Genomic DNA, 57,671 nt, shown 5'->3' on the forward strand with positions numbered 1-57,671 from the left:
TCGCCGGGATCGGCACCGGGCTGGTGGCCCTGGCGGGGTTCGCCCTGCCGCCATTGGCTGCACTGGGCCGGGTACCACCGTTGCGGGTGCTGCGCCGGGATATGCTGCCGATCCCCTCCAGCTCCTGGGTGATCTACGGTGCCGCGCTGGGCGCCCTGGGCCTGATCATGTGGCGCCTGAGCCTGGACCTGGTCCTGACCTTCGCACTGCTGGGCGGTGGCGTCGTTGCCGCCCTGGTGCTCGGCGGCTTGTTGTTGCTGCTGCTCCAGAGCCTGCGTCGCCTGCTGGCCCGCGCCGCCCTGCCCTGGCGGCTGGGCCTCGGCCAATTGCTGCGCCATCCCTTGGCCGCCGCCGGTCAGGCCTTGGCGTTCGGCCTGATCCTGTTGTCCATGGCGTTGATCGCGTTGTTGCGCGGTGAATTGCTGGACACCTGGCAAAACCAGTTGCCGAAAAACGCGCCGAACTATTTCGCCCTGAATATCCTGCCCAACGACAAACAGGCCTTCACCGACAAACTGCTGGAATTGTCCGCACAATCTGCCCCGCTCTACCCCGTGGTCCCCGGTCGCCTCATCAGCATCAATGGCGAGCCGGCCACGGAGTTCGTCACCAAGGACTCGGCGGGTGACCGGGCGCTGCAACGTGACCTGAGCCTGACCTGGGCTGCCGACCTGCCGGCGGGCAACGTTGTCACCGCAGGGACCTGGTGGCCGCAGCAGCCACCGGACGATATCCCGGGGGTTTCGGTGGAAGGCAAAGTGGCCGAGAACCTCAAGATCAAGCTGGGCGACCGCCTGGTATTCAGCGTGGGCGGCGTCAATCGTGAAGCGAAGGTCACCAGCCTGAGAGAGATCAACTGGGACAATTTCCAACCCAACTTCTTCATGATCTTCCAGCCCGGCACATTGAAGGATCTGCCAGCGACTTATCTCACCAGTTTCTACCTGGCGTCGGGCCACGACCAACAGATCGTCGACCTGTCCCGGGCCTTTCCGGCGGTGACGATCCTGCAAGTCGAGGCCCTGCTCGAGCAACTGCGCAGCATCCTGGCCCAGGTGACCCTGGCGGTGGAGTATGTGTTGCTGTTTGTGCTGGCAGCGGGGATGGCGGTGCTGTTTTCCGGCCTGCAGGCGACCCTCGACGAGCGCATACGCCAAGGCGCGCTATTGCGCGCACTGGGCGCCGAACGGCCCCTGCTGGTCAAGGCCCGGCGCATCGAGTTCGGCCTGCTGGGCGCCGTCAGTGGCCTGCTCGCGGCCCTGGGTTCGGAACTGGTGAGCCTGGTGCTTTACCGGTACGCCTTCGACCTGCCCTGGCATCCGCATCCTTGGCTGTTGGCATTGCCGCTGCTGGGGGCCTTGTTGATCGGCGCGGCCGGTGTGTTCGGCACCCGTCGAGCGCTCAATGCCAGCCCGCTGACAGTATTGCGCGAGGGTTGATAGACTCCCGGTTTCGCTATTACAAGAAGTTGCCATGAGCCGTTATCGCCCACCCCGCACTGCCGGCACCGCGCTGATCACCCCCGAGGGTGAAGCGCGGATGCGCGCTGAGTTCCATGAGCTGTGGCATGTGCGTCGTCCACAGGTGACCCAGGCGGTCAGCGAGGCGGCGGCCCAGGGTGATCGTTCGGAAAACGCCGAATACACCTACGGCAAAAAAATGCTACGGGAAATCGACAGTCGCGTGCGCTTCCTCACCAAGCGCCTTGAAGCGCTCAAAGTGGTCAGTGAAAAACCCAGCGATCCGAACAAGGTGTATTTCGGCGCCTGGGTGACGGTCGAAGATGAGGACGGCAAGGAATCACGCTATCGCATCGTCGGCCCGGACGAGCTGGACCTGAAACAGAACCTGATCAGTATCGACTCACCGTTGGCACGGGCCCTGATCGGCAAGGCCCTGGATGCCGAGGTCAGCGTCCAGACGCCTACCGGCGAAAAACGGGTCTACATCGTGGACATCACGTATCCGTAATCCTCGCCTCAGCGACGCGTGATCAATCCCTGCCGGGCGACACGGGTCAACTGCCGGATCATTTGAGGAGCGTCCGCCGCACTGGGGGACTGGATGACGGCCAGGTCGAAACTGTCATTGGCGAACCGCGCCAGTGACTCGCCGTCTTCGACAAACTGGATCAGGAAAGCTGCGGGCCCATGGTTACGACGCGGCCAGCCGTCGAGATAGCGCAAGAGCGTTGGCTGGTGAGTGCCGCCCAGGAGAATTTTCGGGTTGCGTTGCACAAGGTTCGCCGTGATCGGCGCAAGACGTACTAGGGGGCTGGGTGCGTTCATCGTGTCGTGTCTCTGCCTCAAAAGTCTGCATGGCAGGTGAGAGGCAACACCGAACCAGCGCTTTAGCGGTATTTCGAAGCCTTGTCTTCGGCTTCTATCGGCGACTGGATTAAGTCACCTGGCGCCCCGCAAGTAGCTGTTTAAATCGGCGCATGAGCGGCATCCTAGAGAAGCTGACCGGCCAGTGTCAAGAATCACTTCCCATGAAAAGGCCCGTACAAGACGGGCCTCGAATTCAAATCGTGCAATCAACCCGCGATGGCGCGATCGACCGATAGCTTGCCCGCACCTTCGATCAGCACGGCAATACTGCCCGCCAGCAACGCCAAGGCAAACTCATAACCGTTGTTGGCCATGAACAAGCCGTTACCGATGTGCACGGCGAAAATCGCCACCAGCGACAGGAAGGCCAGGCCCAGTGCAGCAGGACGCGCCAGCAGGCCGATGATCAGCGCCAGCCCGGCGAAAAACTCGGTACCGCCCGCCAGTGTCGCCATCACGTAGCCCGGGGTCAGGCCGATGCTTTCCATCCACTGCGCCGTGCCTGCCAGGCCGTAGCCACCGAACAGGCCGAAGAGTTTCTGCGAGCCGTGGGCAGCGAATATCACACCAACGGCGATGCGCAGGACAGTCAGGCCGTAGCCAGCGCGGGTAAACAAGACTTTATTGATCAACGAGCTCATGCGGGTTCATCCCTAGGTGTGTGGTTGTTGGTCGCCATATTAATCAAAAAAACTTGTACAAAAAGCGCAAAAAATGCGAGATACGAATCGAATTTATCGATTATTTCCGCTGGGCGACCTTTTGATCTCCAGGTTCCAGCGACTCTCGTTCACGATCAAACGCCAAGTAGTACTTATTGACACTATTAACGTAGCTGACGGCGCCCATTCCCACCTGCTCCATGGCAATGCGTTCGACCTGGAAAAACCACTGATTGGGGTTCAGCCCACGCCGTCGGGCCTCGGCTCGCATACCTTGGACGCGCTCGGGGCCCATGTTGTAAGCGGCCAGGACGAAGGCCATGCGCTCGCGCTCGTTGAGCTTGGGGCTGGCAAAGAACTTGCGGCGGATGAGGGCCAGGTACTTGGCGCCAGCCTGCACATTGGCGTCCAGGTTCTGGATGTTATCGACTCCGACCCGCTGAGCCGCCGATGGGGTGATCTGCATCAGGCCGGTGGGGCCTGTGCCGCTGCGGGCGTTAGGTTGCAGGGCTGATTCCTTGAAGGCCAGGGCCGCCAGGTTGAGCCAGTCCATGCCTTGGGCATCGGCATGTTTTTGCAGCACCGGGCGCAGTTTTTCCAGACGCTGGCGATCAGCCCGGGCCAGCGGATAGTGGACTTGGTACAAACGCCGGTAGATGCGCAGGAATGCCGCGTCTTCGTTGGCGGGCACCTTATAGGTCGCCAGGAAGCGGTCGATGCTCGCCCGCAGCATGGCGGCGTCACGGCGAACGAACCAATACTCGTCACTCGGCTCGCCGATCAGCACCTGCCGGTCGAAGCGCAACTTGGGCAGGATCTTGCTCCAGCGCTCGGCGATGGGCTGCTCGACGATGGTCAAATGGAAAATCCCACCCTGGACCATTTCCAGGACATCCTCTACAGCCAAGGTGGGATCGACCCATTCGACCTTCACCGGCGGCAGTTTGAGCAGCGCCAGTTTCTGGTTGATCTGGCTCACCGAGTCTCCCGCAGCGCTGCCGTTGGGCAGGGCCAGGGTCTTGCCGGAAAGTTGCTCCACACGGGTGTAGCGCTTCTCGCCCTTGATACCCACCAGCAGCAACGGCACGTCGGTACGAATCGGATCGCTGGCGCTGACCGCATGGCCGGCCTGCAGTTCGAGCAACTCACCCGGTGCTACCAGATCGCCCTCCCCGCGCTGTAAAGCGCCGAGCAGTTGGTCCTTGGCCATGGGGATGATCTTGAGGGTGATTTCCTGGCCATCCCGGGCGTGGCCGTTGAGGTATTGCTCGAAGGCTCGCAACCGATGGTATTCGACGCCAATGGGTTGGCCCTGGACTTCACCGGAGCTGTTGCGGCTCTGGTTGACCAAAACCTTCAACACACGGCTGCTGCGGATTTGCGCCAGGTCGCGCACCGTGCCCGGCGCCACCGCCTGCACCGGCCCGGGCAGCCGCGCCTCGGCCGGCATTGGCAACAACAGCGAACAACACAACAGTAGCAATACCTGGGGACGTGTCATCCACTCTCCGGAAGGAATACTGCGGACCGCCTCCCTTGAAAAACGAGGCTGAGTCGACAGAAACAGAGCGCCTGGGGCGCTGAAAAAGTGCGGAAGACTGGCACAGTGATGGCTTTTATACCAACCCGATGTGTCTCGCGGCCTTAACAGACAGCCTCAACTCGTTGTAGTTCTTGGCTTTTCTTATAAATCTACAGCTCTGATATGCTTTCCAGCCTTTGGGCCGAGGTAGCACCATGCAACTCATCGATATCGGCGTCAACCTGACCAACCCCAGTTTCGCCGACAAACATCAGGCGGTGCTCGAGCGCGCCTATGAATCCGGGGTCTGCCAACTGGTCTTGACCGGCACCAGTATCGAGGGCAGCGAACAGGCTCTGGAGCTGTGCCAACGCCTCGACGAAACGGGCGAGCGGCTGTTTTCCACCGCCGGCATTCACCCCCACAGCGCCAGCGACTGGACCGCCGACAGCGCCCGGCACCTCAAGGATTTGCTGATGCACAGCCGCATGCGCGCGGTGGGCGAATGCGGGCTGGATTTCAACCGAGACTTCTCCCCCCGACCACAACAGGAAAAGGTCCTGGAAGAACACCTCGCCTTGGCGGTCCAATTGCAATTGCCGGTGTTCCTGCATGAACGCGATGCCGATCAACGCTTGCTGGACATCCTCCGGGATTTTCGCGATCAGTTGCCGGCAGCCGTGGTGCATTGCTTTACCGGTGAAAAGAAGGCGTTGTTCAGCTATCTCGACCTGGACCTGCACATCGGCATCACTGGCTGGATCTGTGACGAACGCCGGGGCACGCACCTGCACCCGTTGGTGCGCGAAATTCCCCGCGGTCGACTGATGCTCGAAAGCGACGCGCCGTACCTGCTGCCCCGCACACTGCGGCCCAAACCCAAGAATGGCCGCAACGAACCGGCCTACCTGACGGAGGTTCTGCGCGAAGTAGCCTTGCACCGGGGCGAAACCCAGGAAGACCTGGCAGCCCACAGCACCGCCTGCGCCCGGGCGTTCTTTGGGTTGCCGGCCATCTCCGAATAACACACATCCCCTGTGGGATCTGGTTACTATTGGCCCACATCAAAACCCAGGGACTTCGTTGCCTGTTGACCCACATCAAAATCCCGGCACCTGAGTAGCGGCAGAATAATGGCACCTTGCCAATGCTGTTTCCGCTATCAGAGAAGACCTTCCATGGGTGCCTGGCTTAGCAATATCTCGCTGAAATACAAATTCTGGGCGGTCAATGCGGTCGCCTTTGTCACCACCTTGCTGCTGGTGCTCTACGCGGTGCACCTCGAACAGCAGGCGCGTAACCACGCGGCCCAGGCGAACGCCCAGGCCCAGGCACACCTGCTTGATGCCTGGCCTGCCGGAACGCCCTTGCCCAAGGTCGACTATCTCCTGGCATTCCCGCGCGACCAGGTTCCCGTTCTCAACGAACAACCGTTGCCTTCGCTGGCCCAGGCCAACGGCTGGGTCGAACTCGATACCGGGCTGCTGTTTGGCGACAACCCGCTGCTGGGCGCCCAAGTGATCCATCGAGGTGAAAGCCAACGACTCGCCGTGTTGGCCCAAGGTGTGAGCCTGAGCCAAGTGTTCGGTGAACGCTTCAGCCAATACGCCGCGGCCGTGTTCGTGTTGATGCTGGCGATGCTGGGCGCCTCGCAGCTGTTGATCCGCTTTTTACTCAGCCAGCTCAACACACTTAAAGACGTGATGCTGCACGTGGAAAAAACCGGCGACCTGTCCGCCCGCGTGCCCCTGGCCTGCGAGGACGAAGTGGGCCAGATGGCGGCGGCGTTCAACGCCATGCAGGCCGGTTATCAACGGGTGGTCGACACCGTTGCCAGCACCGCCCGGCAGTTGGACAGTGGTGCCGCGCGCCTGGCGTCGAGCATGAACGATGTTCGCCACGGCATGCTCGGCCAGCAAAGCGAAACCGATCAGGCAGCCACGGCGATCAACGAAATGTCCGCCACGGTTTATCACATCGCCCAGCATGCCGGCGCCACCCGCGATCTGTCGAAAACCGCCGACACCCTGGCCGGCAACGGTCACGACGTGGTCGCCCGGGTGCAACAGTCGATCACCGGGCTGTCTTCGGGTGTGCAGCAGACCGCCGAAATGATCCAGCGCCTGGCCGAAGACAGCCAGAAAATCAATGGCGTGGTCAGTGTGATCCACAGCATCGCCGAACAAACCAATCTGCTGGCCCTGAACGCGGCCATCGAAGCGGCGCGGGCCGGAGAAATGGGCCGAGGCTTTGCCGTGGTGGCCGACGAGGTGCGCAACTTGGCCAAGCGCGTACAGACCTCCACGGATGAAATCACCACCATGGTTTCGGCCCTGCAGGCCGGGACCCGAGACGCGGTGGACTTCATGCAGGAGAGCTCGCTCAAGGCCGACGATTGCGTGCAACAGGCCCGCGAGGCCGGCGATGCGTTGGCACAGATCACCGCTGCGGTGGCGCAAATGCGCGAGAGCAACACCCAGATCGCTGTCGCGGCCGAACAGCAAAGCCATGTCGCCGAGGAAATGAACCGGGCGGTGGTGAGTATTCGCGACGTGACCGAGAACACCGTGCGCCAAACCGTCGACTCAGCCACCACCAGCCATGAACTGGCGACGTTGGCGGGCGAGTTGAGCAAGGCGATCGGGCAGCTCAAACTGTAGAACGCCGGCTTGCCCGACTCCCTTGTGGTGAAGGGATTCCCTCTGAGGGAGCAAGGCTTGCCCGCGATGGGTGCGATGCGGTCCTTGGTGAACCGAGGCGCCTGCATCGCGGGCAAGCCTTGCTCCCACAAATAAGCCCCCTCGCCACAACAGCAAAACTGTATGGCCACCTATCGCCTCGATAGCCAACCGCCATTCGCCGCCCCGGTCGCACGGACCTATCCTTGGGTTATTCGGTTTCGTTCAAGGAATAGCATCATGGGCAAACGTCACCCCAATCTTCCGACCTGGCAATGGCGCGCCTACCCAGACAATCATCGCCACCCCACCAACCTGGTGTTGCACCTGATTGCCGTGCCGCTGTTCATCATCGCTTTTCTGCTGATTGTGTCGGGGGTGTTCAGCTTGAGCCTGGGCGATGTCGCCATCGGCATCATCGGTCTGCTCGCGGCACTCGGCTTGCAACGTCACGGACACAGCCTGGAGACCCAGGCCTCCGAGCCGTTCAGCGATCGCAAGGATGCCGTGTCACGCCTGCTGGTGGAACAGTTCCTGACTTTTCCGCGGTTCTTTCTCAGCGGTGGCTGGTGGCGCGCCTGGCGGGAGCGCCACCGTCACAACCGCAAGCCTTGACCGAAGCAAGTCTTGATCGGAGCAGCCTTAGCCAAAGATCGTGACCGTCTGCCGGCTCAGGGCGATCAAGCGGCCATCGGCGCTCCAGAACTTCGCGGCGACATGGCCGTAACCGTCCTGGGCATGCTCGATCTCGGCCAGGTACTTGCACCAGTCCAATGTCGTGAGCTCCAGCAGCGGCTGGACGAACTCGATGGTCCACGTGAGCGTGCTGCCCGGGGCCATTTGCGAAAGGTGCGGCAACAAGGCTGGCGGCCAGGCATCCACCAAGGCCAGGATATGGCTTTCGTTCAGCGGCTCCTCCTGCACATCACCGCGCAAGCGCACCCAGCCGCCCATGCTCCGGGACTTGTTGCCGCTGAATGGCAAGCCGCCAACGCTCCAGCGCATCGCCAGGTGACGCATGAATTCCGGCGTAGCGCCTTTGACATAAGGCAGTTCCTGGCATTGCTCCACACTTTTGAATTCTGGCGCGGGATCGGCCTGCACCGCCACCACGGATGAGCGCGATGCGCCGAAACTGCCTTGCACCACGGTCACTACCTGACCGTTCTGCACCGCGCGCGCCAGCACCTGGCTCACAGCCTTGCCTTCACGCAATACGTCGACTTCGAAACTGACAGGCACATCGGGTTCGACCGGGCCGACAAAGGTGATCGCCAGCGAGCGCACCGGGCGATCCGCCGGCACTTGGGCACGCATCGCCTCATATTGCAGCGCCGCCACCAACCCGCCAAAACTGGCCCGCCCCTGGCCCCATTCAGGCGCGATGCTCACCGCACCTGGCTGCCGGCGCACGGCATCGATCAAATCGGAAAAGCGCATGACGACCTCGAAAACAGGGAAAAGGATGAAGGGATCTTAACCAGCCCGGGCTGGCGGCACAGGGCTCATTCCGGCCAAAGAGACTGACAGAAAAGCCGAGGATCTTGAATTTCCCCTGTGGGAGCGTAGTACTGTTCACTTAAGGCCATCGACAAACCCGTGGCAAGGGAGCTTGCTCCCGCTGGGCTGCGAAGCGGCCCCTGAATCTGCCAAATGCGCAGCATCAGACACACCGCACCCGCCGGTTTACGACTGCTTCGCAGCCGAGCGGGAGCAAGCTCCCTCGCCACAGGTCCATCATTTTCTTAAGTGAACAGCATGACCGCTGGGAGCGGGGATGTGCTGGGTTCAGGATTTTTCGAAGCAACTGGCAATCAGCTTGTCGAGCACCTTGTCGGACTTGGCCTCGGCCTTTTCCATGGTGGCGTGCCAGGTTGGAACACAAGCGTGCAGATCGGTTTCTTCCTTGGCCCTGGCCAGCCACTGCCAGCAGTCGTGCCAGTCGCCCAGTGCGGCCTGGGCGGATTTGAGCCGGGGCAGGGCCGCTTCGGGCAATCGGTCGAGTTCAGGGTAGGCTTCGATGGCGTAGCGCACGCGCTTGATCAGCAGGCGCAATCGATGGCGGTCATGGGCCGGATCGCGCAGGGCTTCGCCGAGTTTCTTCCACTGTTTTTCCAAGCGCTTTTCGATGCGTTTGCGCAAACCCTTCAGCAACCCCTCGCGCTGGGAGGCACGAATGAAGCGCGGGAAGGCATCGAGGATCATCAGCAACTGCGCCAGTTCAACACTCGCGGCCACGGCGGGGTAAGCCTCGGCCATTTGCACCTGGCGTCGCCGCGCCGCCTCGGCCTGGCCATGCTGCTCCAGGTAGGCGGCCAACACTTCCCGGTCGCGCAATGGCGTGGTCAGGCTGCCGACCGCCGAAGCAGCCGTTTCCAGCTGTTCGACGCCGGGCAAACCACGCAATGGACGAAGCAGGCTGCGCAAACGGCGTACCGTGGTCCGCAAGTCATGCAGCGCTTCGCTGTCGGTATGGGCATTCAAGCGGGCCTGACAGGCCAACAGGCGGACTTCCAGGCCCAGTATCCGGGCCACCAGCCGATCGATCATGGGGCGTACTCCGTACGCAGCTCCAAGCGTCGAGCTGCAAGCTTCAAGAGAGGAGCGGTGTGCGCCCTTCACTTGTAGCTTGCAGCTCATGGCTTGTCGCTGCCGTTATCGTCCTGCGCGGGACTCACGAATGTAGAAACGCGCCTTCTCGGCTTTCTTGGCGCAGCCTTCGAACGCTTCGAATTGCTGCTGGGTCTTGGCGCCCGTCAGCAGGGACAGGGCCTTGGAGTAGCTGACGGTGCCGGCAAAACCTTCGGCCTTGGCCAGGTCCAGTTCACGCCAGGCGCTGTCGAGTTGGCTGCCACAACTGTCGCGGTAAGCGGTTTTACCTGCGCAACCGGCCAGGGCCAAAACCATCAAAGAAGCCACCAAGGGCAGGCGGATCCGAGCTTTCATCAATAACACCTCAAGTCAGGTCAACAGTCGTGCTATTAAGACGGTGGCAACGGCGAAAAGTGCCTTGCTTGACCGCGTAAATTCAAGTGTGGCCGAGCATACGCAAATGCCGTCACGGCGTGTCAAAAAACGACGCGTGCGCCACAACGATTGAGCCAAGTCGTCGATGGGTGCATTGTTGAAATCTGTTCGACAAGAGGCCGGGTCATGACAAAACGTGTCGCATTGGTATTGGGTTCGGGTGGCGCCCGGGGCTATGCCCATATCGGGGTGATCGAAGAAATCGAACGACGTGGCTACGACATTGCCTGCATCGCCGGTTGTTCCATGGGCGCGGTCGTGGGTGGGATCTATGCGGCGGGCAAGCTTGAGGAGTACCGCAACTGGATTGAAAGCCTGGATTATCTGGACGTCCTGCGCCTGGTAGACGTCAGTTTTCGCCTGGGGGCGATCCGTGGCGAAAAGGTCTTCGGACAGATCCGCAAGATCGTCGGCGAAATCAACATTGAACAATTGCGTATCCCCTACACCGCCGTCGCGACCGACCTGACCAACCAGCAGGAAATCTGGTTCCAGGAAGGTTGCCTGCATCAGGCAATGCGCGCCTCGGCGGCGATTCCCAGCCTGTTCACGCCCGTGATGCAAGGCAACCGCATGTTGGTGGATGGCGGCCTGCTCAACCCATTGCCGATCGTGCCGGTGGTATCGAGCCACTGCGACCTGATCATCGCGGTCAACCTCAACGCCACCAACCAGAAACAATATCGGTTACCGGTGATCCCGCGCCCCGCCGCGTTCCGGCGGCGCTTCGACACCCTGGTCAGCTCCCTGGGATCGCGCCTGCCGTTTCGCCGCAAGCAGGCCGAGCAGCTGTTGCTGCTGGAGCAGGAAGCCTTGAAGGCCGAAGCCGCTGACATCAACCCGTGGATCGACTCGGCCGAGCCCGAAGGCCAACAACCGGCCGCCGCGCCAGAGAACGAAGGCGCACCGAAATCCGCCACCGGCTCGTTCATCATCGACAACGTCGGCCCGGCCTCGTTGCTGGACTTGATCAACCAGAGCTTCGAAGTGATGCAGACCTCGCTGGCCCAGTACAAGATCGCCGGTTACCCGCCGGACGTGCTGATCAACGTGCCGAAACGGGTGTGCCGGTTCTTCGAGTTCTACAAGGCACCGGAGTTGATCGCACTGGGGCGGGAGATTGCCAGCGATACTTTGGATCGGTATGAGAGTGACCAGAACTGAGCACGATCGCTGAGCCCTTGTGGCGAGGGAGCTTGCTCCCGCTGGGGTGCGAAGCGCCCCCAAAACCGCACGCTCGGTGTATCAGGTTCATTGAGTTGGCTGTATCGGGGCTGCTGCGCAGCCCAGCGGGAGCAAGCTCCCTCGCCACATGAGTGCACGACTTGAAGCCTGTTCGAGGCTAAGCCCCACCCTCCCCCAACAACCGATACCCCACCCCCGCCTCGGTCACAATGAACCGCGGTCGGGTCGGGTCGTCGGCCAGTTTCTGGCGCAGGTGGCCGACCACGATGCGCAGGTAGTGACTGTCTTCGGTGTGGGTCGGGCCCCAGATGTCCTTGAGCAGTTGCTGCTGGGTAATGACCCGCCCCGGGTGCCGCGCCAGTTGTGCCAGCACGGCGTACTCCTTGCGAGTCAGGGACACTTCGCTGCCGTCCAGCAGCACGCGTCGATACGCCAGGTCCACCGTCAGCGGGCCGAACTTCAGCGCGGCTTCCTGCGGCTCGCCAGCCGGGGCCTGGCGCAACAAGGCGCGGATGCGGGCGAGAAATTCCTGGATGCCGAACGGCTTGGTCACGTAATCGTTGGCACCATTGTCCAACGCCTCGACCTTCTGCGCTTCGCTGGCCCGCACCGAGAGCACCAGCACCGGCACCGTCGACCATTGGCGAAACTCGCGCAACACCTGCTGGCCGTCCATGTCCGGCAGGCCCAGGTCGAGTATCAGCAGATCGGGCTTGTTCAGCGCCGCTTGGGCAAGCCCTTCCACGCCGGTGCCGGCTTCCAGCACCTTGTAACCTTGGGAACTCAGGCTGATGCGCAGGAATTTGCGGATCTGCGGTTCGTCATCGATGACCAAAAGGGTCGCGGTCTGGCTCATGGCGCTCGTTCGTTGCAATCAGGTGAAAGGGCAAGCAGGTAGGACGAGAGTAACCCAGCGCCGCTCAAGCTTCATCGTCCATGCCCGGTTGCGCCTGTAAGGGCAGGTGCAACGTGATGCAGGTGCCGCGCCCGTCGAGGCCATCGGCCACGCTGATTCGCCCGCCATGGGCACCGACCATGCCCTGGCAGATGGCCAATCCCAACCCCGTGCCCTGCCCGCCCCGATCGCCGCGCGCGGCGGTATAGAACATGTCGAAGATGTTCTCTCGCTCTTGCTCAGGGATCCCGGGGCCCTCGTCAGCCACCGCAAAAAACACTTCGCTGTCGGTCACGCCGGCGCTCAGCAGCAGCCGCCCGTGAACGGGTGAGAAGCGCGCAGCGTTCTCCAGCACGTTTACCAGGGCCTGTTCGATCAACGCCGCATGGACATACAGCAAGGGCAATTCAGCGGGCACCTCGACACTGAGCGCCAGGGGTGCCAACACCGCCCGCAGGCGGTTCAGCGCGCTGCCGACGATATCGGCTGGCGACACCCAGTCTCGCGCCAGCTTCAGAGCGCCGTGGCCAAGACGGGTCATGTCCAGCAGGTTCTGGATGTAGCGATCCAGCCGCTCGGCCTCATCGCGGGTGCCTTCGAGCAGTTCACGGCGATCGGCCAGAGGGATCGCCTCCCCCAGCGCCAACAGGCTGTCGATGCTGCCGCGCATGGACGTCAGCGGCGTGCGCAAGTCATGGGACACCGAAGCCAGCAAGGCGCTGCGCAGTTGCTCGGTTTCACCGTGCAGGCGCGCCGCTTCCAGGTCCTGGGCCAGTTGCGCCCGGGCCAACGCCTGGGCCAATGGTTGACTGAGCGCCGCCAGTAAACGCCGACGCTGACCGCTCAGCGGCTTGCCTTCGTTCGGGCACACCCCCAGCAGCCCCAGTGGCCCGCCTTCCGCCGACAGCGGCCACCACCACCAGCGTCCGGATGGCAACGTCCCGGTGCCGGCACCGGCGGGCTGGTCATGCTGCCAAGCCCAATCGGCCGCCGCACGTTCGGCCTCGGTGAATGTCAACGGCTCGCCCGTCTCGACCTTCCAATCGCGCTGGCCGTCGCGATTGAGCAGGCAAAGCTGCAAGTCGTGCAGGCCGTTGAGGTGCTGCGCGGCGGCGCTGATCACCGCCTGGCGGTCGGTGGCGGCAGTGAGTTTGCGCGACAGGTCGAGCAGTTCGCCGGTTTCCTGCTGGGTGTCGCGCAAGGCTTGCAATTGTCGGCGCTGACGGGCCGCCAGATTGCCGGTCAGGGCCGCCATCAGCAGGAAAAACACCAGGGTCAGCACGTCTTCTTCGCGCTGGATGGTGAAGGAAAAATTCGGCGGGATGAACAGGAAGTCATAGGCCAGGAACGACAGCGCCGCGCAGGCCAGCGCCGGACCGAGGCTGCTGCGTACCGCCACCAGCAACACTGCCATCAGGAACACCAGGGAGATATTGGGCAGCGCCAGCCACCCTGAAATACCCCAGGCCAACGCGCTGGCCGCCACGGTCGCCGTCAGCGCCAGCACATAGTCGAACCCAGTCTGGACGGCGTTCGAACGCACGCGGGCGGGACGGGGCTGTTCATCGCTGTCCAGCACGTTGATTTCCAGTCCCCGGGCATCGCGCAGCAAGCGTGAAGCCAAGCCACCGCCGAACAACCGTCGCCGCAAACGCGGCCGGGACTGGCCCACCAACAGTAGCGTGGCGCGACGTTCGGTGGCGTGCTGGATCAAGGTCTTGGCGACTTCGCCGGCCCGCAACAGCACCACTTCGCCGCCGAGGCGTTCAGCCAACTGCTGGGCATTTTGCAGATACTGTCGCGATGACTCGTCGTGCGCGACGCCGCTGTCTACGTGGACCAGGCTCCACGGCAGATGCCGGCGCTGGGCGACGCGGCTGGCGTGGCGCACCAGACGCTCGGCCTGCACGTCGGCGCCTACCCCCACCAGCAAGCGTCCGCGCACCGCCGGCGCGGCCTGGCCCAGTTGCCGATAACCCTGGGCCAAATCGTTGTCCACCTGGGCGGCGGCGGTCTGCATGGCCAGCTCACGCAACGCGGTCAGGTTGGTCTGGGTGAAAAACGCATCGATCGCCGCTCGCGCCTGCTCCGGCACATAGACCTTGCCATCACGCAGGCGCTCCAGCAGCTCGCGCGATGGCAGGTCGATCAACAGCAGTTCATCGGCTTCCTGCAAGACCCAATCCGGCAACGTCTCGCGCACCTGCACTCCGGTGATGCCGCGCACCTGGTCGTTGAGGCTTTCCAGGTGCTGGACATTGACGGTGGTGTAGACATCGATGCCGGCGGCGAGCAGTTCCTGGATGTCTTGCCAGCGTTTGGCATGACGACTGCCGGGGGCGTTGCTGTGGGCCAGTTCGTCCACCAGCACCAGGGCCGGGCGGGCCGCGAGCAGGCCGTCGAGATCCATTTCTTCGAGCATGACGCCACGATATTCCGAACGTACCAACGGTTGCTGCACCAGACCGCCGAGCAGTGCTTCGGTTTCGGCACGACCGTGGGTTTCCACCACGCCGGCGACGACTTTCACGCCTTGACGCAGTTGGGTGTGGGCCGCTTGCAGCATGGCGTAGGTCTTGCCGACACCGGGCGCCGCGCCCAGGAAGACCTTGAGCCGGCCACGATCGTTACGGGGCAGATTGGCTAACAGTGCGTCGGCGCGGCCGGAGTCGCTCATGCTGGGGATTCTCTTGTTTCGAATAGGTTCAGCCATTCTGTGGGAGCGAGCGCGCTCGCCATAGCGGTAGGTCAGCCAACATTGAGAGCGACCGATACACGCTCATCGCTAGCAAGCTCGCTCCCACAGGTTCTACAGTTTTTCCAGCGCCAGGTTCAGCGCCAGCACATTCACCACTGGCGGGCCCACCAAGGATTGCTCGGTGTTGTCGTCGAGCAGTTGCTGCAAGGTCGAGGCCGGCAGGTTACGCGCTGCGGCAACACGCGCCAGTTGATAGGCAATCGCCGCCGGAGGCAAGTGCGGATCCAGCCCGCTGGCGGAGGTGGTCAGCAAGGCCAGCGGCACCGGGCCCTGGCCGGGCACCTGGAGTTTTTGGGCGTCATCGATCACCCGCGAGGCCAGAGCCGGATTGCTCGGGGAGAAGTTGCTGGCGCCGCTGGCAACCGTGGCGAAGGCACCGGCCGACGGCCGTGGATGAAACCACGCATCGCCGGTGAAATCCTGGGCGATCAGCGTCGAGCCACGGACCTTGCCGTCGGCATCGACGACCAAGCTGCCGTTGGCCTGGGCGGGAAACGCGACTTGCGCCACGCCGGTGACCACCAGCGGGTACGCGACACCGGTGATCAGGGTCATCAGTAATAACAGGCTCAAGGCCGGGCGAATGAAGGTAAGCATTCAACAATTCCTCAGTTGAAAATACATCTGTGGCGAGGGGATTTATCCCCGCTGGGTTGCGCAGCAACCCCAAAACAATCGCCGTCGTTTTGCCTGACACCCCGGGGTATCAGGCCTGGGGGCTGCTCCGCAGCCCAGCGGGGATAAATCCCCTCGCCACAAAGTTCAGTAGCTACATGCACTCACACCTCAAACCAGGTGCAACGCCGTCAGCAACATATCGATCGCCTTGATCCCCACGAACGGCACCACGATCCCGCCCAAGCCATAGATCAGCAGATTGCGTCGCAACAGCGCCGCCGCACTTGCCGCTTGCACGCGCACGCCACGCAGGGCCAGGGGGATCAGCACGACGATGATCAAGGCGTTGAAGACGATGGCCGACACAATCGCGCTCTGGGGGCTGCTCAGGTGCATCACGTTCAACACGCCGAGCTGTGGATAAATCGAAGCGAACAGCGCCGGCAGGATCGCGAAGTACTTGGCGATGTCGTTGGCGATGGAAAAGGTGGTCAGTGCGCCACGGGTCACCAGCAGTTCCTTGCCGATCTGCACCACATCGAGCAACTTGGTCGGGTCGCTGTCGAGGTCGACCATGTTGGCCGCCTCCCGCGCGGCCTGGGTGCCGTCGTTCATCGCCATGCCGACATCGGCCTGGGCCAGGGCCGGGGCGTCGTTGGCACCGTCGCCGCACATGGCCACCAGCCGGCCGTCATTTTGCTCATGACGGATACGCGCCAGTTTTTTCTCCGGCGTGGCCTCCGCCAGCACGTCATCGACACCGGCCTCGGCGGCAATCGCCGCAGCGGTCAACGGGTTGTCGCCGGTGACCATCACCGTGCGGATCCCCAGCTTGCGCAACTCGGCAAAGCGCTCGCGAATGCCCGGCTTGACCACGTCCTTGAGGTGGATCGCGCCGAGCAGCTTGCCGTCCACGCACACCAGCAACGGCGTGCCGCCACTCTGGGCGATCTTGTCGACCTCCCGCGCCAATGCCTGTGGCAACTCATTGCGTGCAAGGCCGATGAAGTCCAGCAACGAATCCACGGCGCCCTTGCGGTAGATGCGGCCCTGATAGTCGACGCCGGACAAACGGGTTTCAGCACTGAACGGCACGGCCGTCAGCGCTTCGACGCCAGGCTCAGACTGCGGATGCAAGCCTCGTAGGTACTCGACGATGGACTTGCCCTCAGCGGTGTCATCAGCCAACGAGGCAAACAGAGCGCCTTCGGCCAGTTCCTTGGCACTCACACCAGGGGCGGCATAGACCGCTGTACAGCGACGATTGCCAAAGGTGATGGTGCCGGTCTTGTCCAGCATCAACACATGCACGTCCCCCGCCGCCTCGACCGCGCGGCCGGACTTGGCGATCACGTTCAGGCGCACCAGCCGATCCATCCCGGCGATGCCGATGGCCGACAGCAGCCCGCCGATGGTGGTGGGAATCAACGTCACCAACAGCGCCACCAGAAACACCAGCGGCAGGTTGGCGTTGGCGAAATGGGCGAACGGTTGCAGCGTCACCACCACCAACAGGAAGATCAGCGTCAGGCCGATCAACAGGATATCCAGCGCCACCTCGTTCGGCGTTTTCTGGCGCTTGGCACCTTCGACCAAGGCGATCATGCGGTCCAGGGTGGACTCGCCGGGATTGCTGGTGATGCGGATCAGCAGCCAGTCGGAGACCAGCCGCGTATTGCCAGTCACAGCCGAGCGATCGCCGCCGGACTCGCGGATGACCGGCGCCGATTCGCCAGTGATCGCCGCCTCGTTGACCGCGGCGATGCCTTCGATCACTTCACCGTCGCCAGGGATCATGTCGCCGGCCTCGACGCGCACCACGTCGCCTTTGCGCAGGCGGGTGGCGGGGATGATTTCAAAGCCGCTGGCGGTCTGGCGACGTGCGTTGAGGCCTTCGCTGCCAGCCTTGAGACTGTCGGCCCGGGCTTTGCCGCGGCCTTCGGCCAAGGCTTCGGCGAAGTTGGCGAACAGCACGGTGAACCACAGCCACAACGCAATTTGCGCAGCCACAAATGTCGGCACGGCGCTGTCGGGGATGAAGCACAACACAGTGGTGAGGATCGCGGTCAGCTCCACCACCAGCATCACCGGCGCGCGGTGCAACTGGCGTGGATCGAGCTTGACGAAGGCTTGCACCAGCGCCGGCCGCCAAAGGGCCGACAGGTGCGTCTTCGGTTGTTCCGGTGCCTTGGCGGCGACGGTTTTGCTCATCGGCATATTCATCATCAGGTCCTCAGAAGCCCATGCTCAGGTGTTCGGCAATCGGCCCCAGCGCCAGGGTCGGCAGGAAGGTCAAGCCGCCCACCAGCAGAATGGTCACGGTCAACAAGGTCACGAACAGCGGGCCGTGGGTGGGGAAGCTGTTCTGGCCAATCGGCGCGGTCCTCTTCAAGGCCAGGCTGCCGGCCAACGCCAGCACCGGCAGGATGTAGCCGAACCGACCGATCAACATGCCCAGGCCCAGCATCAGGTTGTGGAAAGGTGTGTTGGCGCCGAACCCGGCGAATGCCGAACCGTTGTTCGCTCCCGCCGAGGTGTAGGCGTACAACAACTGGCTGAAACCGTGGGCACCCGGGTTGCTCACCGCTGCGGCCGGCCCCGGCAGACTCGCGGCGATGGCACCCAGCACCAGCACACTCACGGGCATCACCAGCAGGGTTGCCACCAACAGCTGCACCTCCCGGGCGCCCAGCTTCTTGCCCAGGTATTCCGGGGTGCGACCGATCATCAAGCCGGCCAGGAACACGGCGATCAGTACGTTCAACAGCATCCCGTAGAGCCCGGCCCCGACGCCGCCGAAGATCACCTCGCCGACCATCATGTTCACCAGCGCCACCATGCCGCTGAGCGGGTTGAGGCTGTCGTGCATGGCGTTGACCGAGCCGTTGGACGCGGCCGTGGTGGTCACCGACCACAGCACCGTGGCCGTGGTGCCGAAGCGTGCTTCCTTGCCTTCCAGCGGCGCGGCTTGCTCGACGGCCGGGTTGTCCAAGGCAGGGTTGGGCTGGTATTCGGCCCACAGCGACGTGGCGCCGCCAATCAGGAACAAAGCAAGCATGCAGGCGATGATCGCCCGACTCTGGCGCAAGTCCTTGACGTAATGGCCGAAGGTGAACACCAGCGCGGCGGGAATCAGGATGATCGAAGCGACTTCGAACAGGTTGCTCCAGGCCGTCGGGTTTTCGAACGGATGTGCCGAGTTGACGCCGAAGAAACCGCCACCGTTGGTGCCCAGTTGCTTGATCGCGATCTGGCTGGCGGCCGGCCCCAACGGGATGACCTGGTCGGCGCCCTGCAGCGTGACCCCGTGCACATAATGCGCAAAGGTCTGCGGCACGCCCTGCCAGACCAGGAACAATGCCAGCAGCAGGCACAGCGGCAACAGCCCATAGAGGGTGGCGCGGGTCATGTCGACCCAGAAGTTACCCAGCGTTGCGGCGGACTTGCGCCCGATACCGCGACACAGCGCCACCAGCACGGCCAGTCCCGTTGCGGCGCTGACAAAGTTCTGCACGGTCAGGCCGACCATCTGGCTCAGGTAGCTCAGGGACGCTTCACCGCTGTAGGACTGCCAGTTGGTGTTGGTCATGAAACTCACGGCCGTGTTGAAAGCCTGGGTCCACTCCATGCCGGGCAATTGTTCTGTATTGAGCGGCAGATATCCCTGCAGCAGCAGAATGGCGAACAGCAAGAAAAAACCCGCCAGGTTGAACGTGAGCAGGGCCAGGGTGTATTTCTGCCAGCTCTGCTCAGCGGTGGAATCGACACCGGCCAGGCGATAGCAACCGCGCTCCACCGGACCGAGGATCGGTGAAAGCCAAGTGCGCTGGCCCTCCATCACCTGGTAGTAAAAACGCCCCAGAAACGGTGCCGGAATCAGCACCAGGGCGAAAAAGCCGAGGATCAGGCCGTAGTCATAACCGTGCATAGCCGCTCCTAGTTCCGATCGGCGCGCAACAGCGCAACCAGCAGATAAATGAACAGCGCCCCTGCCAGCAGCAGCGACACCCCGTCCAGAACATTCATGGGATTTCTCCGTGGTACGGCGTCGTGCCGTGTGTGGAGTGATTGTCGGCAGGGAGGCTGTAAAGGAACGAGATCGAGAGATCGGTTGGGGGATAAAGAATCTGTAAAAAAATCGGCTGGATGATTGGCTGGGCGGGCCTCTTCGCGATCAAGCCCGCTCCCACAGGAGGTCGCGATGTGAGCTCACCGCAAGTCCAGTGGGGAGCGGGCTTGCTCGCGAAGGCGGCATTACCAGCGCCAACGCCCCCAACTGGCGCACAACAGGGGCACATCAAGCAAGGAACATCCCCGATACGACACGATTTCACCCATTACGACCGCCCCCGCCACCCTGGCACGCCCACTGCACTGCCCTCCCCAGCGCTTTTGCTATGGATCGAGGGGAGCCACCGATGAACACACAACTCAAACCCACCCTGGGCACCCTGCATTTATGGGGTATTGCCGTCGGCCTGGTGATTTCCGGCGAGTATTTCGGCTGGAGCTATGGCTGGGGCGTGGCCGGGACACTGGGCTTTTTGGTGACGTCCTTCATGGTGGCGGCCATGTACACCTGCTTCATTTTCAGCTTCACCGAGCTGACCACCGCCATTCCCCATGCCGGCGGGCCGTTTGCCTACAGCCGTCGCGCCTTCGGCGAGAAAGGCGGGTTGATTGCCGGCCTGGCGACACTGATCGAATTCGTCTTCGCCCCGCCAGCCATTGCCCTGGCCATCGGCGCCTACCTGAACGTGCAGTTCCCGGCCCTGGACCCGAAACACGCAGCGGTCGGCGCCTACATCGTGTTCATGGGCCTGAACATCCTCGGGGTCAAACTGGCCGCGACCTTCGAACTGATCGTCTGCGTCTTGGCGGTGGCCGAACTGCTGGTGTTCATGGGCGTCGTGGCCCCGGCGTTCAGTTTCAGCAGCTTTGCCCTGAACGGCTGGGCCGGTTCCGATGTGTTCGGCGCACCGGCCATCGCCGGCATGTTTGCCGCGATCCCCTTCGCCATCTGGTTCTTCCTGGCCATCGAAGGCGCGGCCATGGCCGCCGAGGAAGCCAAGGACCCGAAACGCACGATTCCCAAGGCCTACATCAGCGGCATCCTGACCCTGGTAATCCTGGCGATGGGCGTGATGTTCTTTGCCGGTGGCGTGGGTGACTGGCGCACCCTGTCGAACATCAACGATCCCCTGCCCCAAGCCATGAAAACCGTGGTTGGCGAAAGCTCCGGCTGGCTGCACATGCTGGTGTGGATCGGCCTGTTCGGCCTGGTGGCGAGTTTCCACGGCATCATCCTTGGCTACTCGCGCCAGTTCTTCGCCCTGGCCCGCGCCGGTTACCTGCCCGCCTCCCTGGCCAAGCTGTCACGCTTCCAGACGCCGCACCGGGCGATCATCGCCGGTGGGCTGATCGGCATCGCGGCGATCTACAGCGACGGCCTGATCAACCTCGGCGGCATGACCCTGACTGCGGCGATGATCACCATGGCCGTGTTCGGTGCCATCGTCATGTACATCATGAGCATGCTCAGCCTGTTCAAACTGCGTAAAACCGAACCCAACCTGGAACGCACCTTCCGCGCGCCAGGCTATCCGATCGTGCCGGGCATCGCCCTGGTATTGGCCGTGGTGTGCCTGGTGGCAATGGCCTGGTTCAATGCGCTGATCGGGCTGATCTTCCTTGGCTTCATGGTGGTGGGTTTCGTCTACTTCATCCTCACCGCACAGTTGCGTGCAGACGCTCCCGCCGATGCGATGCTGACCGGGCTTTGAGGTGAAGCCGACCGAACGGGCGTAGTATTGAACCACTGCGAGCAACCTTCGCTCATAAGTGGTAGGTGCGATGGACCGGCGAAATGTTCGTCCGTCCATCGCCCCCCTCAAGGAGAGCCCTATGCCCTGGTATGCCTGGTTGATTCTGATCGTTGCAATCGGCTCGATCGTTGGTGGTCTGATGATGCTGCGCGACACCGCCCACAAGGTCGAGTTGACCGATGAGCAACGCAAGCGCGTGGCTGAGCGTAATGCGGAGATGGATGCGAAAGAGGCCAAGGATCGTTAACCGCTGCCTCACACACCACTCTTGTGGTGAGGAAGCTTCACACACCGTACCCGTGGCGAGGGAGCTTCACGCACCTACCCGTGGCGAGGGAGCTTGCTCCCGCTGGGGCGCGAAGCGCCCCCTCAAACCTGCCGACGCGGTGCGCCAGGCTGATTGAGTCATGATTTGGGGGCTGCTGCGCAGCCCAGCGGGAGCAAGCTCCCTCGCCACAAGATCCCCTGCCGCCTTACTTCTCCCAATCCGCCTTGGCAATATGCAACCCATGCAACCCGTTGTACGCCGCCCGCTCAGGTTGGCTCCAGCCCTCCAGCAATGAATCCTCCAACCGATAGATCTCCACCCCCAGAGGACGACAGACGCTAAGGGGATCCTGCGCATCCGGCCCCCACATCGCCAGCGACAAGTCACCACCCGGGCAGGTGGACAGGGCGCACAACAGATCGATCTCGGCAAAAAACTCCAGATAATCGCCCTTCTGCGCCGGACAGGCCTTCATGAAGTACATGTCGTCATGATTAAGCCCGGTGCACTGGAAGATATTCAGCACGTCGTGCACATCGAACTCAGTCAGGCCGTGAGGCAACACCGCACGGGTCAGGTTCGAGTGACAGTGATGATGAAAATCCTCCCCCGTCAGCATCTTGTTCACATAGGGATCACAGCGCGTACCCAGCAGATCGTGCAGTCGGCCACCATGCTCATCGATGCCATAACCGGCCAGACTGTCATCGGTGATGGTCACCAATGGCCGCAGGAACGGCAGGTTCGACCACAACCGATCATGGGTACTGACGTGGGCGCCCTGAAGCTGACGCGTGCGCGCCGCCCACAGGCGTTCCCGTGGATCGTGGGCGTTCCAGACGTTGAAGTCTCCTACCTGCGGGCCCACCGGAGTCGTGACTCGGAACACATGCCCGGCTGGTACGTGCCAGGCCTTACCAGTGCGGATCGGCACTTCGAACTGCTCGATCAGGGTGCGCTTGTCCTGCTGGGTGCGGATGCGGTCGTAGAAGGGTTTGTCCACCTGCAGGGCTGAACCTTTGCTGACCTGGTAGGCGGCTGGGTAGTCTTTGTACATGGCGCGGGTCCTTGATCAGGGGTGATGGGTGGGCGTCAGCAGTTGCAGAAGCAGTTGCTCGGAATCGTCGAGGTAAAGACTCATGGCTTCGTGGGCCGCAAGCTTGTCGCCCTCGGCCAGGCAATCGTGGATATAGCGGTCACGGGTCAGCCACGGCGCTTGGAAACGAGCCTCATCGGGCGCGGAGCTAAATACCAGGCGCAGTTGTGCAACCACATTGGTGAAAAACTCATCAAGTAATGGGCTGCGCATCAATCCGACGATGTGCTGATGGAACGCCAGGCCATGGGTGCCGACCGAACGCCAGTCTTCACGCTCCCGAGCCAAATCCGCCGCTTCGAGGGCTTCGAGCATCCGGTCAGATTGATACTCGCGCAGTGGCTGACTGCCCATGATGGCTTGCAGCTCCAGAGTGCGACGGACCTTGAACAGATCTCGCACGTCATCGACACCTAACCTGCGGACCATCACCCCTTTGTTGCGCACGTAACGGGTCAACCCTTCCTGGCCCAGGCGGTGTAAGGCTTCACGTATGGTGTTGCGCGAGGCGTTGTAGGCCGAGACCAGGTTGTTCTCCACCAGCGCCATGCCTGGCAGCAAGCGGCCACCGATGATGTCGGCGCGTAGCTCCAGAGTGATCTGGTCGGCCAAGGAAAGTGTATGGATCATGGAAGAAAGGCCTCGGATTGTTGAACAATCGGTTGGCTGTAGATAATCATTATTTATGCCAACGGCGGGATGCCTCCAGAATGCGTGCAAAAATGTGCATCCGCCAGACAGCAAAAAGGCCAGTCAATACGACCGGCCTTCTTCAATCACAAACTCAATTCACTTCCAGCTTGTCACGGTTCCTGTCGAGAATCGCCTTGCCGATCCCCTTGACCTCCAACAACTCCTCCACCGAAGAGAACGGCCCATTATTCTCCCGATACGCAACAATCGCCTCGGCCTTGCCCTTCCCTATTCCTGACAGCTCGCGCTGCAGCGTGGCAGCATCCGCCCCGTTTAAATCCACCTTGGTACTCTGCGTTTTGGCTGGCTGCTCCACTGCTTGCGGCGTAGCGACCACCTCAGGCTTGACCACTGGGGCCGCGATAGCAGCAATCGAGGCGCTGGTGAGAAAGGCAAAAACCAGAGAGTAGAAATAGCCTGTACGCATAAATGACGCTCCATGACATCGTTAAGAGAGAAGCAGCTTTTCCGAAGCTGCCTCTCAAACTTAGGCGATGAGGTGTCGCTGTCAAAAATGTGTACGTTACAGCGTATGTAACAATCAGGGTTCGAGACGGCGTTGCTGGTAGATCCAGTCGACAATCTCACCGTCCGGAGAGTAACCACTGACGGTATCGCGAAGCAGTTCACGGCCTCTGGTGGTCAATCATCCCGCTCGATGGCAATCAGCAATTCCGCCTGCTTGAATGGCTTCGCCACGCAATGCGCCAGCAGATCAACTCGCGCGAGAACCGCATCGCGTCCGAGAAGGTCCGCGACATCCACTTTCTGGATGTCATCAACTTTGAGCCGGTCGCTCGCTAAATCTTGAACTTCGGGACGTCGAACCCTCGAGCACCGCCAAAATCCACTACCGAAGCATAGGGTCAGACGACGATGTCATTTCGGTCGGTATGATTTCAATCGTTCAAAACCTCCCGTAAACAGCACCGCAATTTTATTACCAATGTGGTCGAGAACGCGTCTTAGCTGCCGCGCCATAGTCCTTTCAAAAACAACATGAATAAACAGAGACATGGCAATCATAAGCGTCACTGTCCCCCACAGTAACAAATGCGGATTGACAGCCGGATAGAGCGCGTTAAAGACCATAAAGCCAACATTTTGATGAAGCAAATAGAGTGGATATGTAATTACGCCGAGCACCACCCATCTCCGCCCCGCCACCCACCCCATCTTCTTTTTGGCTACAAAACCCATTACTACGTAACTGATAAAAATCGTTGCAGCCACTATAACAGCGTCGAAGTCAACGTGATAGTGGCGCTCCAACCTAGGCAGCATATTAATACCTTGATAAATAGCGAACGCGCACGAGCTTATTATCGTCGCCCATCTCAACTTCGAAGCGCCGCTCAGCCACACGTGATAAAACATGGCTCCGGCAATGAAGTAAGTTGAGTATTCGGTAATGAAAAACCTCCGCCACCCTCTGGCATCAGTGAATTCAAGCGCTACGGACAACACGAGCCAAACACACAGTAGCGCCTCTATCCGATGAAGTTGTCGTAATAGCATAACGAGTGCTATCAGGAAATAAAAACGGATCTCGATAAACAACGACCAATACACGCCGTCAATTGGACGAATATCGAAAAAATCGCCCATCAGCGTCAAGTTACCAAGGTACTGAGGAGCTGTCGCGGAAAAACGATCTCTGCCCAAAGCAAGCGTCACCACGAAAGTTATTGAACAGCACACCCAGAATGCCGGATAAAGGCGGACCGCCCGCGATATCAAAAACCTCCTGAAACCTTCCCCACCGGCGGTCATCATGATGACAAAACCGCTGATCATGAAAAATAGCTCTACACCCAAATAACCATATTTTGCCACAGGTGCTAATAACGGATAAGGCAGGAGCGACCTGTCATCGGCGGCGTAGCCTCGAAATGTATAATGAAAAAAAACTACCGACATAGCAGCTATAAACCGGAGCAGATCTATCTCATTAATTCGCTTTTGGTTCATTTGCCGCCGTTACCTTGCATTTTAAAAGAGCGCATGATACCGAGATATCTGCTTTTATAGAACCTTTTTGAGTTAGAAGGCCTGCCACAGACTCCCCCGCCCGGCATCACCGCACCAAGCTCTGCGTGAGGTTCTCTCTTCTACTCCGAGCATGGATGAGTGATGCTGGCGAAATCAAGCTGTCCGAACAGAAGCGAACCTGCGCCATCGGTGTGCAAATATATGATTCGGGAAGAAGCCGACAAACACTGGCCATCGCGCCGACGCAGATCCAGTGATCAAACACACACGCAAGACCTCCGTAGGTACCGATTTGCTACTTATTTTTCATGAGGTTAAACTCGGCGGCCCCGCACATTCAAGCGGACATTCCATACCATTACGTCAAGGCCCCACGCGCTCATGCATGCATCCCTTCGGTATAGACCAGATATTGACGGATTACGCGCGATCGCCGTTATGGCTGTCGTACTATTTCATGCATTTCCGACTATTATCCCTGGCGGCTTTATCGGCGTAGATGTGTTCTTTGTTATTTCTGGATATTTAATTACCGGAATCATATTGAGTGGTGCTGCAAAGGGCAGATTAAACATCCTGAATTTTTACTCGAGGCGCGTCCGTAGATTGTTTCCGGCGTTAATCCTAGTCCTCTTTTGTTGCATGGGGTTTGGTTGGTACTTTTTATTTGACCCAGAGTACAAACAGCTTGGTAAACACGTTGCTTCAGGCATAGGCTTTGTAGCAAATTTGAATTTGTGGAGCGAGTCCGGTTACTTCGATTCAGCCGCCGAAATGAAGCCACTTCTTCATTTGTGGAGCCTTGGAGTTGAAGAGCAATTCTATCTGATTTGGCCCGTAGTAGTTTGGATGGGATGGACATTCAGGAAGACTTCCTTAGTTATAATTCCCACTTTGATCCTTGCCTCCTTTATTTACAGCGTCGTGATGGTTGACTCTGATCCTGCAGGTGCTTTTTACTCACCATTTACGCGGTTTTGGGAGCTTGCATCAGGGGGGGCATTAATCTACGGATATGAATATTTCAAACAGGGCAATACTGCTCGCACGATTCCGATGTGGATGATTGAGGCGAGCTCAGTCGGCGCGCTCGTTCTGCTGATGTGTGGTTTCATTTTTATTGATAAGAACAAGCAATTCCCGGGTTTCTGGGCGGTATTGCCTGTGGCGATCTCCTTGTTACTTATTGGTCCGGCAGAAGGGTCCTGGTTAAATCGAAAAATACTGGGTAGCAAATTATTCGTATCGATAGGCTTACTCAGCTTCCCACTTTATCTTTGGCACTGGCCCCTCTTGTCGTTTGCCACTTTGACAGGCGGCGAGCTTCCAAATGCCGGCTACAGGGGGGGCGCAATAGCGGTCGCGGTAGTGCTTGCATGGACAACATATAAATATATTGAAACACCCATAAGATATTCCGAGCGCAGAAGCATGGTTGGGATTCTTGCCTCGTTGGGCTTGATAGTTGGCACCCTCGGCCTTTATGTATATGCCGGCGGTGCCACTCAACTTAGACCGGGCAAAGAAATAGCTGGAGAGATTGGGCACGAGCAGTTCTTTAACTATCTCACCGATAATTATCAGGTATGCTCAGAACCCAGCATTAGAAGTGGTGCACTGATTTACGAAGGCCATGTGAGGTGCATGCAGTCAAAGGCCGACTCTAAAATTGACGTGGCGATCATTGGGGATAGTCATGCCGAACATTTATTTAACGGTATGGCAAAGGCATTACCAAGTCTAAACGTCGCATATTATATTAAGGCCAGCCCACCCTTTGTGAGCAATATAGAATTCAAGGAAATCTATGACTTTCTCGCGCGTGAGGATGGACCAAAGAAAATAATCATCACTATGCATTGGATAAAACGTCTTAATCAAGCTCCCGTAGGTTCGACTGTTGAAGACGAGCTTTTCACCTCGGTTGAGAGGTTGCTGGCTAGCGGCAAAGAGGTGTATTTATTCGACGACGTGCCTAGGTTTCCATTCGACCCTAAGAAGTGCATCACGAAATCTCGGGTCCTAAAAAATGAATGTTCCATTCCCTTGGCCAATGCTAATAAAGAATTCGATATATACCGAAAGCAACTGCTCAATGTCGTGCAGAGAGAGCCGCGTGTTAAATATGTCCCTATTAGTCAATACGTTTGCCGAAATGGGCAATGCGGCATGACTCGCAATGGTCATCTTCTCTATCGAGATAAAAACCACCTTAATGTTACCGGCTCTAATCTTATAGGTGGTTCAATAGTGAGGGATAATCCTGACTTGCTTCGTTAGTGAGAGTCGCTGCGGCAGATAGGCGCAGTTGCAGAGCCTTATGTGTGGCTGCGTCACGCACTGGAGCGCCCGCCCCGGGCATCCTCGGTCAAAATTACGACGCCTTGTTGCCGTGGAACTGCAAACCTAGGCTCCACGGCAAGCGCGCCGTCTACTTTTAACCAAGTGGGGCGTATGGAGCGCTTACCAACTGCTCACCGGAAATGCCACGGTAAATCCGTTATCCCGTTCGGAACTAGGTGCGGTTTACGGGTCGGTTACGATTGGACGCGATGTATTGCCCGAAAGAAGACCAGAAGGTTGTACGTCGGGTATCCAATACCGGTTGGTAGTATGACTGGGCTCTTTCGAAATTTTCCCGTGCCAAACGTAACATCGCTCCGTTATCCTGAAGCAATGCAAGGATCTTGCTCGACAGCGTCGCGTGATCACCCGCCGCGATCATCTCGGAACCCTTTAACAACTCGGGTATACCTGCTATTGAAGTAGCAACGGCCGGACAACCGCGACTCATGGCTTCGACCAAAGCGCGAGGTAACCCTTCCTGAAAACTAGGCTGCAGATACAAATCGACAGTATCAAGCCATTCGTATATCGCGCTGCCCGAAGGTTTCGTACCGACAAACTTGACCTTTTCATCCACTCCGAGCTTATGAGCCAAATCGATATAGGCGCTCGCATCGCCTGAGCCGACTACCTGAAATTCCCATTCAGGAAGCTTTTCATCCGCCAGCGCCATTGCGCGAATGGCCACATCAATCCCTTTGTATTTGGATGAGTAATTTCCGATTAAGCCGATAACAATTTTTGTTTTATGTGATTCAATACGGCGTTGTCGGGCAAACAACACCTCATCCGCAACAGGCTGAATGTTCACATTGGAACAAAAAGTAGTCACTCCTACTTTGCATGGGTAGCGTTTTTGTAGAAATTTCTCCGTAACGTATAGAGCAAACGGTGCCGAAGCTACCGCTTGCCTAGTTTTCAGAGCTTCTATCGGTGCCAGAAACTTTCCTTTCCAACTACCATGGTCCCACAACGAACCCCATGCGCACCCCACCACCTCCACTGCGTAGGGTTTTCCTTGTCTTTTAGCTTCTTTAACAAACAAGTGACCCAGTCGACTTGGAAGACGTGCAATCACGCCTTCGGAGTCAGCCACCAGAGATCGGCAAACGGCCTCCACACCAGCATGGCCTAAAAGCAAGCTCTTTAAATTTGAAATACCAGGAAGCAAGCAAAAATCAACTCCACTTGCGGAAGACAGGGTATACCCTTCTTCCCCTTCGATAAGAGCACCACCATCCCGTCCAACGACGGTCAGCGAAGGAAAAACCTGCAGGTAGCGGGGCCATATGGCAGCAGGCAGTCCTCCCCCGGAGTAATACGCATCACCACGGTATTTGAAAATATGGTCATGAACAAACAGCACGCGCTTCATACGATACTCTTGATTATTTTCGCCGGCACTCCCGCAACTATGACGCCGGGGGGCACATCGTTTGTGACAACGGAACCCGCTGCAATGATGGAGCGCTTGCCAATGACAACGCCGGGCAGGATACGCACGCCGCACCCAATCCAAACGTCATCTTCAATGATGACTGGGGCCTTTTCTATCGGGTTATATTTTATAGGCTGGCTCATATCTGACCAAGTGTGATTGAACGTAATGATAGACGTTTGATGCGCAATGGACACATCAGCCCCTATCTTCAACCCACCAATAGCATCCAAATAGCAGGAGTCATGTATCGAAACGTTATTACCCGCTGAAAACTCTGCGGGATTTTTCAGAACTACTGACTTGCCAAAATAGATATTTTTCCCAAAGTGCTTGGCACGACCTGAAACAATACAATACCGCAGCAAAACCGCGACTTTACCACCAAAGAGTGAGACCAGATCCCACAAAAACCAGGCGACGAATGAGGGCAGCAACTTAAAGCAAGCTGAAACAACCCAAATCAAGAAAGAAAAATACTTGAAAAACATCCTACCGTTCATAATCACCCCTTATTAAGATCAGCACTTCCAGAAGGCCGCCTTAACAAATAATGCGCCATAAAAACAAACAGAACACACAGTCCGGATATTTTGAAAACCTGAGATAGCAAGTTGGCCAAATCTGCCCGCAGCGCGTATACAAAGGCTGCAAGCGCGAGGATGTAAAACGCATACCAGTAAAGTGAGCACCATCGGCGATTATAAAGAAATGCGAGCAGCCATGCATAAAAAGCCATTATCAAAACAATACCCGCCAGACCGCCGACTATGTAACCAAACCCCACTATTGTAAAGCCCCAACCTGACGTGCCATCAAACCCGTGCTCAGGCCTAAATACACGATCGAACCAAGCGACGGTACTTTGCACACCATAATCACCCAGCAATGCGGTCGGTACAAAGGCACGCACCACGTCACTGAGCAGAAATGAAATATTTTGGCCAGCATCGAAAACCAATAGGGAATAGAAATTACGCGAAGAAGACATGAACTCGCTATACAGAATCAAATCTCCACCAAAGCGATCAAAATTCACCGTACCCGACAGCAAAACACTCTTGAAATACTGGGACACTGGAACAACAAACAAAAGCGCGCCAAAGATAGCGATCATTTTCAGAAAACTAAAATTCCCACGCCGATCATAATAGATGATCATAAAACCGAATAACAGTTTGAACAGACTGTCGCGTTCTCCAGTCAACAACACATAGAACACGCAGAACACCAAATAAAGCATCAAGAATAAATCTTTGTAAAAAAAGCGTCCTATTCTTGCCGCGCGCAGAAACACAAGAACAGTAAGTATCAGTATCGAAAAATCACTGATTATTTTTACAGAAGAAAAACTGTCCAGCACTTCGCGCTTTGACGTCGCATCCGAAGTCAGGATGATGGCCAATGAATAAAGAACAAAGGGGAGCGTAAAGACGAACAACAGCCGTTCCGAAGACGTACTACGAACCTGCTGAGAACAGAATGTTGAAATCTCCACTTGTCGAGCGTTACTAATCAATAAATTTGAGACCGCAACAAAAACTAGCATTGCGATAAATTGCAACCGCAAACTGAGGATCAAAACGCCCTCATCGAATGGTAGATTTTCCGAGCCATACAAATAAGCACGCAACGGGAAAAACGTAAAATACACGGACATAAAAGCCAAAGGAAATACCCTTGGATCCGCCACGCCTTTTTTCGCGTAAAGGAAAACGATTAACCCTGTATAACAATACACCAACGTGACTATGACCGGAATAGAGTCGACCACACCGATTAGAAAAAGCATGAAAATGCCAAACAGAAACACTTGCAATTTCGAAACTAAACTATTCATCATTCACCACATTCATCGCTTGGCTACAAGCTTGAGAACTCCAAGCTCTTCTTTCAGGCACCTTGCAAATACGACCAACACCACTCCGAATGAAACGGCATAAATCAGGCTGGACACAACAAACCCCAAGAGCGGACTTTTAATATCAATAAACCGATTTAAAAACATGAAAATCAGAAGCGAAATTGAAAATAAACCGAGCACTTTGAGATGACGAAGGAATACTCCCCCCACGTTAAACTTCAGTATTCTCCAGACAAGCATCATCATCATCAGATAATTGAGAACTATCGCCACCACCACACCTACCGAGGCCCCTATCAAGCCCCATCCACTTCCCAATACCACGAGTACCACAACAGAGAGAGCGTAAAGGAATTGAATGCCCGCACGGGCATAGACTTTCCCAACCGCCATCGTTAAGCAATCACTAAATTTATAGCCAATTCTGAAATACAAACCGATTGACATAACCTCTATCAGTCTTGCTACCTCACCCCATCCATCACCGAAGAGAGCACCTATCAGCTGATCAGAAAAAATATAGATATAGCCGCTCAGATATACAAATATAAGCAATGAAAAATAAATCGAAGAGAGGTATAGCCGTTCAAGTGCCTCATTATTATTCTGCATTTTTGCCATCAGTGGGAAAAACACCTTATCCACTACACTGCCAAATAAGATCGCGGGCATGGACATGATTTGATAGGCCCGCCCATAGAGCCCAACCGACTCGGCGCCGAGGAGCTTACCTACAACGAGGTTATCCCCCTGGCCTGCGGCATAGTTACAGAGCCGGGCCATCGAGTAGCCTACGCCGAAGTCCAACATCCCCTTAGCGCTGGGGTAGCTAAAACCGATCTTCGCGGCATCCCTGCACAGTATCAGTATCAATATCAGAAAAATTATCGACTGAATCCAGAATGCGGCAACCAAGGACCACATACCATATCCATGCAGCGCCATGTAAACCGAAACGCCGCCATAAGCAACCAGATAACTTGAAAACGTAACACTCGACAACTTCTTGAATTCGAAGCGTCGTTGAAGCAACGATTGCCCTACCACAGAATATGAAATGACGGGCAGCATCCAAGCCAGTGTTCTCAATACTTCCGTCAGCTCTGGCATACTAAAAAAAAATGAAAAACTTTCAGCTGAAAAATATAAAGACATGGCCAGAATGACGCCCAACAGCAAAGACATCGAATTGGCTGTTTTGATGTCCACCGAGGATATTTCTTCTTTTTGAACCAGAGCAGGCCCTACTCCGACCTCAGAAAAAATCCTCAAAAACGCTATGATAGCGGCACCAATGCCAACGACCCCAAATTCTACTGGCGTCAGGATTCGAGCTAGGATGAGAATTGAAATGAGCTGTACGGCGTTTTGACCAGCGGTCCCCAATAACAACCAAAAAAAACCACTTCTACTTTTTTCATTGGCCGTACTTATTGCTTTTGTCTTCAAAGTCAATCCTTGTATTTATTACAAACTTACATTATCAAGCAAAGCGATACACAATCCAAACTGCAATCGCTTGATGACTTCCGGCCTAGAAATGCCAGAGGCTCTGATTACGTGCTCAGTAAACGACACATCGTGCCTTTTTATGCGGAAACTGTCCATCTGAAGGATGGTGTCTACGATTTTCTCCAGGCACGGACCGCTGTGTGCTCAAAATCCTTGGCACTCGAAGGCCAGGCCGGGCTTGATAATTGGGATGATTCTTGAATAGGCCGATCTGCGACCAGCCCACGGGCCTGGCGAGGCCGGACCAAACCACGTCAAACGACCGCTATGGGCATGCACAAAATACTATGGGACTGAACGTACCGGCTCTGTCTAACCTGAAAGGAAGGGTTGCAGCATTGCTCAACGCAGCAGGCCTAGAAATGGGCTTCATAGATCACAATGGCGCCTACCTCATTAGTTGCCTCTAAGCATTGAGACGCTCCATGACATCGTTGAGAGAAAGCAGCTTTCCGAAGCTGCTTCTCAAATATAAGTGATGGTGAAACGCTGTCAAAAACCTGCACGTTACAACATGTCAGATATGTTAAGGCTCAAGGCGACGCTGTTGATAAATCCAATCGACAATCTCGCCATCCGGGGCATATCCACTCACCGTATCCCTAAGCAACTGTCGAACCCTGGCGTAATCATCACGGTCAATGGCAGCGAGCAGCTCGGTCAAGCTGGCCTTCAGCAGCTCCCAAGGCAGGTGATCCTCATTGGCGCTCATGATCATAGGGTGTTGAGTCGCGACAACGTTGTTGCCGATCAGCAGTTCTTCGTAGAGCTTCTCTCCAGGACGCAGGCCAGTGAATTCTATCGAAATGTCCCCGTGGGGATTTTTTTCGGAGCGAACACTTAAACCTGACAGGTGGATCATTTTTTCTGCTAACTCGATGATTTTTACCGGCTCGCCCATATCTAAAACAAATACGTCCCCACCCAACCCCATGGAGCCCGCTTGGATTACCAACTGAGCGGCTTCAGGAATTGTCATGAAATAACGCGTGATCTTGGGGTGCGTAACGGTCAGAGGCCCCCCGGATTTGATCTGTTTGTGAAACAGGGGAATTACTGAACCGGAAGAGCCTAGTACGTTACCAAATCGAACCATAGTGAAGCGGGTCTTATTGACCCGTGAGACGTTCGCCCTGTCGCCAAATAATACGGGGGCTAGCTCTCGACTGAGGGCTTGTAAAGTCAGCTCTGCGAGTCTCTTCGTACTTCCCATCACATTGGTGGGTCGAACTGCCTTGTCAGTCGAGATAAGCACAAAATTTGACACCCCCGCCTGCAATGCGGCCTGCGCGGTATTAAGCGTTCCGATTACGTTGTTCAGAACGCCTTCCGCAATATTGTGCTCTACCATGGGCACGTGCTTATAAGCCGCGGCGTGATAGACCGTGTTGACGCTCCAAGTCTTCATCACGTCCAGCAATTTGTTCTCATCCCGTACCGATCCCAGAATCGGCAACACCCTTACAGACAAGGATTCCCGGGCTATTCGGGGTTCAAGTTCAGACAAAATGCTATAAAGATTGAATTCGCTATGCTCATAAAGCAACAGTGTAGTGGGTTGAAGGGCCAGGATTTGTCGGCACAATTCAGAGCCGATCGACCCGCCGGCACCGGTCACCAATACCGATTGCCCTGCTATACAATGCTCCAACAGATCAGCCTGGGCCGGTACGGAGTCACGCCCAAGTAAATCCGCAATGTCCACCTCTTGGATGTCATCCACCTTGACCCGACCGCTTGCCAGATCCATGAATCCCGGAACACTGCGAACGTGTAACGGGAACCCCTCCAGTAATGTCAGTATTTCCCTACGACGACCGCGTGACGAAGAAGGAACGGCCAACAGGATTTCCTGCGCGCCGGTCGCGTCAATCATCTTCTGGATATGTTTGGGTTGATAGACCTGCAATCCTGCGATAACCCGGTCAGCGATACTCCGATCATCATCAATGAATGCAACAGGCCTCATCACCCTCCCCATACGCAGTGCGGCGACAAGCTGGTTGCCTGCCGCACCCGCACCGTAAATCGCAACCTTGGGCAGACCATCATCGCGATTCGCAAATGGCACATGCTGGGCTGCGGAGAACCAATCGCCCAGGAAATATTGCCGCATCACCAAGCGCAGGCCGCCAAGCATGATGAGGCTCAGCCACCAGAAATTGAAAATGATAGATCGCGGTACCAAGGTCGTATGGTTGCTGTACCAATACACCACAAGCGCCAATAGCAACGCCGAAAGACTGACGGCCTTGCTAATGGTAATCAACGCATCATTGCCGAAATAGCGCATCACCGCGCGGTACATTCCGAAACGAATGAAAATTGGAATCGCGATCACCGGGGCAGACGCAAAAAGCCAGAGATGGGTCTCGATGGGGGTAGCCCATATGTCAATACCTAACCGGACGACAAAAGCCAACCAGAGCGCGGCCCAGACTAAAACCACATCCGTGGCCACCTGGATTGCCCGCTTATGACGTCTGGGCAGCCCCAGCAACGCTGTTCTTACTTTATCCATAACTACCTTCACGCACCCTGACCGGGCTCTAATGCATCCATTACTGAAGTACGTTGTGAATCCGTTGCCCATTGGACAATTGCCAAACAGAAAAAACCATCCAGCAGTCTGGAGTCATACCTTCTCGAGCTCCCCGGCATGAAATCTAACGGCCAGGAATACCAGCGGCGCATAAGCCACTGTCAGTGCTAACCCTCCATCAACATTCCACCATACGACACAAGCGGCCAGGGGTAGGAGCCAGAATAGATTAATGGCACCGACGGCGAGCGTCACTGGTAAATGACGCCCGTACTGGCGTGAGGCGAACTGATAGGCATGGCTGCGATGAGCTTCGTATACCTTGTCGCCCCGCAGGAGGCGTCTCATAAGGGTGACGGTGGCATCCACGATAAAGACACCCAGTAAAATCAGCCACACCCATAGAAGCTTCGGAGAAACCCAAGCGGCTTGCAAGGAAAGCAGCCCAAGGATGATTCCCAGAAACCCACTGCCCGCATCGCCCATGAAGATACGTGCAGGGGGAAAATTCCAGTAAAGAAAACCCGCGACTACCATCGCCAACATCAGCGGCGCCAAAATAAGACCGTTAAATCCACCCAACCAGTAAATGGCGCATGCGCCGAGGCAAACGCATATCGCCTCCACGCTAGCGATACCATCGATACCATCCATGAAGTTATAGAGATTGAGCATCCACACCAAATAAACGACCGCCAGTACGTGTCCAACCCAACTCAACGCAAACTCATGACCAAACAAGTTAATCGTGGGCAGACCACCTAGCCAACATAACGCCCAAATTGCAGCTGAGAAATGGCCAAGCAACCTCCAGCGAGCTGCTATGTGACCGTGGTCGTCCAGAAAGCCGAGAACAGCGACCCCGATACCCGCTCCCAACATCGCCCAGGCCGCGGTCCAAGACAGAAAATCGTTGCCTGCAAGTAGCGGCAGCGCCAAAAGAAAGACGATGACAAATGCCAAGCCGCCCCCCCGGGGTGTGGGTATGGTGTGTGAACTACGTCCCCCCGGGATGTCGATAATGTTCTTATGAATGGCATATGAACGCAAAACCCAGGTTAATACCAATGAGGCACCGGTGCTGAGCAAAAGGAAAGCAAATATTTTCATTACAAAACACGCCCATGCTTAGACATTTCACTTTTTTGCATTATATATTTACGACCGGACTGACGCAGCGCATCAATCACCGAGATGGGCGGAGTCCAACCCAGCAGGTTACGAGCCTTCGATGAATCAATAACCAATGAACCACATAGCTGCGTGTAGGTTGATTGTTTCCGAAAGATCCTAGCACCAGTACGGAGTAAAAAATCAGGTACCGAAATGAGTCGAGGTTTCAGTCCCATGCCCTGGGCCAGAGCAGTTATCATCTCGCTTGTAGACACCGGCCTGATATCCGACACCAGAAACAGCTCGTTAGCCGCTGCAGGGTGTTCGATGCAAAGACAAATAAAGTCAACCAGGTTTTCCAGCGAAATTAGGCTTCTAAGATTTTTTATAGCGCCGAAGGGTAAAGGCAAGCCCTTGGACACCAAACGCATCAAACGCTGGTAATTGCCCGGGGCATTCGCCGCATAAACCAAGGGTGGCCGAATAACCACCAACTCCATCGAACCTTTTTCTACCAGAGCTCGCAATGCACATTCAGCTTCCAGCTTGGATACAGCATAGTCCGCATGCGGTTGTGGAGCTGCATCCTCATTAAATGGAGCGGAATATGTTACAGAACCGTTAACCCCGATAGAGCTAACGAAAATGAATCTTTTGGCTCCAGCCTCCATTGCCTGACGCGCCAGGTCAATTGTAGCTTCAACGTTAACGAGCCTGAATTCATGCAGAGGCCGTTCAGATTTCTCATCTAATATGTGCGCCCGTCCCGCCAAATGAATAACAGTCGCCCCCTTACTAATAGATAAAGGACGCTGAAAGGGCTTCTCAGACGGCACGACAACCTGATCTACACCCGATAAAAAACAGTCAACCTTTTTTCGAACCAACAACGTTAACTTATAATCTGAATTACCTTGCAGTTTTTCGACTAGAGCCCGACCAACGAATCCTGTTGCGCCGGTTACAACTATGCTCTTTGGCAAGTTCAAGTTTCAGCCTCAAGTGCTTGATAGACATCCAAATGGACTTTCACCACATTTTCAATGGCGAACTCACGCTCCGCCCACTTCCTTCCAGCACGACCCATTTCATGCCTTAACTCTGCATTCGAAACCAATTTCTCAATCGCGATCGCTAATGCTTCGGCGTCTTTAACCGGCACAAGCAGTCCGGTTTCTCCCGCTATAATAGCATCACGGCAGCCGGGAACGTCAGACGTGACAACAGGCCGCGCACAGGCCGCCGCCTCGATCAGGACTTTTGGTAATCCTTCTCGATAAGAGGGCAAGACTACAATATGCGAACGAGAGAATATCTTGGCCAAATCACTCTGATAACCGAGTACACGTACATTCCCTTCGACTGTCAGGGCCTCTACCTCAGTACTGGAAAGGCTGGTGGGGTTGCCTTCATCCACATCACCGACCAGTTGAAAGACCACATCGTTCTGACGACGTTTGACTAATTGAGCGGCCTTGATAAATTCATGGACACCCTTATCCCTAAGGAATCGTCCTGCAAACGTAACGGTTATCGTGCCGATTGGCTCTGGCAAAACCGGATAAGAAGCCAGATGGACCCCCGAGCCACGAATCAACACCGTCTTATCAGCATCCAAACCGCTCATCTTCATCACCAGGGCGCGGTCACAAGGGTTCTGAAAGATCGCCCGAAGATTGTGAGCGCCCAGCGCTAATCGATACATACGGCTCAAAACAAACGACAGAACTTTCGACCGCAAGTCTCTTCCAATAAACACAGAACCCATGCCAGCGATGGCGGATACAACCCCCCCGACAGGAGCGAGGCGAGCAGCCATCCCCCCATAAAGAACCGGCTTAGTCGTCACCAAATGCAAAAGAGTCGGCCGTAGACGCCAAAGCAATCTCACGAACGATATCATCGCAAAGAACTCAAGGAGTGGGTTAATACCGCCGCGCTCTAACTTGATCGTGTGATAAATAAAGCCTTCTTCAATAACTTTTCCTGACAATGGGCTCGCAATGCTCGCAACGTGCACTGCATAGCCCTTCCCTTGGGCTGCCTTGGCTATCGGCAATCGGTGCGACAAAAAATACCGCGGATCATTGACTACAATTAGCAGTATCCGGCTCATCCCTCCCCCACATAAACTGTCAAATTAAAAATATATCCACTTGAAGACCATACACTCTTACATCAACCAAGAATAAATCGTGCAATCTACAGCTGACAGCCACAGCCCCAGCATCAGCATCAGCATCAGCATCAGCATCAGCATCAGCATCAGCATCAGCATCAGCATCAGCATCAGAGTGCATCAAACCATACTTGCTGAAGACAACTCTTCCAAAGTCAGAATGACTGGATACATTTCTAATAGAGACATCAAATCAGCGCCCATCAAACGTTTTTCAGATACCAAGGCATCGCCAGTCTCAAGCCCTCAGCGACGCTATAATCGGGAACGTAGCTCAAATTATTTTTTATCTTTTCAATACTTGCCTGGGAATGCAGGACATCTCCAGCCCTGAAGTCTTTATATACAGGCTCCTTTGCATAATTTACGCCCAAATCTGCCAACATAGCCTTCAACATGGAAAACAACTCTTCCAGGCTCGTTCGTGCGTTTACCGCCACATTGTAAACATTATTCAAAGCATAGTTTTTTTCTTCGGTTGCAGCCAGAAGATTGGCCTGAACAACGTTCTCGATAAAACAAAAATCTCGGCTTGTTGAACCATCTCCGTTAATATTGATGTTCTCATCCAAAATCATCGCCGCGGCCCATTTAGGTATCACGGCAGCATAGGCCCCATTCGGGTCCTGCCTTTTTCCAAACACATTGAAATAACGCAAGCCGATCGTGTTGAAACCATAGCTCTTGTAAAAAACATCGGCATACAGCTCATTAACATATTTCGTTACGGCATAGGGCGAAAGAGGTTTACCGATGACGTCTTCGACTTTTGGCAGAGCCGGATGATCGCCATAAGTAGAACTACTCGCCGCATAAGTGAAGCTTTTTACCCCCGCATCACGGGCAGCAACCAACATATTCAAAAAACCATCTATATTAGATGCGTTAGTAAGAATGGGATCGGCCAATGACCTGGGAACAGAGCCCAATGCCGCTTCATGGAGTACATAATCGACGCCTTCGCACGCGTTTCGACAATCATCCAGAGTGCGTATGTCTCCAACTTTTAACGTGAAACGAGCCCATTGATCAGCTGAAACTTCGCCCTTGACCTCATCAAGATTTCGCTGATGGCCAGTAGCAAAGTTATCAAGACCGATGACGCTCTGATCCAGTTTTAACAGCGTCTCAAGCAGGTTAGAACCTATAAACCCCGCAACACCAGTAATGAGCCATACACGCGGGCTCTTCGGGAGAGTGGCAACCAGCTCATTATATCGACTCATACGACCTCCAAATTCATTCTGCAAAACAATAGACATGTATAATTAAAGTCGGATATCCGACTCATCATTATCAAGCAGATATTTAAGGTCATAAAGCACGTGATTTGCCTTGCCTAATGAGCGAATGTGACGGGACCCCATATCGGCAAACTGAGAGTGCGCGACGGCCAGAACAATAGCGTCATACGAATCTGGAGCAGGCGTGGAAAGCAGCTTAATTCCATATTCGTGCTCTGCCTCCTCAGCCGCTGCCCATGGATCAAAAACGTCGACAACGATATTATAGTCAGCCAGCTCACTAATGATGTCGATAACTCGCGTATTTCTTAAATCCGGGCAATTCTCTTTAAACGTAAGCCCCATTATCAATACTCGTGCACCGTCCACGTGTATGCGTTTCTTAACCATCGCCTTCACGAGTTGGGAAACGACGTATTCTCCCATGCTGTCATTGAGGCGCCGCCCGGCCAGGATAATCTCCGGATGGTAACCGATGGACTGTGCTTTGTGCGTCAGATAGTAAGGATCTACGCCAATACAGTGACCGCCCACCAAACCAGGACGAAACGGTAAAAAGTTCCACTTGGTTCCTGCGGCCTTCAGAACAGACTCCGTGTCAATGCCCAGCTTATTGAAAATAATCGCCAACTCATTGATTAGCGCGATATTCAGATCCCGCTGAGTATTCTCGATGACTTTAGCAGCTTCAGCGACTTTTATTGAACTGGCTTTATGTGTTCCGGCAATGATAATTTTCTTATACAGATTATCAATTTTTGTGGCCACTTCCGGCGTGGAGCCCGATGTCACTTTTTTGATCGTGGTGACACGATGCTCTTTATCGCCTGGATTGATCCTTTCAGGACTATATCCAACGTAGAAATCCGAATTAAATTTCAGGCCCGATACACGCTCTAAAACTGGGACGCAGTCCTCTTCGGTTGCCCCGGGATACACAGTTGACTCGTAAATTACTACGTCACCTTTTTTTAACACACTCCCAATAGTCTCAGACGCCTTCAACAACGGAGTCAAATCCGGATTGTTATACTGATCTATGGGCGTTGGAACGGTCACTATGAAGATATTACAATTACTTAGTTTCTCCACACTGGTGGAGAACTGCAGATTCTTAGCCTCGCCCAGCTCTTGCTCACTGACTTCGAGCGTCGAATCTCGACCTCCACTCAGCTCTTCAATCCGACGCTCACTGATATCGAAACCCAAAACGGAATAGTGCTTGCCAAACTCCACAGCAAGAGGCAGCCCCACATAACCCAAGCCTACGATTCCAAGTTTTACATTTTCAAAGTCTTGATTATTCAATTTCACATCCACTATAAATTGGTAGTTAGCGCAGCATTGAAATCTACCACTGTAGAATAATAGTCACTGCCGACTGAATATATACGAGCGCAATCTCCAGGACACCCGACCCGCACCGTCGCTGAGGAGGCGCTTACTCTATGTCCAGCCCCCCCTTTTGAACAACGCTTAAACCGGATTCCTGTCACTTCGACTGAACAAGATACGAAGCAACGCGACAGAACAGCCTAGCAAAACGCCACCTATCACACCTAAGAGCAGGATCATCATCTTCTTCGGCTTGATGGGGCTCTCCGGCAGCTCTACTGTGCCGTCTTGGCGGTAGACCGAGATGCTCTCAGGGTCGATGTTCAATTTACTATAAAAATAGTATCGCATTTGAAGCGATCGCAAATCAGGAATAAACGCATCGTCGGAAGAGCGGGCCTGCAGCGCTTCAACCTCCGCAGACAACGCTTTACTACCCCTTTGATAGTCCAGCTTGTTTCCTGTTTCGACCGTAATATCAACCGCAGCCGTAGAATTCACGCTGGGTGTCGTAAGACCAATTGCCTGGGCGATATTCAAGGCTTCACGTAGCTGCTGTACCCGATCCTCTCGAATGCGCTGGGCGTTTTCTCGCAAGCTGATAATCCGCTGTTCCAGATTCCGCGCCCTAACCGACGCTTCTGCCTTTACGTTCTTGATAAGCTCAGATTCGGCCGCTTCGCTGGCGAGCTTCACATAGGTTTTAGCCCACTCTGTGGCGCGAACGGGATCTTCGTTTTTCACCGCCACTAAATAAAGATCCGGAGCATCCTTACCTGGCCGCTTGATGACCAGTTCGCGAGAAAAACGCACGTAGACTTGATCGAGCGCCCCGTCTCGCTGCGATTCACTCAATGAGGGTAGATAAACTTCGTTGAAAAACTTCCGACGAAGTGATTCTGCTTGTAAGTTACGAGCAAAAACTTCGTAGACATAGCCTATGGAGTAAATGTCGAGCTCGCTACTTTTACCCCTGCCATAATTGAGTTCAGCAATGCCATTCTGAGTAGGGGGCATAATAAAAAGCTTGGCTTCATAAACAGGCTTACTGAGAAACGCATAAAGACCAGCGCCAGCAGTAATCAAAAGAGTGACGCCCAAAATTAACTTTTTCTGAGCCCACAGCCCCCGGACCAGCTCGATCAGATCAATTTCATCATCGCGACGCGCATCAATACGATCATTTTGCATGGGAAGCCTCGCTTGGCATTGCGTTCGTGTACACACCAAACGCATCAAAAGGCAAGACGGGCAAGGCCGTGTCGGATATAGCGGCAAACTGAGCTAGATTAAATACGAACAAAACGCACCCAAAGTCAGAAAAATTGCAGATAGTGATCCTTACCAAGACTTCCGGGCCACACATCCATTTATTTAAAGCGCCTACGCGCTCCTAAAAACCACGCAAGCGCCGGCCCGACTATCATACCAGCGAGAAGCGCCAGGATCACGAAAACCGAGACAGGAAGTTGCGGAGCTGACCAGCCCAGAAACAGTAGTGCCACTGGCTGGTTGTTTTCAAGCACGAACAGGACGATAGCTGAGGCCACGAGCAGCGCAAGTACGACAAGGGTCAAGCGTTTAAAGTTCCGCATGTGAACTCCTCTGTTTTGGGGCTCCGTCAGAGCTCATCCCCCTCCTCCTCATTCACACGATCCCTAAGCTCTTTGCCTGGTTTGAAATGAGGAACGAACTTTCCATCAAGGCTGACGGACTGGCCCGTTTTGGGGTTGCGCCCAACCCGCGGAGCGCGGTAGTGCAGGGAGAAGCTGCCGAAACCGCGGATCTCGATGCGATCCCCCGTAGCCAGGCACTGGGACATTTGTTCAAGCATGGTCTTGATGGCTAGCTCCACATCCTTGGATGAGAGTAGCCCTTGATGGGTGACAATTCGTTCGATCAACTCCGACTTCGTCATATTTTTCCCTTCTTTTTCAAGCAGCTAGGAAAATCGCTTGAAAAGGTTTTAGCATGACCGGAGGGATTTGAACAGCCCAAGTATTGACATTCTTCTTGACTCCCCTACCGCCTCTTTGTGCGCAAGCAGGGAGATGCTATCGACAGATGACCAGCATCGTACGAGTCAGATAGCCAGCCGGATTGAAACCAAAGGGGTACTGATCTTCATCCTTCGCGTCGTCGGATCGGGTAATCACCTTGTAGCCAGCCCCCTTACACTCTCTTGCGGCCCTCTTGTGGCACTTCTCCCAACCGGAACCCAATCCCGAGCAGTCGACCTCGATACCACTGACACCATGCACTGCGTGGGTCTTGGCGCTTGTAGAGCAAGCGGCCAGCACCAAGATACTCAACACCAGAAAGAGCTTGTTCATTCAGTTCCTTTAGACAGAGGTCCGGATCGATCATTTATACAAGTCGGAGCCACGCCCTGAATAGATTATTGATCCGCTTCATAAAAGAGACAGCTGGGTTGATGGGTTGGTTTCGCAGCGTCCCGAATGAACTCTGCCATCGGCAGCAGCTTGCAGAGAATCTTGACATTTCGCAGGCACAAAAAAGGGCGACCGAAGTCGCCCTTTTTCTATGGTCTGACAGAACTTAGTTCTGTTTTTCCATTTGTGCACGCAACAGGTCGCCCAGAGTGGTAGGACCAGCAGCAATGTCAGAGGTAGCTGGCTTGTCGCGCAGGCTCTGGATTGCTTCTTTCTCTTCAGCATCGTCTTTCGACTTGATGGAGAGCTGGATTACGCGGCTCTTGCGGTCAACGCTGATGATCTTGGCTTCTACTTCTTCGCCTTCTTTCAGAACGTTGCGCGCGTCTTCAACGCGGTCACGGCTGATTTCGGAGGCTTTCAGAGTCGCTTCGATATCGTCGGCCAGAGTGATGATGGCGCCTTTGGCGTCAACTTCTTTCACGATGCCCTTAACGATTGCGCCTTTGTCGTTCTCTTGAACGTACTCGGAGAACGGATCGCTTTCCAGTTGCTTGATGCCCAGGGAGATGCGCTCGCGCTCTGGGTCAACCGACAGGATAACGGTGTCCAGCTCGTCGCCCTTCTTGAAACGACGCACGGCTTCTTCGCCCACTTCGTTCCAGGAGATGTCGGACAGGTGAACCAGGCCGTCGATGCCGCCGTCCAGACCAATGAAGATACCGAAATCGGTGATCGACTTGATGGTGCCGGAGATTTTATCGCCCTTGTTGAACTGGCCAGAGAAGTCTTCCCATGGGTTGGACTTGCACTGCTTGATGCCGAGGGAGATACGACGACGCTCTTCGTCGATGTCCAGAACCATGACTTCCACTTCGTCGCCGACTTGTACGACTTTCGAAGGGTGGATGTTCTTGTTGGTCCAGTCCATTTCGGAAACGTGTACCAGGCCTTCAACGCCTTCTTCCAGCTCAGCGAAGCAGCCGTAGTCGGTCAGGTTGGTAACACGAGCGGTGACGCGGGTGCTTTCTGGGTAACGGGCTTTGATAGCGACCCATGGATCTTCACCCAGTTGCTTGAGGCCCAGGGAAACACGATTGCGCTCGCGATCGTACTTCAGAACCTTGACATCGATCTCGTCGCCAACGTTGACGATTTCCGAAGGATGCTTGATACGCTTCCAGGCCATGTCGGTGATGTGCAGCAGGCCATCGACGCCACCCAGATCGACGAATGCGCCGTAATCGGTGAGGTTCTTGACAATACCCTTGACCTGCTGGCCTTCCTGCAGCGATTCCAGCAGAGCTTCACGCTCGGCGGAGTTCTCGGCTTCCAGGACACTGCGACGGGAAACGACAACGTTGTTGCGCTTCTGGTCCAGCTTGATGACCTTGAATTCCAGCTCTTTGCCTTCCAGGTGCGTGGTATCGCGCACTGGACGGACGTCAACCAGGGAACCTGGCAGGAACGCACGGATGCCGTTAACGTCGACAGTGAAGCCGCCTTTAACCTTACCGTTGATAACGCCCTTGACCACTTCCTCAGCTGCGAAAGCCGCTTCCAGAACGATCCAGCATTCAGCGCGCTTGGCTTTTTCACGGGACAGCTTGGTTTCACCAAAGCCATCTTCAACCGAGTCCAGCGCAACGTGAACTTCGTCACCGACGTTGATGTTCAGTTCGCCAGCGTCGTTGTAGAACTGCTCAAGCGGGATGAGTGCTTCAGACTTCAGACCAGCGTGAACGGTTACCCAGCGAGCTTGGTAATCGATATCAACGATAACACCGGTGATGATGGAGCCTGCCTGAAGGTTCAGGGTTTTCAGGCTTTCTTCAAAGAGTTCCGCAAAGCTTTCGCTCATTTTAATTCCTGTTGATTAGGGCGAAGAATACGCCCGCCTCCACATCCCAGACGATGTGGGTTAGTTTCATATAAAAGAAGCATCGCAGGACTATGACTGGTCCCCTGCGAAGCTTCCTGGTCACCCGGCGATATCGCGAATGGCGATCTCGCTCATGATGCGTTGCAGCACCTGATCGATGGACAACTCCGTGGAATCCAGCTGTATCGCGTCGGCCGCCGGCTTGAGCGGGGCTACTGCGCGCTGGGTGTCACGCTCATCGCGTGCACGGATCTCATCTAGCAGACTCGACAGACTAACATCCTCGCCTTTGCCCTTCAACTGCAAATATCGACGACGCGCCCTCTCCTCCGCACTGGCGGTGAGGAAAATCTTCAGCGGCGCGTCAGGAAAGACCACCGTACCCATGTCGCGACCATCGGCCACCAGCCCCGGCGGCTCCTGGAAGGCACGCTGGCGTTGCAGCAAGGCTTCGCGTACCGCTGGCAGCGCGGCGACCTGGGAGGCCCCGGCACCCACGCTTTCGGTACGAATGACGTCGCTGACTTCGTCACCTTCCAGAATGATGCGCTGGAGCTGACCGTCGGTCGCGGCAATGAATTGCACGTCCAGATGAGCCGCCAGCGCCTTGAGCAACTCTTCGTTGGTCAGGTCGACGCCATGGTTGGCGGCAGCGAACGCCAATAGACGATACAAGGCACCCGAATCGAGCAGGTTCCAGCCCAACTGCCTGGCCAGGATCCCGGCGACGGTGCCCTTGCCCGAACCGCTTGGGCCATCGATGGTGATGACCGGTGCCTTGATGTTCACGACTGCGCCTCTTGTGCTACTCGGATACCGACCTGGGCGCACAGCGCCAGGAAGTTCGGGAACGACGTCGCGACGTTGGCGCAGTCATGGATGCGAATCGGCGCGCTGGCGCGCAAAGACGCAACACTGAAGGCCATGGCGATGCGGTGGTCACCGTGACCATGGACTTCGCCGCCGCCGATCTGGCCGCCGTCGATGATGATGCCGTCCGGCGTTGGCTGGCACTTGACGCCCAGTGCGAGCAAGCCATCAGCCATCACCTGGATGCGATCCGACTCCTTGACCCGCAGCTCTTCGGCGCCCGTCAATACGGTGCGCCCTTCTGCACAGGCAGCCGCCACGAACAGCACCGGGAACTCGTCGATGGCCAGCGGAACCAGCGCCTCCGGAATCTCGATACCCTTGAGTTTAGCTGCTCGTACGCGCAGGTCCGCCACCGGCTCGCCGCCGACTTCACGCTGGTTTTCCAGGGTGATGTCAGCGCCCATCAGGCGCAGGATGTCAATAACGCCGGTGCGGGTCGGGTTGATGCCGACATGCTCGAGCACCAGGTCGGAGCCTTCGGCGATCGAGGCGGCCACCAGGAAGAATGCCGACGAGGAGATGTCACCCGGCACTTCGATGTGGGTCGCGGTCAGCTTATTACCAGACTCGACGGACGCCGTGGCGCCATCGACCGTGACCGGGTAGCCGAAGCCGCGCAGCATGCGCTCGGTATGGTCGCGGGTCGGGGCCGGTTCGGTGACGGTGGTCTTGCCTTCGGCGTAGAGACCGGCCAGCAGCAGGCAGGATTTTACCTGCGCGCTGGCCATCGGCATGGTGTAGGTCAGGCCCTTGAGCTTGTTGCCACCACGAATGATCATCGGCGGACGACCGTCGGCGGCCGTCTCGATGACCGCGCCCATTTCCCGCAACGGATTGGCAACGCGATTCATCGGGCGCTTGGACAGCGAGGCGTCACCGGTCAGGGTGCTGTCGAAGTCTTGCGCGGCCAGCAGGCCGGACAACAGGCGCATCGAGGTCCCGGAGTTACCCAGGTAGATGGGCCCCGGAGCAGGCTTGAGGCCGTGCAGGCCGACACCATGGATGGTCACACGACCGTGGTGCGGACCTTCGATGACCACCCCCATGTCGCGAAACGCTTGCAGCGTCGCCAAGGCGTCTTCGCCCTCGAGGAAACCTTCCACTTCGGTCACACCTTCGGCCAGGGAGCCGAGCATGATCGAACGGTGGGAAATCGATTTATCGCCCGGTACACGAATACGCCCGCTCAGGGAGCCACCAGGTTGTGCCAGGAAAATCAGATCGTTGGAGTTCATAGCGTCCACATAGGCCCGACGGGCCAGGATTTTACTGAAATGCTCGCGGGCCACCCTGGCGCGTGTGAAAACGCCCAGCAATTGGTGCCCGTCCCCTGCATCGACCGCGTCGCGCAAGGCGTCGAGGTCACTGCGAAATGTATCGAGTGTGCGCAAGACAGCTTCGCGGTTGGCGAGGAAGATGTCGTGCCACATGACCGGGTCGCTTCCAGCGATTCTCGTGAAATCGCGGAAACCGCCGGCAGCGTAACGGAAGATCTCAAGATTTTCATTGCGTTTGGCCAACGAATCCACCAGGCCGAACGCCAACAGGTGCGGCAAGTGGCTGGTGGCCGCCAACACTTCATCGTGACGCTCGACCTGCATGTGCTCGACATCGGCGCCCAGTTCGCGCCACAAACGGTCCACCACCGCCAGCGCGGCTGGATCCGTCTGGTCCAGCGGCGTGAGGATCACTTTGTGGCGACGAAACAGTTCGGCGTTGGAGGCTTCCACCCCGCTCTGCTCGGAACCGGCAATAGGATGGCCGGGCACGAAGCGCGCCGGCATCCCGCCGAAGGCCTCGGTGGCCGCACGCACGACGTTGCCCTTGGCGCTGCCGACGTCGGTCAGGATCGCTTGCCCCAGGTTCATGGTCGCCAGACGCGCCAGCAGTTTTTCCATGGCCAGGATCGGCACCGCCAATTGGATCACGTCCGCGCCCTGACAAGCGATCGCCAGGTCATCCTCGCAGCGATCGACCACCCCCAGCTCCACGGCCAGCTTGCGCGACTGCGGATCCAGATCGACACCGACCACCTCGCGGCACAGACCGCTTTCACGCAAGCCCTTGGCAAACGAACCGCCAATCAACCCCAGGCCGACCACCACCAGGCGACCGATCATAGGGGCAGCAGGTTGCAGCGAAGTGACATCAACCACGAGCCAAAACCTTGCTCAACGCCTCAAGGAAACGGTTATTTTCCGCTGGCAGGCCTATGGTGACGCGCAGGTGGTTCGGCATGCCGTAGTTAACCACCGGACGCACGATCACGCCTTCGCGCAGCAGCCCCTGGTACACCGGCGCAGCGACACGCCCCAGGTCGACGCAGATGAAATTGCCTTTGGATGGAATCCAGCTCAAGCCCAGCTCACGGAACCCCGCTTCCAACTGCTGCATGCCGGCCGCGTTCAGGCGACGGCTTTCGGCCAGGTAGGCCTCATCCTGCAAGGCGGCACAGGCGGCTGCCAGGGCGAAGCTGTTGACGTTGAATGGCTGGCGCACGCGGTTAAGCACATCAGCCACCACGGCGGTGGACAAGCCATAGCCAACCCGCAGCGAGGCCAGGCCGTAGGCTTTCGAGAACGTGCGCGAAACCAGCAGATTCGGGTAGGCCGCGAGGAAATCCAGGCCATCGGGCAAATCGCTGCCTTCGGCGTATTCGATGTAGGCCTCGTCCAACACCACGAGCACGTGCGCGGGCACGTCTTGCAGGAAGTCGTCCAAGGCCTGGGCGTCGAACCAGGTGCCGGTCGGGTTATTCGGGTTGGCAATGAAGACCACCCGCGTGTTGGCATCGATGGCGGCCAGCATGGCCGGCAGATCGTGCCCCCAGTCCTTGGCCGGAACCACGTGGGCATCCGCGCCCACGGCCTGGGTCGCGATCGGGTAGACCGCAAACGCGTGCTCGCTGAACACGGCGTTGAGACCCGGCGCCAGGTACGCACGCGCCACCAGCTCAAGAATGTCGTTGGAGCCATTGCCCAGCGTCACCTGGTTCAGCTCGACGCCACAGCGCTCGGCCAGCAAGCTTTTCAACGCAAACCCATTGCCATCGGGGTAACGGGTCAGCTCGGCCAGTTCGTCGCGGATCGCCGCCAGTGCCTTGGGGCTCGCGCCCAACGGATTTTCGTTGCTCGCCAACTTGACGATGCTGGCCGGATCCAGGTCCAGCTCGCGGGCCAGTTCGTCGACGGGCTTGCCCGGAACGTAAGGCGAGAGTTGTTGCACGCCTGGCTGAGCCAGAGCGAGGAAGTTGCCACTCATTTGCTATCCGCCCTTAAAGAACTGCCTTGGGGTAGGAACCCAGCACCTTGAGTGCCACTGCTTCCTGACTGATTTTCTCCAGCACACCTTTTACCAGCGGATCGCGGTGGTGGCCGACGAAATCGATGAAGAACACGTAGGTCCATTTACCACTGCGCGACGGACGGGTCTCGATCCGCGTCAGGTCGATACCGTTGTCGTGGAACGGCACCAGCAGTTCATGGAGCGCGCCGGGCTTGTTGCTCATGGAGACGATGATCGACGTCTTGTCGTCGCCGGTCGGCGGTACTTCCTGGCTGCCGATCATCAGGAACCGCGTGGAGTTGTCCGGGCGATCCTCGATTTTCTCGGCCAGGCGCGTCAGCCCGTAGAGGCCGGCCGCCATATCACCAGCGATCGCCGCCGAGTTCCACTCACCCTTGACCCGCTTGGCCGCTTCGGCGTTGCTCGATACCGCTACGCGCTCGACGTTCGGGTAATGGGCGTCCAGCCACTTGCGGCACTGGGCCAACGATTGGGCGTGGGAATAGATCCGGCTGATGCTGTCGGTCTTGGTGTTCTCGCCGACCAACAGGTGATGGTGGATACGCAGCTCGACTTCGCCGCAGATCACCATGTCATGCTCGAGGAAGCTGTCCAGCGTGTGGTTGACCGCGCCTTCGGTAGAGTTTTCCACCGGCACCACGCCAAAATTCACCGCGCCGGCCGCCACTTCACGGAAGACTTCGTCGATGGCCGCCATTGGCTTGCTGATCACGGCGTGACCAAAGTGCTTCATGGCGGCGGCCTGGGTGAAGGTCCCTTCCGGCCCCAGGTAGGCGACTTTCAGCGGCTGCTCGAGCGCCAGGCACGAGGACATGATTTCGCGGAACAACCGCGCCATCTCTTCGTTGCCCAACGGCCCCTTGTTGCGCTCCATGACACGCTTGAGCACCTGGGCTTCACGCTCAGGACGATAGAACACCGGCACTTCGCCTTCGGCCAGGGAGGCCATCTTCACCCGGGCGACTTCCTGGGCGCAGCGCGCACGCTCGCTGATCAGCTCCAGGACCTTTTCGTCCAGGGCATCGATGCGCAGGCGCAGCGCCTTGAGTTCTTGCTCAGACATCAGCCATGTTCCTTCTCGAACTCTGCCATGTAGGCGATCAACGCATTGACGGCGTTGATGTCGACGGCGTTGTAGATGGAGGCACGCATGCCACCGACCGAACGGTGGCCCTTGAGGTTCAGCAGTCCACGCTCGTCGGCACCGGCCAGGAACGGCTTGTCCAGACGGTCGTCGGCCAGGCGGAATGGCACGTTCATCCACGAACGATCAGTCTTGTTGATCGGGTTGCTGTAGAGGCCGCTGGCGTCGATGAAGTCATACAGCGTGCGCTGCTTGACTTCATTGAGCTTGCCGATGGCCTCGACACCGCCCTGCTCCTTCAGCCATTCGAATACCAGGCCAGAGAGGTACCAGGCCAGGGTCGGCGGAGTGTTGTACATCGAGCCGTTGTCGGCCGCGACCTTGTAGTTGAGCATGGTCGGGCACAGGGAACGGGCACGCCCCAGCAGGTCTTCACGAATGATGCTGACCAGGATGCCGCTAGGGCCGATGTTTTTCTGGGCGCCGGCGTAGATCATGCCGAAACGGGAGATATCCACAGGGCGCGAGAGAATGTCCGAGGACATGTCGGCCACCAATGGCACGTCGCCGGTTTCCGGGATCCAGTTGAATTCCAGGCCACCGATGGTTTCGTTCGGCGCGTAGTGAACGTAGGCCGCGTCCTTGGACAGGTTCCATTCGTTCTGGCCGGGAATCGCGAAATAGTCGTAGGGCTTGGCGGTGGCAGCCACGTTGACGTGACCGTAGCGCGAAGCTTCTTCGATGGCTTTCTGCGACCAGATACCGGTGTCGATGTAGTCGGCCTTGCCACTTTCCGGCAGCAGGTTCAACGGGATCTGGGCGAACTGCTGGCTGGCGCCGCCCTGCAGGAACAACACCTTGTAGTTGGACGGGATGTTCAGCAGATCACGCAGGTCCTGCTCGGCCTTGGTGGCAATGGATACGAACTCATCGCTGCGATGGCTCATTTCCATGACCGACAGGCCCTTGCCGTGCCAGTCGAGAAGTTCACCCTGGGCACGCTTCAGGACCGCTTCAGGCAACGCCGCCGGGCCGGCACAGAAGTTATAGGCTCTCTTGCTCACATCCAATCTCGCTCTGATCTGGTGGTCACTTAAATCTTCATTCACCCATCACCCGATGGTAGCTACCGCTCATGTAAGGATTGCCCTGAACCTGTGGCGAGGGAGCTTGCTCCCGCTGGGCTGCGCAGCAGACCCATTCTATGGGCGCTTCGCACCCAAGCGGGAGCAAGCTCCCTCGCCACAATGAATCAAACAAACCTTAAGTGAGCAGCATCAGCCCCACAGGAGAATGTGCAGTGTCGCAAATTTTTAAACGGGACAAACAACAAGGGGGCGAATCTTCATCCGCCCCCCGCGTGTCCGCTTAGTCCTGCGGTTCTTCTTCGTCTGCGGCAGCGTCGAGCGGTTGGTCACCGGTCATGTCGTCGACATCGGCACCCAGGGTGCCGTCGAACGCCACGCCTTCCTCGCCTTCCAGCTCCTCGCCTTCGACTTCCGATGGCTCCTGCACCCGCTCAAGCCCTACCAGCGTTTCGTCGCTGGCCAGCTTGATCAGCGTCACGCCCTGGGTGTTACGACCCAGGCTCGAGACTTCGGCGACCCGCGTACGCACCAAGGTACCCTGGTCGGAGATCAACATGATCTCCTCGCCATCGAGCACCTGGACAGCGCCAACCAGACGACCGTTACGCTCGTTGCTGACCATGGCGATCACGCCCTGGCCGCCACGCTTGTACTCAGGGAACTCGCTGATGGCCGTGCGCTTGCCATAACCACGCGCCGAAGCGGTGAGGATCTGGCTGCCCTCTTCTGGGATCAGCATGGAAATCAGCTTCTGGCCTTCCGGCAGGCGCATGCCGCGCACACCGCGGGCGGTACGGCCCATGGCGCGAACGTCGGATTCCTTGAAGCGAGTGACCTTGCCGCCGTCGGAGAACAGCATGACTTCACGCTCGCCGTCGGTGATGGCGGCGGAAATCAGCACGTCGCCTTCGTCCAGCTCCAGGGCAATCAGGCCGACGCTACGCTGGCGACTGAAGGATTCCAGCGGGGTCTTCTTCACGGTGCCGTTGGCGGTCGCCATGAAGATGTAGTGGCCTTCGGTGTATTCCTCCACCGGCAGCATGGTGGTGATGTATTCACCGTCGTCCAGCGGCAGCAGGTTGACCAGCGGACGACCACGGGCTGCGCGGGACGCTTCGGGGATTTCGTAGGTCTTGAGCCAGTACACCTTGCCCTTGCTGGAGAACAGCAACAGCGTGGTGTGGCTGTTGGCAACCAGCAGGTGAGCGATGTAGTCCTCGTCCTTGACGCCTGTAGCCGACTTGCCTTTGCCGCCGCGACGCTGGGCCTGGTAGGCGGCCAGCGGCTGGGTCTTGGCGTAGCCGCCGTGGGAAATGGTCACCACGCGCTCTTCTTCCGGGATCATGTCGCCCAGGGTCAGGTCGAGGCGCGCATCGAGAATCTCGGTGCGACGCACGTCGCCGTACTCGGCGCGGATCACTTCCAGCTCTTCGCGGATCACTTCCATCAGGCGCGTGGCGCTGTTGAGGATGCGGATCAGCTCGCCGATCTGGTTGAGGATCTCCTGGTACTCGGCCAGCAGCTTCTCGTGTTCCAGGCCGGTCAGGCGGTGCAGGCGCAGTTCCAGGATGGCTTGCGCCTGTTCCGGGGACAGGAAGTACTTGCCTTCGCGCAGGCCGTATTGCGGGTCGAGGTTCTCCGGACGGCACGAATCGGCACCGGCACGCTCCACCATCGCCACCACCGCGCTGGACTCCCAAGGCGTGCTGATCAGCGCTTCCTTGGCTTCCGACGGCGTTGGCGAGGCCTTGATCAGGGCGATCACCGGGTCGATGTTCGACAGGGCAACGGCCTGGCCTTCAAGAATGTGGCCACGCTCGCGAGCCTTGCGCAGTTCGAACACGGTGCGGCGGGTAACCACTTCGCGACGGTGACGTACGAAAGCTTCCAGCAGGTCCTTGAGGTTCAGGATCCGCGGACGGCCGTCGATCAGCGCAACGATGTTGATGCCGAACACACTTTGCAGTTGGGTCTGGGCGTAGAGGTTGTTGAGGATCACCTCAGGCACTTCACCACGACGCAACTCGATCACGACGCGCATGCCGTCCTTGTCGGACTCGTCACGCAGCTCGGTGATGCCTTCGAGCTTCTTCTCTTTCACCAGCTCGGCGATCTTCTCGATCAGGCGAGCCTTGTTCAATTGGTACGGCAGCTCGGTGATGACGATCTGCTGGCGGCCGCCAACCTTGTCGATGTCTTCGACGGTGGAACGGGCGCGCATGTAAATACGGCCACGGCCGGTGCGGTAGGCTTCGATGATGCCGGCGCGACCATTGATGATCGCGGCGGTCGGGAAGTCCGGACCCGGAATGTATTGCATCAGCTCATCGACAGTCAGCTCGGGATTGTCGATGAGGGCCAGGCAACCGTCGATGACTTCACCGAGGTTGTGCGGCGGGATGTTGGTCGCCATGCCCACGGCGATACCGCTGGAGCCGTTGACGAGCAGGTTCGGGATACGGGTCGGCATGACCGCCGGGATCATTTCGGTGCCGTCGTAGTTCGGCACCCAGTCCACGGTTTCCTTGTGCAGGTCGGCCAGCAGTTCGTGGGCCAGCTTGGTCATGCGCACTTCGGTGTATCGCATGGCCGCGGCGTTGTCGCCGTCCACGGAACCGAAGTTGCCCTGGCCGTCTACCAGCAGGTAGCGCAAGGAGAATGGCTGCGCCATACGAACGATGGTGTCGTACACGGCAGTGTCGCCGTGGGGGTGATACTTACCGATCACGTCGCCGACGACACGGGCAGATTTCTTGTACGGCTTGTTGAAGTCGTTGCCCAGTTCGCTCATCGCGAACAGCACGCGCCGGTGCACGGGCTTCAAGCCATCGCGCGCATCCGGCAGCGCCCGCCCGACGATTACGCTCATTGCGTAGTCGAGGTAGGACTGTTTCAGCTCGTCTTCGATATTGACCGGGAGGATTTCTTTGGCCAGTTCGCCCATGAGAAGCCTGATTCCTTTTTCTGGTGAAACCTCGTCACATCCAGATGGGACGAACGAAGCTCGCCGCTGCAGAACAAGTGCCGTGCAGCGACTTACGACAAATCAACGAGTTATGCCATGGATCTGCGCAGTAAAGGCCACCTCGCGAGGCAGCCTTGGAAACCGCCGGATGTTATCACAAGAGCCGCCACGCACCTATCCCCCAGATGCGCATGGTGCGTAGTTAGTTGACCGGTGACAGGCTGATATGGGACCAGAGGGGCTTAGAAGCGCTGCGGATGGAGAATCAGGGCGAAAATGCAAGGCATTTGTTGCCTTTGAGGACCTTATCGCGAGCAAGCTCGCTCACAAGGACTCTTAATGTCCGAAATTTCAGACATGCCCTGTCCACTGTGGGAGCGAGCTTGCCCGCGATGGCGGCAGATCACCCTCTGGAAATCTTCAGTGCAACCGCTTGCGGCACATCAACTGCGCCAGCTTGGCGGTGTCCGGACGCTCGATGATGCCCTTCTCCGTGACGATGACGTCGATCAAATCCGCCGGGGTGATATCGAACGTCGGGTTGAAGGCTTCCACCTCCCCACCCAGCCTCTTGCCGCCGATTTCCAGCAGTTCACGCCCATCGCGCTCCTCGACCGGAACGTCATCACCGCAGGCCAGGCTCATGTCGATGGTCGAACTCGGCGCCACCACCATGAAACGCACGCCATGGTGCATGGCACAGACCGCCAGTTGATAGGTACCGATCTTGTTCGCCACATCGCCATTGGCGGTGATGCAGTCGGCACCGACAATCACCCAGGTCACACCTTTCGTCTTCATGATATGGGCAGCGGCGGAATCGGCGTTGAGGGTCACCGGGATGCTCTCTCGGGCCAGCTCCCACGCCGTCAGGCGCGAGCCTTGCAGCGATGGACGGGTTTCGTCGGCATAGACGCGCTCCACCATGCCTTCGATATACGCGCCACGGATGACACCCAAGGCCGTGCCGAAGCCACCGCTCGCCAGGGCGCCGGTGTTGCCGTGGGTGAGGATGGCCTGGGCGTTGCCCTGGTGCTTGCGGATCAGGTCGACACCGAGCTGGGTCATGGTCAGGTTGGCTTCGCGGTCACTTTCGTGGATCGCGATGGCTTCAGCCTCAAGTACCGCCAGCGGCTCGGCGTGCTCTTTCAAGCGCCCCAACCGGTCGCGCATCCGATCCAGCGCCCAGAAGAGGTTCGCCGCTGTCGGCCGGGCCTCGGCCAGCAAGGCAAAATCAGCCTCCAGGGCCGATTGCCAGTCACCGCCCTCGGCCACCCTGGTCCGCGCCGCCAGCACGACACCATAAGCCGCGCTGATGCCGATGGCCTGCGCTCCGCGCACCACCAGCGAGCCAATGGCCTCGGCCACATCGGCGGCACAGGTGCAGGCGATCCAGTTTTCCTCGGACGGCAAGACACGCAGGTCCAACAGGTACAGGACGCCATCACGCCAATCGATGGCCTTCACCTTCTCCGCAGCCAATAGTCGATCGCGCATCCTTCACCCCGTACTCATGAACAAAAGCCGCCGATTATAGCGATCCCTCCGCGAAGACGCTCGGGTATACTTCGCCATCCTTTATACCCCATGGAACCGTTCCACGATGCCCAAGCCTGCCGTTGCGCTCGACTTATTATTGCTGCCGACCTGGTTGGTGCCTGTCGAACCCGCCGGTGTAGTGCTCAAGGATCATGGCCTGGGCATTCGCGACGGCTGCATCGCGTTCATCGGTCCACGGGCAGAAGCCCTCCGGTGTGACGCCGCCCAGGTCCGTGAGCTGCCCGGCATGCTGCTCAGCCCCGGCCTGATCAATGCCCATGGCCACGCAGCCATGACCCTGTTCCGCGGCCTGGCCGACGACCTGCCTTTGATGACCTGGCTCGAACAGCACATCTGGCCGGCGGAAGCCAAATGGGTCGATGAGCATTTCGTACGCGACGGCACCGACCTGGCCATCGCCGAACAGATCAGGGGCGGCATCACCTGCTTCTCCGACATGTATTTCTACCCCAAGATCGCCAGCGAGTGTGTCCACGACAGCGGTATTCGTGCGCAAATCGCGATTCCAATCCTCGATTTCCCGATCCCCGGTGCCGCCAGCGCCGACGAAGCCATTCGTCAGGGCATCGAATTGTTTGGCGACCTCAAGCACCACCCACGGATCAAAGTCGCATTCGGCCCGCACGCCCCCTATACCGTGGGCGACGAGAACCTGGAGAAAATCCGCGTGATCGCCGAGGAACTGGACGCGGCCATTCATATGCATGTTCACGAAACCGCCTTCGAAGTGCAGCAGGCTGTGGATAACACCGCGGAGCGACCGCTGGCGCGCCTGGGACGACTTGGCCTGCTGGGGCCACGCTTTCAGGCCGTGCACATGACTCAAATCAGCGACGAAGACCAGGCCTTGCTGGTAGAAAGCAACTGCAGCGTGATCCACTGCCCGGAATCGAACCTGAAGCTGGCCAGCGGTTTCTGCCCAGTGGAGCGCCTGTGGCAGGCCGGCGTCAATGTGGCGCTCGGCACCGACGGTGCGGCGAGCAACAACGACCTGGATCTGCTGGGCGAAACCCGCACCGCGGCCCTGCTGGCCAAGGCCGTCGCCGGCTCGGCCACGGCCCTGGATGCCCACCGGGCGCTGCGCATGGCCACGCTCAATGGCGCCCGGGCGCTGGGCATCGAGGCGATTGTCGGCTCGCTGGAAGTGGGCAAGGCCGCCGACCTGGTGGCCTTCGATCTGTCGGGCCTGGCCCAGCAGCCGATCTACGACCCGGTGTCGCAGTTGATCTATGCCACCGGTCGCGATTGCGTAAAACACCTGTGGGTGGGCGGCAAGCCGTTATTGGAGGATGGCCGACTGACCCGCATGGACGAATCAAGACTGATCGCCACGGCCCAGGCCTGGGGTCGCCGCATCAGCGGCCACAACGAATAACCACGCCCCTTGAGCCACGGCTC

48 protein-coding genes and 1 pseudogene (1 of these 49 only partly in view) are annotated in these 57,671 nt (G+C 57.4%); 10 read left to right on the plus strand and 39 right to left on the minus strand.

Annotated features, from left to right (window positions below; translation table 11 throughout):
• Nucleotides 1–1,439, plus strand: the 3' portion of a protein-coding gene (locus TK06_RS12480) for an ABC transporter permease (protein ID WP_063322324.1). 1,066 nt of this gene lie to the left of the window's left edge; the window shows 1,439 of its 2,505 coding nt (coding positions 1,067–2,505); its start codon lies beyond the left edge, outside the window; its stop codon occupies nucleotides 1,437–1,439.
• Between the two features lie 34 nt (nucleotides 1,440–1,473).
• Complete coding sequence (gene greB / locus TK06_RS12485) at nucleotides 1,474–1,971, plus strand: transcription elongation factor GreB (protein WP_003183796.1); 498 nt, start codon at nucleotides 1,474–1,476, stop codon at nucleotides 1,969–1,971.
• Between the two features lie 8 nt (nucleotides 1,972–1,979).
• Here greB and TK06_RS12490 read toward each other — a convergent pair whose 3' ends face one another.
• The 3 genes from TK06_RS12490 to TK06_RS12500 form a co-directional block, all read right to left on the minus strand.
• The gene (locus TK06_RS12490; protein ID WP_063322325.1) at nucleotides 1,980–2,288 is read right to left on the minus strand and encodes a hypothetical protein; all 309 of its coding nucleotides are present in this window, start codon (nucleotides 2,286–2,288) and stop codon (nucleotides 1,980–1,982) included.
• 248 nt (nucleotides 2,289–2,536) lie between these two features.
• A complete protein-coding gene (locus tag TK06_RS12495; RefSeq protein ID WP_063322326.1) occupies nucleotides 2,537–2,971 on the minus strand; it encodes a DoxX family protein in 435 nt (144 codons plus the stop codon).
• Between the two features lie 100 nt (nucleotides 2,972–3,071).
• Nucleotides 3,072–4,493: a transglycosylase SLT domain-containing protein gene (locus TK06_RS12500; protein WP_063322327.1), complete on the minus strand. Its 1,422-nt coding sequence runs from the start codon at nucleotides 4,491–4,493 to the stop codon at nucleotides 3,072–3,074.
• Nucleotides 4,494–4,729: 236 nt separating this feature from the next.
• Here TK06_RS12500 and TK06_RS12505 point away from each other — a divergent pair, with 236 nt between their 5' ends.
• The 3 genes from TK06_RS12505 (at nucleotide 4,730) to TK06_RS12515 (ending at nucleotide 7,807) form a co-directional block, all read left to right on the plus strand.
• Complete coding sequence (locus TK06_RS12505; RefSeq protein WP_063322328.1) at nucleotides 4,730–5,539, plus strand: TatD family hydrolase; 810 nt, start codon at nucleotides 4,730–4,732, stop codon at nucleotides 5,537–5,539.
• Nucleotides 5,540–5,692: 153 nt separating this feature from the next.
• Nucleotides 5,693–7,174 (plus strand): methyl-accepting chemotaxis protein, encoded by a 1,482-nt coding sequence (locus TK06_RS12510; protein ID WP_063322329.1) that lies wholly within the window; start codon nucleotides 5,693–5,695, stop codon nucleotides 7,172–7,174.
• A 258-nt stretch (nucleotides 7,175–7,432) separates the two neighbouring features.
• The gene (locus TK06_RS12515; protein ID WP_063322330.1) at nucleotides 7,433–7,807 is read left to right on the plus strand and encodes a hypothetical protein; all 375 of its coding nucleotides are present in this window, start codon (nucleotides 7,433–7,435) and stop codon (nucleotides 7,805–7,807) included.
• A gap of 27 nt (nucleotides 7,808–7,834) precedes the next feature.
• Here TK06_RS12515 and TK06_RS12520 read toward each other — a convergent pair whose 3' ends face one another.
• The 3 genes from TK06_RS12520 to TK06_RS12530 all read right to left on the minus strand — a co-directional run bounded on the left by TK06_RS12520 (nucleotide 7,835) and on the right by TK06_RS12530 (nucleotide 10,138).
• Nucleotides 7,835–8,632 (minus strand): acyl-CoA thioesterase, encoded by a 798-nt coding sequence (locus TK06_RS12520; RefSeq protein WP_063322331.1) that lies wholly within the window; start codon nucleotides 8,630–8,632, stop codon nucleotides 7,835–7,837.
• A 348-nt stretch (nucleotides 8,633–8,980) separates the two neighbouring features.
• On the minus strand, nucleotides 8,981–9,742 hold the full coding sequence (locus TK06_RS12525) for a CHAD domain-containing protein (protein ID WP_063322332.1): 762 nt from the start codon (nucleotides 9,740–9,742) through the stop codon (nucleotides 8,981–8,983).
• 105 nt (nucleotides 9,743–9,847) lie between these two features.
• Nucleotides 9,848–10,138, minus strand: a complete 291-nt coding sequence (locus tag TK06_RS12530) for a hypothetical protein (protein WP_057448452.1) — start codon at nucleotides 10,136–10,138, stop codon at nucleotides 9,848–9,850.
• 207 nt (nucleotides 10,139–10,345) lie between these two features.
• Here TK06_RS12530 and TK06_RS12535 point away from each other — a divergent pair, with 207 nt between their 5' ends.
• Nucleotides 10,346–11,383: a patatin-like phospholipase family protein gene (locus TK06_RS12535; protein ID WP_003199314.1), complete on the plus strand. Its 1,038-nt coding sequence runs from the start codon at nucleotides 10,346–10,348 to the stop codon at nucleotides 11,381–11,383.
• Nucleotides 11,384–11,561: 178 nt separating this feature from the next.
• Here TK06_RS12535 and TK06_RS12540 read toward each other — a convergent pair whose 3' ends face one another.
• The 6 genes from TK06_RS12540 to kdpF form a co-directional block, all read right to left on the minus strand.
• Nucleotides 11,562–12,260: a response regulator gene (locus tag TK06_RS12540; protein WP_063322333.1), complete on the minus strand. Its 699-nt coding sequence runs from the start codon at nucleotides 12,258–12,260 to the stop codon at nucleotides 11,562–11,564.
• 64 nt (nucleotides 12,261–12,324) lie between these two features.
• Entirely contained in the window at nucleotides 12,325–14,976 is a 2,652-nt protein-coding gene (locus tag TK06_RS12545) for a sensor histidine kinase (protein WP_063322334.1), read from the minus strand.
• Between the two features lie 132 nt (nucleotides 14,977–15,108).
• A complete protein-coding gene (gene kdpC / locus TK06_RS12550; RefSeq protein WP_063322335.1) occupies nucleotides 15,109–15,654 on the minus strand; it encodes a potassium-transporting ATPase subunit KdpC in 546 nt (181 codons plus the stop codon).
• Nucleotides 15,655–15,843: 189 nt separating this feature from the next.
• Nucleotides 15,844–17,898, minus strand: coding sequence for a potassium-transporting ATPase subunit KdpB (gene kdpB / locus TK06_RS12555; RefSeq protein ID WP_063322336.1), 2,055 nt, complete (start codon nucleotides 17,896–17,898; stop codon nucleotides 15,844–15,846).
• A gap of 10 nt (nucleotides 17,899–17,908) precedes the next feature.
• A complete protein-coding gene (gene kdpA / locus TK06_RS12560; RefSeq protein ID WP_063322337.1) occupies nucleotides 17,909–19,603 on the minus strand; it encodes a potassium-transporting ATPase subunit KdpA in 1,695 nt (564 codons plus the stop codon).
• 8 nt (nucleotides 19,604–19,611) lie between these two features.
• Nucleotides 19,612–19,701, minus strand: coding sequence for a K(+)-transporting ATPase subunit F (gene kdpF, locus TK06_RS12565; protein ID WP_063322338.1), 90 nt, complete (start codon nucleotides 19,699–19,701; stop codon nucleotides 19,612–19,614).
• Between the two features lie 392 nt (nucleotides 19,702–20,093).
• Between kdpF and eat the strand changes: the two genes are divergently transcribed.
• Together eat and TK06_RS30850 are read left to right on the plus strand one after the other, a co-directional pair.
• Entirely contained in the window at nucleotides 20,094–21,458 is a 1,365-nt protein-coding gene (gene eat, locus TK06_RS12570; RefSeq protein WP_063322339.1) for an ethanolamine permease, read from the plus strand.
• Between the two features lie 121 nt (nucleotides 21,459–21,579).
• Nucleotides 21,580–21,747 (plus strand): DUF2897 family protein, encoded by a 168-nt coding sequence (locus TK06_RS30850; protein ID WP_014337248.1) that lies wholly within the window; start codon nucleotides 21,580–21,582, stop codon nucleotides 21,745–21,747.
• Nucleotides 21,748–21,973: 226 nt separating this feature from the next.
• Here TK06_RS30850 and TK06_RS12575 read toward each other — a convergent pair whose 3' ends face one another.
• The 5 genes and pseudogenes from TK06_RS12575 to TK06_RS12590 all read right to left on the minus strand — a co-directional run bounded on the left by TK06_RS12575 (nucleotide 21,974) and on the right by TK06_RS12590 (nucleotide 25,528).
• On the minus strand, nucleotides 21,974–22,825 hold the full coding sequence (locus TK06_RS12575) for an urea carboxylase-associated family protein (RefSeq protein WP_063322340.1): 852 nt from the start codon (nucleotides 22,823–22,825) through the stop codon (nucleotides 21,974–21,976).
• A 15-nt stretch (nucleotides 22,826–22,840) separates the two neighbouring features.
• Nucleotides 22,841–23,494 (minus strand): GntR family transcriptional regulator, encoded by a 654-nt coding sequence (locus TK06_RS12580; protein WP_063322341.1) that lies wholly within the window; start codon nucleotides 23,492–23,494, stop codon nucleotides 22,841–22,843.
• Between the two features lie 154 nt (nucleotides 23,495–23,648).
• Nucleotides 23,649–23,984 carry a ComEA family DNA-binding protein gene (locus TK06_RS12585; RefSeq protein ID WP_063322342.1) on the minus strand — a complete coding sequence of 112 codons (336 nt, stop codon included), beginning with the start codon at nucleotides 23,982–23,984 and terminating at the stop codon, nucleotides 23,649–23,651.
• A 114-nt stretch (nucleotides 23,985–24,098) separates the two neighbouring features.
• A pseudogene (locus tag TK06_RS33465) lies at nucleotides 24,099–24,274 on the minus strand (hypothetical protein); the annotation flags it as partial.
• 162 nt (nucleotides 24,275–24,436) lie between these two features.
• Entirely contained in the window at nucleotides 24,437–25,528 is a 1,092-nt protein-coding gene (locus TK06_RS12590; protein ID WP_063322343.1) for an acyltransferase family protein, read from the minus strand.
• Between the two features lie 402 nt (nucleotides 25,529–25,930).
• Here TK06_RS12590 and TK06_RS12595 point away from each other — a divergent pair, with 402 nt between their 5' ends.
• Complete coding sequence (locus tag TK06_RS12595; RefSeq protein WP_086936643.1) at nucleotides 25,931–27,829, plus strand: acyltransferase family protein; 1,899 nt, start codon at nucleotides 25,931–25,933, stop codon at nucleotides 27,827–27,829.
• Nucleotides 27,830–28,064: 235 nt separating this feature from the next.
• On the opposite strand, the gene TK06_RS30855 is transcribed toward TK06_RS12595, so the two are convergent.
• From TK06_RS30855 to mtnA, 22 genes are all read right to left on the minus strand, one after another.
• Nucleotides 28,065–29,270 (minus strand): glycosyltransferase family 4 protein, encoded by a 1,206-nt coding sequence (locus tag TK06_RS30855; protein WP_086936644.1) that lies wholly within the window; start codon nucleotides 29,268–29,270, stop codon nucleotides 28,065–28,067.
• A complete protein-coding gene (locus TK06_RS33210) occupies nucleotides 29,267–29,824 on the minus strand; it encodes an acyltransferase (RefSeq protein ID WP_086936788.1) in 558 nt (185 codons plus the stop codon). Before TK06_RS33210 ends, TK06_RS30855 begins: the two co-directional genes overlap by 4 nt.
• 14 nt (nucleotides 29,825–29,838) lie before the next feature.
• The gene (locus TK06_RS12610) at nucleotides 29,839–31,173 is read right to left on the minus strand and encodes an O-antigen polymerase (RefSeq protein WP_161951740.1); all 1,335 of its coding nucleotides are present in this window, start codon (nucleotides 31,171–31,173) and stop codon (nucleotides 29,839–29,841) included.
• Nucleotides 31,174–31,185: 12 nt separating this feature from the next.
• The gene (locus TK06_RS12615; RefSeq protein ID WP_063322347.1) at nucleotides 31,186–32,646 is read right to left on the minus strand and encodes a lipopolysaccharide biosynthesis protein; all 1,461 of its coding nucleotides are present in this window, start codon (nucleotides 32,644–32,646) and stop codon (nucleotides 31,186–31,188) included.
• A 589-nt stretch (nucleotides 32,647–33,235) separates the two neighbouring features.
• Nucleotides 33,236–35,230: a polysaccharide biosynthesis protein gene (locus TK06_RS12620; protein ID WP_063322348.1), complete on the minus strand. Its 1,995-nt coding sequence runs from the start codon at nucleotides 35,228–35,230 to the stop codon at nucleotides 33,236–33,238.
• 114 nt (nucleotides 35,231–35,344) lie between these two features.
• Nucleotides 35,345–36,361: an MraY family glycosyltransferase gene (locus tag TK06_RS12625; protein WP_063322349.1), complete on the minus strand. Its 1,017-nt coding sequence runs from the start codon at nucleotides 36,359–36,361 to the stop codon at nucleotides 35,345–35,347.
• Nucleotides 36,361–37,353 (minus strand): NAD-dependent epimerase/dehydratase family protein, encoded by a 993-nt coding sequence (locus TK06_RS12630; protein ID WP_238992628.1) that lies wholly within the window; start codon nucleotides 37,351–37,353, stop codon nucleotides 36,361–36,363. Before TK06_RS12630 ends, TK06_RS12625 begins: the two co-directional genes overlap by 1 nt.
• The gene (locus tag TK06_RS12635) at nucleotides 37,350–38,480 is read right to left on the minus strand and encodes a glycosyltransferase family 4 protein (protein ID WP_063322350.1); all 1,131 of its coding nucleotides are present in this window, start codon (nucleotides 38,478–38,480) and stop codon (nucleotides 37,350–37,352) included. The genes TK06_RS12630 and TK06_RS12635 overlap by 4 nt, the downstream gene beginning before the upstream one ends.
• A 266-nt stretch (nucleotides 38,481–38,746) precedes the next feature.
• Complete coding sequence (locus TK06_RS12640; RefSeq protein ID WP_063322351.1) at nucleotides 38,747–39,769, minus strand: NAD-dependent epimerase/dehydratase family protein; 1,023 nt, start codon at nucleotides 39,767–39,769, stop codon at nucleotides 38,747–38,749.
• Between the two features lie 42 nt (nucleotides 39,770–39,811).
• Nucleotides 39,812–41,095: a Vi polysaccharide biosynthesis UDP-N-acetylglucosamine C-6 dehydrogenase TviB gene (gene tviB, locus TK06_RS12645; RefSeq protein WP_063322352.1), complete on the minus strand. Its 1,284-nt coding sequence runs from the start codon at nucleotides 41,093–41,095 to the stop codon at nucleotides 39,812–39,814.
• Between the two features lie 168 nt (nucleotides 41,096–41,263).
• Nucleotides 41,264–42,313: an LPS O-antigen chain length determinant protein WzzB gene (locus tag TK06_RS12650; protein ID WP_063322353.1), complete on the minus strand. Its 1,050-nt coding sequence runs from the start codon at nucleotides 42,311–42,313 to the stop codon at nucleotides 41,264–41,266.
• 179 nt (nucleotides 42,314–42,492) lie between these two features.
• Nucleotides 42,493–42,717 (minus strand): lipopolysaccharide assembly protein LapA domain-containing protein, encoded by a 225-nt coding sequence (locus TK06_RS12655; RefSeq protein ID WP_063322354.1) that lies wholly within the window; start codon nucleotides 42,715–42,717, stop codon nucleotides 42,493–42,495.
• Nucleotides 42,718–42,743: 26 nt separating this feature from the next.
• Nucleotides 42,744–43,040, minus strand: coding sequence for an integration host factor subunit beta (gene ihfB, locus TK06_RS12660; RefSeq protein ID WP_003199243.1), 297 nt, complete (start codon nucleotides 43,038–43,040; stop codon nucleotides 42,744–42,746).
• Nucleotides 43,041–43,176: 136 nt separating this feature from the next.
• Entirely contained in the window at nucleotides 43,177–43,455 is a 279-nt protein-coding gene (locus TK06_RS12665) for a hypothetical protein (protein WP_063322355.1), read from the minus strand.
• Nucleotides 43,456–43,681: 226 nt separating this feature from the next.
• Nucleotides 43,682–45,376 carry a 30S ribosomal protein S1 gene (gene rpsA, locus TK06_RS12670; protein ID WP_014337228.1) on the minus strand — a complete coding sequence of 565 codons (1,695 nt, stop codon included), beginning with the start codon at nucleotides 45,374–45,376 and terminating at the stop codon, nucleotides 43,682–43,684.
• Nucleotides 45,377–45,496: 120 nt separating this feature from the next.
• Nucleotides 45,497–46,186 carry a (d)CMP kinase gene (cmk, locus tag TK06_RS12675; RefSeq protein ID WP_014337227.1) on the minus strand — a complete coding sequence of 230 codons (690 nt, stop codon included), beginning with the start codon at nucleotides 46,184–46,186 and terminating at the stop codon, nucleotides 45,497–45,499.
• Nucleotides 46,183–48,390, minus strand: coding sequence for a bifunctional prephenate dehydrogenase/3-phosphoshikimate 1-carboxyvinyltransferase (locus TK06_RS12680; RefSeq protein WP_063322356.1), 2,208 nt, complete (start codon nucleotides 48,388–48,390; stop codon nucleotides 46,183–46,185). Before TK06_RS12680 ends, cmk begins: the two co-directional genes overlap by 4 nt.
• 28 nt (nucleotides 48,391–48,418) lie before the next feature.
• Nucleotides 48,419–49,531 carry a histidinol-phosphate transaminase gene (gene hisC / locus TK06_RS12685; RefSeq protein WP_063322357.1) on the minus strand — a complete coding sequence of 371 codons (1,113 nt, stop codon included), beginning with the start codon at nucleotides 49,529–49,531 and terminating at the stop codon, nucleotides 48,419–48,421.
• Between the two features lie 13 nt (nucleotides 49,532–49,544).
• Nucleotides 49,545–50,639, minus strand: coding sequence for a prephenate dehydratase (gene pheA, locus TK06_RS12690; protein WP_003199233.1), 1,095 nt, complete (start codon nucleotides 50,637–50,639; stop codon nucleotides 49,545–49,547).
• Nucleotides 50,639–51,724 (minus strand): 3-phosphoserine/phosphohydroxythreonine transaminase, encoded by a 1,086-nt coding sequence (gene serC, locus TK06_RS12695; protein WP_003199231.1) that lies wholly within the window; start codon nucleotides 51,722–51,724, stop codon nucleotides 50,639–50,641. The genes pheA and serC overlap by 1 nt, the downstream gene beginning before the upstream one ends.
• 304 nt (nucleotides 51,725–52,028) lie before the next feature.
• A complete protein-coding gene (gyrA, locus tag TK06_RS12700; RefSeq protein WP_063322358.1) occupies nucleotides 52,029–54,692 on the minus strand; it encodes a DNA gyrase subunit A in 2,664 nt (887 codons plus the stop codon).
• A 441-nt stretch (nucleotides 54,693–55,133) separates the two neighbouring features.
• Entirely contained in the window at nucleotides 55,134–56,210 is a 1,077-nt protein-coding gene (gene mtnA / locus TK06_RS12705; RefSeq protein ID WP_063322359.1) for an S-methyl-5-thioribose-1-phosphate isomerase, read from the minus strand.
• Between the two features lie 106 nt (nucleotides 56,211–56,316).
• Here mtnA and TK06_RS12710 point away from each other — a divergent pair, with 106 nt between their 5' ends.
• Nucleotides 56,317–57,648, plus strand: a complete 1,332-nt coding sequence (locus TK06_RS12710; RefSeq protein ID WP_063322360.1) for a TRZ/ATZ family hydrolase — start codon at nucleotides 56,317–56,319, stop codon at nucleotides 57,646–57,648.
• The last annotated feature ends 23 nt before the right edge of the window (nucleotides 57,649–57,671 follow it).

The sequence above is a fragment of the Pseudomonas fluorescens genome, assembly GCF_001623525.1.
Taxonomy (GTDB): Bacteria; Pseudomonadota; Gammaproteobacteria; order Pseudomonadales; family Pseudomonadaceae; genus Aquipseudomonas; species Aquipseudomonas fluorescens_Q.

Bases quoted from the DNA above. Each gene is read 5' to 3' on its own strand.
- greB (WP_003183796.1), top strand. From the start codon at position 1,474: ATGAGCCGTTATCGCCCACCCCGCACTGCCGGCACCGCGCTGATCACC.
- TK06_RS12490 (WP_063322325.1), bottom strand. From the start codon at position 2,288: ATGAACGCACCCAGCCCCCTAGTACGTCTTGCGCCGATCACGGCGAAC.
- TK06_RS12495 (WP_063322326.1), bottom strand. From the start codon at position 2,971: ATGAGCTCGTTGATCAATAAAGTCTTGTTTACCCGCGCTGGCTACGGC.
- TK06_RS12500 (WP_063322327.1), bottom strand. From the start codon at position 4,493: ATGACACGTCCCCAGGTATTGCTACTGTTGTGTTGTTCGCTGTTGTTG.
- TK06_RS12505 (WP_063322328.1), top strand. From the start codon at position 4,730: ATGCAACTCATCGATATCGGCGTCAACCTGACCAACCCCAGTTTCGCC.
- TK06_RS12510 (WP_063322329.1), top strand. From the start codon at position 5,693: ATGGGTGCCTGGCTTAGCAATATCTCGCTGAAATACAAATTCTGGGCG.
- TK06_RS12515 (WP_063322330.1), top strand. From the start codon at position 7,433: ATGGGCAAACGTCACCCCAATCTTCCGACCTGGCAATGGCGCGCCTAC.
- TK06_RS12520 (WP_063322331.1), bottom strand. From the start codon at position 8,632: ATGCGCTTTTCCGATTTGATCGATGCCGTGCGCCGGCAGCCAGGTGCG.
- TK06_RS12525 (WP_063322332.1), bottom strand. From the start codon at position 9,742: ATGATCGATCGGCTGGTGGCCCGGATACTGGGCCTGGAAGTCCGCCTG.
- TK06_RS12530 (WP_057448452.1), bottom strand. From the start codon at position 10,138: ATGAAAGCTCGGATCCGCCTGCCCTTGGTGGCTTCTTTGATGGTTTTG.
- TK06_RS12535 (WP_003199314.1), top strand. From the start codon at position 10,346: ATGACAAAACGTGTCGCATTGGTATTGGGTTCGGGTGGCGCCCGGGGC.
- TK06_RS12540 (WP_063322333.1), bottom strand. From the start codon at position 12,260: ATGAGCCAGACCGCGACCCTTTTGGTCATCGATGACGAACCGCAGATC.
- TK06_RS12545 (WP_063322334.1), bottom strand. From the start codon at position 14,976: ATGAGCGACTCCGGCCGCGCCGACGCACTGTTAGCCAATCTGCCCCGT.
- kdpC (WP_063322335.1), bottom strand. From the start codon at position 15,654: ATGCTTACCTTCATTCGCCCGGCCTTGAGCCTGTTATTACTGATGACC.
- kdpB (WP_063322336.1), bottom strand. From the start codon at position 17,898: ATGAATATGCCGATGAGCAAAACCGTCGCCGCCAAGGCACCGGAACAA.
- kdpA (WP_063322337.1), bottom strand. From the start codon at position 19,603: ATGCACGGTTATGACTACGGCCTGATCCTCGGCTTTTTCGCCCTGGTG.
- kdpF (WP_063322338.1), bottom strand. From the start codon at position 19,701: ATGAATGTTCTGGACGGGGTGTCGCTGCTGCTGGCAGGGGCGCTGTTC.
- eat (WP_063322339.1), top strand. From the start codon at position 20,094: ATGAACACACAACTCAAACCCACCCTGGGCACCCTGCATTTATGGGGT.
- TK06_RS30850 (WP_014337248.1), top strand. From the start codon at position 21,580: ATGCCCTGGTATGCCTGGTTGATTCTGATCGTTGCAATCGGCTCGATC.
- TK06_RS12575 (WP_063322340.1), bottom strand. From the start codon at position 22,825: ATGTACAAAGACTACCCAGCCGCCTACCAGGTCAGCAAAGGTTCAGCC.
- TK06_RS12580 (WP_063322341.1), bottom strand. From the start codon at position 23,494: ATGATCCATACACTTTCCTTGGCCGACCAGATCACTCTGGAGCTACGC.
- TK06_RS12585 (WP_063322342.1), bottom strand. From the start codon at position 23,984: ATGCGTACAGGCTATTTCTACTCTCTGGTTTTTGCCTTTCTCACCAGC.
- TK06_RS12590 (WP_063322343.1), bottom strand. From the start codon at position 25,528: ATGAACCAAAAGCGAATTAATGAGATAGATCTGCTCCGGTTTATAGCT.
- TK06_RS12595 (WP_086936643.1), top strand. From the start codon at position 25,931: ATGCATGCATCCCTTCGGTATAGACCAGATATTGACGGATTACGCGCG.
- TK06_RS30855 (WP_086936644.1), bottom strand. From the start codon at position 29,270: ATGAAGCGCGTGCTGTTTGTTCATGACCATATTTTCAAATACCGTGGT.
- TK06_RS33210 (WP_086936788.1), bottom strand. From the start codon at position 29,824: ATGTTTTTCAAGTATTTTTCTTTCTTGATTTGGGTTGTTTCAGCTTGC.
- TK06_RS12610 (WP_161951740.1), bottom strand. From the start codon at position 31,173: ATGAATAGTTTAGTTTCGAAATTGCAAGTGTTTCTGTTTGGCATTTTC.
- TK06_RS12620 (WP_063322348.1), bottom strand. From the start codon at position 35,230: ATGGATAAAGTAAGAACAGCGTTGCTGGGGCTGCCCAGACGTCATAAG.
- TK06_RS12625 (WP_063322349.1), bottom strand. From the start codon at position 36,361: ATGAAAATATTTGCTTTCCTTTTGCTCAGCACCGGTGCCTCATTGGTA.
- TK06_RS12635 (WP_063322350.1), bottom strand. From the start codon at position 38,480: ATGAGCCGGATACTGCTAATTGTAGTCAATGATCCGCGGTATTTTTTG.
- TK06_RS12640 (WP_063322351.1), bottom strand. From the start codon at position 39,769: ATGAGTCGATATAATGAGCTGGTTGCCACTCTCCCGAAGAGCCCGCGT.
- TK06_RS12650 (WP_063322353.1), bottom strand. From the start codon at position 42,313: ATGCAAAATGATCGTATTGATGCGCGTCGCGATGATGAAATTGATCTG.
- TK06_RS12655 (WP_063322354.1), bottom strand. From the start codon at position 42,717: ATGCGGAACTTTAAACGCTTGACCCTTGTCGTACTTGCGCTGCTCGTG.
- ihfB (WP_003199243.1), bottom strand. From the start codon at position 43,040: ATGACGAAGTCGGAGTTGATCGAACGAATTGTCACCCATCAAGGGCTA.
- TK06_RS12665 (WP_063322355.1), bottom strand. From the start codon at position 43,455: ATGAACAAGCTCTTTCTGGTGTTGAGTATCTTGGTGCTGGCCGCTTGC.
- rpsA (WP_014337228.1), bottom strand. From the start codon at position 45,376: ATGAGCGAAAGCTTTGCGGAACTCTTTGAAGAAAGCCTGAAAACCCTG.
- TK06_RS12680 (WP_063322356.1), bottom strand. From the start codon at position 48,390: ATGATCGGTCGCCTGGTGGTGGTCGGCCTGGGGTTGATTGGCGGTTCG.
- hisC (WP_063322357.1), bottom strand. From the start codon at position 49,531: ATGAGTGGCAACTTCCTCGCTCTGGCTCAGCCAGGCGTGCAACAACTC.
- pheA (WP_003199233.1), bottom strand. From the start codon at position 50,639: ATGTCTGAGCAAGAACTCAAGGCGCTGCGCCTGCGCATCGATGCCCTG.
- gyrA (WP_063322358.1), bottom strand. From the start codon at position 54,692: ATGGGCGAACTGGCCAAAGAAATCCTCCCGGTCAATATCGAAGACGAG.
- mtnA (WP_063322359.1), bottom strand. From the start codon at position 56,210: ATGCGCGATCGACTATTGGCTGCGGAGAAGGTGAAGGCCATCGATTGG.
- TK06_RS12710 (WP_063322360.1), top strand. From the start codon at position 56,317: ATGCCCAAGCCTGCCGTTGCGCTCGACTTATTATTGCTGCCGACCTGG.